The 57,328-nt window shown below is 63.4% G+C and carries 56 protein-coding genes and 1 pseudogene (2 of these 57 only partly in view); 35 read left to right on the plus strand and 22 right to left on the minus strand.

Annotated elements, in window-relative coordinates; translation table 11 throughout:
• The 16 genes and pseudogenes from H9627_RS11100 to H9627_RS11175 all read left to right on the plus strand — a co-directional run.
• Nucleotides 1–94 (plus strand): annotated as a pseudogene (locus H9627_RS11100) (IS5 family transposase); it begins 794 nt to the left of the window's first position.
• A gap of 81 nt (nt 95–175) precedes the next feature.
• The gene (locus tag H9627_RS11105) at nt 176–424 is read left to right on the plus strand and encodes a type II toxin-antitoxin system Phd/YefM family antitoxin (RefSeq protein ID WP_191734104.1); all 249 of its coding nucleotides are present in this window, start codon (nt 176–178) and stop codon (nt 422–424) included.
• Nucleotides 425–427: 3 nt separating this feature from the next.
• Nucleotides 428–682: a Txe/YoeB family addiction module toxin gene (locus tag H9627_RS11110; RefSeq protein ID WP_191734105.1), complete on the plus strand. Its 255-nt coding sequence runs from the start codon at nt 428–430 to the stop codon at nt 680–682.
• Between the two features lie 80 nt (nt 683–762).
• The gene (locus tag H9627_RS11115; RefSeq protein ID WP_191734106.1) at nt 763–1,134 is read left to right on the plus strand and encodes a carboxymuconolactone decarboxylase family protein; all 372 of its coding nucleotides are present in this window, start codon (nt 763–765) and stop codon (nt 1,132–1,134) included.
• A 7-nt stretch (nt 1,135–1,141) separates the two neighbouring features.
• Nucleotides 1,142–1,651, plus strand: a complete 510-nt coding sequence (locus H9627_RS11120) for a 2'-5' RNA ligase family protein (protein WP_191734107.1) — start codon at nt 1,142–1,144, stop codon at nt 1,649–1,651.
• Nucleotides 1,652–1,827: 176 nt separating this feature from the next.
• Nucleotides 1,828–4,800, plus strand: coding sequence for a bifunctional diguanylate cyclase/phosphodiesterase (locus tag H9627_RS11125; RefSeq protein WP_191734108.1), 2,973 nt, complete (start codon nt 1,828–1,830; stop codon nt 4,798–4,800).
• A 2-nt stretch (nt 4,801–4,802) separates the two neighbouring features.
• On the plus strand, nt 4,803–6,251 hold the full coding sequence (locus H9627_RS11130; protein ID WP_191734109.1) for a glycosyltransferase family 2 protein: 1,449 nt from the start codon (nt 4,803–4,805) through the stop codon (nt 6,249–6,251).
• 2 nt (nt 6,252–6,253) lie between these two features.
• Complete coding sequence (locus H9627_RS11135; RefSeq protein WP_191734110.1) at nt 6,254–6,460, plus strand: hypothetical protein; 207 nt, start codon at nt 6,254–6,256, stop codon at nt 6,458–6,460.
• A gap of 6 nt (nt 6,461–6,466) precedes the next feature.
• Nucleotides 6,467–6,937 (plus strand): hypothetical protein, encoded by a 471-nt coding sequence (locus H9627_RS11140; protein ID WP_191734111.1) that lies wholly within the window; start codon nt 6,467–6,469, stop codon nt 6,935–6,937.
• A 219-nt stretch (nt 6,938–7,156) separates the two neighbouring features.
• Nucleotides 7,157–10,327, plus strand: coding sequence for a beta-phosphoglucomutase family hydrolase (locus tag H9627_RS11145; protein WP_225213784.1), 3,171 nt, complete (start codon nt 7,157–7,159; stop codon nt 10,325–10,327).
• A 158-nt stretch (nt 10,328–10,485) separates the two neighbouring features.
• Nucleotides 10,486–10,992, plus strand: coding sequence for a 2'-5' RNA ligase family protein (locus H9627_RS11150; RefSeq protein WP_191734112.1), 507 nt, complete (start codon nt 10,486–10,488; stop codon nt 10,990–10,992).
• 490 nt (nt 10,993–11,482) lie between these two features.
• On the plus strand, nt 11,483–11,845 hold the full coding sequence (locus H9627_RS11155; protein WP_191734113.1) for a DUF485 domain-containing protein: 363 nt from the start codon (nt 11,483–11,485) through the stop codon (nt 11,843–11,845).
• Nucleotides 11,846–13,459 carry a solute symporter family protein gene (locus H9627_RS11160; RefSeq protein ID WP_191734114.1) on the plus strand — a complete coding sequence of 538 codons (1,614 nt, stop codon included), beginning with the start codon at nt 11,846–11,848 and terminating at the stop codon, nt 13,457–13,459.
• A 185-nt stretch (nt 13,460–13,644) separates the two neighbouring features.
• The gene (locus H9627_RS11165) at nt 13,645–15,393 is read left to right on the plus strand and encodes a SulP family inorganic anion transporter (protein WP_191734115.1); all 1,749 of its coding nucleotides are present in this window, start codon (nt 13,645–13,647) and stop codon (nt 15,391–15,393) included.
• Between the two features lie 29 nt (nt 15,394–15,422).
• Entirely contained in the window at nt 15,423–15,887 is a 465-nt protein-coding gene (locus tag H9627_RS11170) for a DoxX family protein (protein WP_191734116.1), read from the plus strand.
• Entirely contained in the window at nt 15,878–16,288 is a 411-nt protein-coding gene (locus H9627_RS11175; RefSeq protein WP_191734117.1) for an SRPBCC family protein, read from the plus strand. Before H9627_RS11170 ends, H9627_RS11175 begins: the two co-directional genes overlap by 10 nt.
• Here H9627_RS11175 and H9627_RS11180 read toward each other — a convergent pair.
• Nucleotides 16,268–17,518 carry a flavin monoamine oxidase family protein gene (locus H9627_RS11180; RefSeq protein WP_191734118.1) on the minus strand — a complete coding sequence of 417 codons (1,251 nt, stop codon included), beginning with the start codon at nt 17,516–17,518 and terminating at the stop codon, nt 16,268–16,270. The two genes, H9627_RS11175 and H9627_RS11180, sit on opposite strands and share 21 nt — an antisense overlap.
• A 74-nt stretch (nt 17,519–17,592) precedes the next feature.
• On the opposite strand from H9627_RS11180, the gene H9627_RS11185 reads away from it, so the two are divergent.
• From H9627_RS11185 to H9627_RS11195, 3 genes are all read left to right on the plus strand, one after another.
• A complete protein-coding gene (locus H9627_RS11185) occupies nt 17,593–18,471 on the plus strand; it encodes an endonuclease/exonuclease/phosphatase family protein (RefSeq protein WP_191734119.1) in 879 nt (292 codons plus the stop codon).
• Nucleotides 18,461–19,072, plus strand: a complete 612-nt coding sequence (locus H9627_RS11190; RefSeq protein WP_225213785.1) for a hypothetical protein — start codon at nt 18,461–18,463, stop codon at nt 19,070–19,072. Before H9627_RS11185 ends, H9627_RS11190 begins: the two co-directional genes overlap by 11 nt.
• Nucleotides 19,073–19,155: 83 nt before the next feature.
• Entirely contained in the window at nt 19,156–20,256 is a 1,101-nt protein-coding gene (locus H9627_RS11195; protein WP_191734121.1) for an alkene reductase, read from the plus strand.
• Here the strand turns inward: H9627_RS11195 and H9627_RS11200 are convergent.
• Nucleotides 20,251–21,288 carry a tocopherol cyclase family protein gene (locus H9627_RS11200; RefSeq protein ID WP_191734122.1) on the minus strand — a complete coding sequence of 346 codons (1,038 nt, stop codon included), beginning with the start codon at nt 21,286–21,288 and terminating at the stop codon, nt 20,251–20,253. The genes H9627_RS11195 and H9627_RS11200 overlap by 6 nt on opposite strands.
• A 78-nt stretch (nt 21,289–21,366) precedes the next feature.
• On the opposite strand from H9627_RS11200, the gene H9627_RS11205 reads away from it, so the two are divergent.
• On the plus strand, nt 21,367–23,010 hold the full coding sequence (locus H9627_RS11205) for an ABC-F family ATP-binding cassette domain-containing protein (RefSeq protein WP_191734123.1): 1,644 nt from the start codon (nt 21,367–21,369) through the stop codon (nt 23,008–23,010).
• An 8-nt stretch (nt 23,011–23,018) separates the two neighbouring features.
• On the opposite strand, the gene H9627_RS11210 is transcribed toward H9627_RS11205, so the two are convergent.
• From H9627_RS11210 to H9627_RS11225, 4 genes are all read right to left on the minus strand, one after another.
• A complete protein-coding gene (locus H9627_RS11210) occupies nt 23,019–24,380 on the minus strand; it encodes a DUF4185 domain-containing protein (RefSeq protein ID WP_191734124.1) in 1,362 nt (453 codons plus the stop codon).
• A gap of 105 nt (nt 24,381–24,485) precedes the next feature.
• Nucleotides 24,486–25,364, minus strand: coding sequence for a macrolide 2'-phosphotransferase (locus H9627_RS11215; RefSeq protein WP_191734125.1), 879 nt, complete (start codon nt 25,362–25,364; stop codon nt 24,486–24,488).
• A gap of 16 nt (nt 25,365–25,380) precedes the next feature.
• A complete protein-coding gene (locus H9627_RS11220; protein ID WP_191734126.1) occupies nt 25,381–27,333 on the minus strand; it encodes a vWA domain-containing protein in 1,953 nt (650 codons plus the stop codon).
• Nucleotides 27,334–27,376: 43 nt separating this feature from the next.
• On the minus strand, nt 27,377–28,795 hold the full coding sequence (locus tag H9627_RS11225; protein ID WP_191734174.1) for a sigma 54-interacting transcriptional regulator: 1,419 nt from the start codon (nt 28,793–28,795) through the stop codon (nt 27,377–27,379).
• Between the two features lie 134 nt (nt 28,796–28,929).
• On the opposite strand from H9627_RS11225, the gene H9627_RS11230 reads away from it, so the two are divergent.
• From H9627_RS11230 to H9627_RS11265, 8 genes are all read left to right on the plus strand, one after another.
• A complete protein-coding gene (locus H9627_RS11230) occupies nt 28,930–29,625 on the plus strand; it encodes a histidine phosphatase family protein (protein WP_191734127.1) in 696 nt (231 codons plus the stop codon).
• Nucleotides 29,625–30,368, plus strand: coding sequence for an SCO1664 family protein (locus H9627_RS11235; protein ID WP_191734128.1), 744 nt, complete (start codon nt 29,625–29,627; stop codon nt 30,366–30,368). The genes H9627_RS11230 and H9627_RS11235 overlap by 1 nt, the downstream gene beginning before the upstream one ends.
• Before the next feature lie 22 nt (nt 30,369–30,390).
• Entirely contained in the window at nt 30,391–30,927 is a 537-nt protein-coding gene (locus H9627_RS11240) for a GNAT family N-acetyltransferase (protein ID WP_191734129.1), read from the plus strand.
• 130 nt (nt 30,928–31,057) lie between these two features.
• Nucleotides 31,058–31,825: an isocitrate lyase/PEP mutase family protein gene (locus tag H9627_RS11245; protein ID WP_191734130.1), complete on the plus strand. Its 768-nt coding sequence runs from the start codon at nt 31,058–31,060 to the stop codon at nt 31,823–31,825.
• 58 nt (nt 31,826–31,883) lie between these two features.
• Nucleotides 31,884–32,483 carry a class I SAM-dependent methyltransferase gene (locus tag H9627_RS11250; RefSeq protein ID WP_191734131.1) on the plus strand — a complete coding sequence of 200 codons (600 nt, stop codon included), beginning with the start codon at nt 31,884–31,886 and terminating at the stop codon, nt 32,481–32,483.
• 26 nt (nt 32,484–32,509) lie between these two features.
• Nucleotides 32,510–33,292, plus strand: coding sequence for a 3-alpha-hydroxysteroid 3-dehydrogenase (locus H9627_RS11255; RefSeq protein ID WP_191734132.1), 783 nt, complete (start codon nt 32,510–32,512; stop codon nt 33,290–33,292).
• 79 nt (nt 33,293–33,371) lie between these two features.
• Nucleotides 33,372–34,310, plus strand: a complete 939-nt coding sequence (locus H9627_RS11260) for an SDR family oxidoreductase (RefSeq protein ID WP_225213786.1) — start codon at nt 33,372–33,374, stop codon at nt 34,308–34,310.
• A 57-nt stretch (nt 34,311–34,367) separates the two neighbouring features.
• Nucleotides 34,368–34,733 carry a zinc ribbon domain-containing protein YjdM gene (locus H9627_RS11265; RefSeq protein WP_191734133.1) on the plus strand — a complete coding sequence of 122 codons (366 nt, stop codon included), beginning with the start codon at nt 34,368–34,370 and terminating at the stop codon, nt 34,731–34,733.
• A gap of 6 nt (nt 34,734–34,739) precedes the next feature.
• Here H9627_RS11265 and H9627_RS11270 read toward each other — a convergent pair whose 3' ends face one another.
• The 5 genes from H9627_RS11270 to H9627_RS11290 all read right to left on the minus strand — a co-directional run bounded on the left by H9627_RS11270 (nt 34,740) and on the right by H9627_RS11290 (nt 39,386).
• Complete coding sequence (locus H9627_RS11270) at nt 34,740–35,828, minus strand: cysteine desulfurase family protein (protein ID WP_191734134.1); 1,089 nt, start codon at nt 35,826–35,828, stop codon at nt 34,740–34,742.
• Nucleotides 35,828–36,670, minus strand: coding sequence for a carboxylating nicotinate-nucleotide diphosphorylase (nadC, locus tag H9627_RS11275; RefSeq protein WP_191734135.1), 843 nt, complete (start codon nt 36,668–36,670; stop codon nt 35,828–35,830). Before nadC ends, H9627_RS11270 begins: the two co-directional genes overlap by 1 nt.
• A complete protein-coding gene (gene nadA / locus H9627_RS11280) occupies nt 36,667–38,004 on the minus strand; it encodes a quinolinate synthase NadA (RefSeq protein WP_191734136.1) in 1,338 nt (445 codons plus the stop codon). Before nadA ends, nadC begins: the two co-directional genes overlap by 4 nt.
• A gap of 67 nt (nt 38,005–38,071) precedes the next feature.
• Complete coding sequence (locus tag H9627_RS11285) at nt 38,072–38,737, minus strand: NUDIX hydrolase (protein WP_191734137.1); 666 nt, start codon at nt 38,735–38,737, stop codon at nt 38,072–38,074.
• A gap of 124 nt (nt 38,738–38,861) precedes the next feature.
• A complete protein-coding gene (locus H9627_RS11290; RefSeq protein ID WP_191734138.1) occupies nt 38,862–39,386 on the minus strand; it encodes a DUF488 domain-containing protein in 525 nt (174 codons plus the stop codon).
• Nucleotides 39,387–39,448: 62 nt separating this feature from the next.
• Here H9627_RS11290 and H9627_RS11295 point away from each other — a divergent pair, with 62 nt between their 5' ends.
• Nucleotides 39,449–40,387, plus strand: coding sequence for a DMT family transporter (locus tag H9627_RS11295; RefSeq protein ID WP_191734139.1), 939 nt, complete (start codon nt 39,449–39,451; stop codon nt 40,385–40,387).
• A 10-nt stretch (nt 40,388–40,397) separates the two neighbouring features.
• Here the strand turns inward: H9627_RS11295 and H9627_RS11300 are convergent, their stop codons facing one another.
• Entirely contained in the window at nt 40,398–41,030 is a 633-nt protein-coding gene (locus H9627_RS11300) for an MBL fold metallo-hydrolase (RefSeq protein WP_191734140.1), read from the minus strand.
• 122 nt (nt 41,031–41,152) lie between these two features.
• Between H9627_RS11300 and H9627_RS11305 the strand changes: the two genes are divergently transcribed.
• On the plus strand, nt 41,153–41,602 hold the full coding sequence (locus H9627_RS11305) for a VOC family protein (RefSeq protein WP_191734141.1): 450 nt from the start codon (nt 41,153–41,155) through the stop codon (nt 41,600–41,602).
• On the opposite strand, the gene H9627_RS11310 is transcribed toward H9627_RS11305, so the two are convergent.
• From H9627_RS11310 to H9627_RS11340, 7 genes are all read right to left on the minus strand, one after another.
• Nucleotides 41,599–42,660 carry a lipoate--protein ligase family protein gene (locus H9627_RS11310; RefSeq protein WP_191734142.1) on the minus strand — a complete coding sequence of 354 codons (1,062 nt, stop codon included), beginning with the start codon at nt 42,658–42,660 and terminating at the stop codon, nt 41,599–41,601. The two genes, H9627_RS11305 and H9627_RS11310, sit on opposite strands and share 4 nt — an antisense overlap.
• 72 nt (nt 42,661–42,732) lie before the next feature.
• Nucleotides 42,733–44,523 (minus strand): thiamine pyrophosphate-requiring protein, encoded by a 1,791-nt coding sequence (locus H9627_RS11315; RefSeq protein ID WP_191734143.1) that lies wholly within the window; start codon nt 44,521–44,523, stop codon nt 42,733–42,735.
• Nucleotides 44,524–44,664: 141 nt separating this feature from the next.
• Nucleotides 44,665–45,843, minus strand: a complete 1,179-nt coding sequence (locus tag H9627_RS11320) for a zinc-dependent alcohol dehydrogenase (RefSeq protein WP_191734144.1) — start codon at nt 45,841–45,843, stop codon at nt 44,665–44,667.
• The gene (locus H9627_RS11325) at nt 45,840–46,355 is read right to left on the minus strand and encodes a CinA family protein (protein ID WP_191734145.1); all 516 of its coding nucleotides are present in this window, start codon (nt 46,353–46,355) and stop codon (nt 45,840–45,842) included. Before H9627_RS11325 ends, H9627_RS11320 begins: the two co-directional genes overlap by 4 nt.
• A gap of 20 nt (nt 46,356–46,375) precedes the next feature.
• Nucleotides 46,376–46,555: a hypothetical protein gene (locus tag H9627_RS11330; protein ID WP_191734146.1), complete on the minus strand. Its 180-nt coding sequence runs from the start codon at nt 46,553–46,555 to the stop codon at nt 46,376–46,378.
• A 281-nt stretch (nt 46,556–46,836) separates the two neighbouring features.
• Nucleotides 46,837–47,967, minus strand: coding sequence for an NAD(P)/FAD-dependent oxidoreductase (locus H9627_RS11335; RefSeq protein ID WP_191734147.1), 1,131 nt, complete (start codon nt 47,965–47,967; stop codon nt 46,837–46,839).
• Between the two features lie 55 nt (nt 47,968–48,022).
• Nucleotides 48,023–48,226 carry a ferredoxin gene (locus H9627_RS11340; protein ID WP_191734148.1) on the minus strand — a complete coding sequence of 68 codons (204 nt, stop codon included), beginning with the start codon at nt 48,224–48,226 and terminating at the stop codon, nt 48,023–48,025.
• Nucleotides 48,227–48,399: 173 nt separating this feature from the next.
• Between H9627_RS11340 and H9627_RS11345 the strand changes: the two genes are divergently transcribed.
• The 3 genes from H9627_RS11345 (at nt 48,400) to H9627_RS11355 (ending at nt 52,181) form a co-directional block, all read left to right on the plus strand.
• Nucleotides 48,400–49,311: a LysR family transcriptional regulator gene (locus tag H9627_RS11345; protein ID WP_191734149.1), complete on the plus strand. Its 912-nt coding sequence runs from the start codon at nt 48,400–48,402 to the stop codon at nt 49,309–49,311.
• Between the two features lie 87 nt (nt 49,312–49,398).
• The gene (locus tag H9627_RS11350) at nt 49,399–50,601 is read left to right on the plus strand and encodes a cytochrome P450 (protein WP_191734150.1); all 1,203 of its coding nucleotides are present in this window, start codon (nt 49,399–49,401) and stop codon (nt 50,599–50,601) included.
• Nucleotides 50,602–50,783: 182 nt separating this feature from the next.
• Nucleotides 50,784–52,181: a hypothetical protein gene (locus H9627_RS11355; protein ID WP_191734151.1), complete on the plus strand. Its 1,398-nt coding sequence runs from the start codon at nt 50,784–50,786 to the stop codon at nt 52,179–52,181.
• A gap of 78 nt (nt 52,182–52,259) precedes the next feature.
• On the opposite strand, the gene H9627_RS11360 is transcribed toward H9627_RS11355, so the two are convergent.
• The gene (locus tag H9627_RS11360) at nt 52,260–53,978 is read right to left on the minus strand and encodes a CocE/NonD family hydrolase (protein WP_191734152.1); all 1,719 of its coding nucleotides are present in this window, start codon (nt 53,976–53,978) and stop codon (nt 52,260–52,262) included.
• Between the two features lie 161 nt (nt 53,979–54,139).
• On the opposite strand from H9627_RS11360, the gene H9627_RS11365 reads away from it, so the two are divergent.
• Nucleotides 54,140–55,066 carry an MBL fold metallo-hydrolase gene (locus H9627_RS11365; RefSeq protein ID WP_191734153.1) on the plus strand — a complete coding sequence of 309 codons (927 nt, stop codon included), beginning with the start codon at nt 54,140–54,142 and terminating at the stop codon, nt 55,064–55,066.
• A gap of 80 nt (nt 55,067–55,146) precedes the next feature.
• Nucleotides 55,147–55,743: a L,D-transpeptidase gene (locus H9627_RS11370; protein ID WP_191734154.1), complete on the plus strand. Its 597-nt coding sequence runs from the start codon at nt 55,147–55,149 to the stop codon at nt 55,741–55,743.
• A 105-nt stretch (nt 55,744–55,848) separates the two neighbouring features.
• Here the strand turns inward: H9627_RS11370 and H9627_RS11375 are convergent, their stop codons facing one another.
• The gene (locus tag H9627_RS11375; protein WP_191734155.1) at nt 55,849–57,123 is read right to left on the minus strand and encodes an MFS transporter; all 1,275 of its coding nucleotides are present in this window, start codon (nt 57,121–57,123) and stop codon (nt 55,849–55,851) included.
• Between the two features lie 110 nt (nt 57,124–57,233).
• A protein-coding gene (locus H9627_RS11380; RefSeq protein ID WP_191734156.1) for an alpha/beta hydrolase crosses the window boundary here: on the minus strand, nt 57,234–57,328 show its 3' end. The gene runs 796 nt beyond the window's last position; only the last 95 of its 891 coding nucleotides appear in the window; its start codon lies beyond the right edge, outside the window; its stop codon occupies nt 57,234–57,236.

Here is a 57,328-nt window from a genome sequence, read left to right on the forward strand (position 1 = left end):
TGGGTGTGCCACGCGTTTTGATAAGTTAGCGGTGCATTTCGAGGCCGCAGTTCAGCTGGCGGTGATCCGGTACTGGCTAAAACGACTTTCGTAACACGACCTAGTCCCTTCATTGACGTGAAGTGACACTGAGTCGTACGATAAGTCGCTATAACTTTGATTAAAAGGTGTACCTATGTCAATCAGTGCCAGTGAAGCCCGCAGGACTCTTCTTACACTGATCGAACGCATCAATAACGACCGCGAGGCAGTGGAAATCGTCTCCCGGAGAGGCAATGCAGTGCTCATGCCCGCAGATGAGTACGCCGCGTGGAAAGAGACGGCCTACCTCTTCCGCTCACCTGCTAATGCCCGGCGTCTGCTGGATTCCTACGAGCGTGCTGTCGGGGGGCACGTGGAAACGCATGACCTCGATCGGGAGTAGTTCATGCGTCTGGTCTGGGACCGTTCGGGGTGGGAGGATTACCTCTATTGGCAGACCGCTGATCGGAAGATCCTCAAGCGGATTAACACGCTTATCGACGCATGTCTGCCTGACCCCTTTGCGGGAATTGGCAAACCCGAACAATTGAAATACGGCGCTCAGGGAGCCTGGTCACGTCGTATCACTGATGAGCATCGACTGGTCTATCTCATCATCGGGGATGACCTCGTCATATCACAGGCTCGGTATCACTATTAAACGCCCCTGACGTGCTGTTTTCCTGATACGATGGCGCATCGAAGTCGAATTGTGTGGAGCGAAAAACAGAGGAGAACACTGTGGATCTGAGCATGGACAAGGGCAACGAGTTTGTTGAGGCAACGCAGTCACCGGAAGGTGCCGCCGCCTGGAAGAAGCAGTTGGATGAGTTCGCGCCGGGTTCCTCGGACTGGGTCGTCGGAGCGGTGTTCGGTGGCACCTACCAGCGGGAGGGGCTTGAACTGCGGGACCGTCAGATGCTCAACATGGCGGCTCTGGCTGCCATGGGTGGGGTGGAACCGCAGCTGACCGGCCACATCAAGACCGCTGTGGATGTCGCCGGTATGAGCAGGGAAGAGGTGGCGGAGTGCTTCGTGCACCTGATGCCGTACATCGGTGTGCCGAAGACACTGGCTGCCATGCGCTGTATGAAGGCCGCCTTCGAGGGGTAGACCTTTCGTGGCTTCGCCGGATAACATCCTGCTGCACCTGTCTGGGCGGGAGGAACAGCAGGTTCGAGATATCTTCGCCCAGTTGGCGCAGCGGGGTTTCCCCGTGCAGCACCAGACGCCGCACATCACGCTCACCTTCTCCCCGAGGATGGAGGAGGGCGTCGTCAAGCGTGCCACCGAGTTGCTGCCCGAGGTGATACCGGCGACCTGCCATCGGGTGGGGACCGTCGTGTTCGGCACCAAGCGCAAACAGACTGTGGCCTGGCTCCTGGAGACCGATGAGGCCCTGGAGGCCACCGCCCGTGAGCTCAGCGCGCTCAATCCTGACGGCCGTGGCCGGCGGTGGATTCCACATCTCACCGTCGGTTTACGGCTGCCGCGCGAGACGGTGCCGGACTATATCCGGGCCCTGGACGAGCTGACATCCCCGCACTTCAAGGAACTCACCGCGGTGCGGGCTGCACTGTGGAAACCACGGATTCGGGAATTCACGGTGCTGGCCGGTGATCCGGTGTAACAGCAGGTATCTGAACCAGGGGTGGGTAAAGTCCAGGGGGAACACAAAACTGGAGCACACAGTGATTCCGGCGTCTTCAAAGGAAAGGTGTTCTCATTAACTCAACAAGTCGATGGTTACTTGCTGACAGCAGTGGCTCCGCAGCTGATCTCAACAGATCACCCAACTGGTGGTGGATGCGGCACGTGTTCTTCGGTATCGCCTATGTGGTTGCTGTGGTGGCGTCACTGTCGGTGGTCTATGCCGGAACACTCGTTGCAGTGGTGTGGCCATCAATCGGCATTGCCGTGTGGTGGACCGTCACCTGTAAACGGTGGCGGGTCTTCGTCGCGGTGAGCGCCTTCGTATTCCTGGTTCCACCACTGTATCTGTCACTGATCCAGGACATCTCCCTCACCAGCTGGATTCTGGTGGGGCTGTCACATCTGGTCGCAGGACCCGCCATCGGGCCCCTGGTGTTGCTGTTTGAGAAATTCCGCTGGATTGAACCCGAAAACCGTGGCGGTGGGCGACTGTTTCCCAGTATCGCCCGTATTCATCTCCCACGCCATGTGTACCGCCTGCTCATCGCAAGCCTCGTTGTCATCCCGGTGTCCAAGGCATTCACACTGCTTGCGATCGTTCTCAGTGGGGACGGCATCTCGGTGACGATCTATCTCAGCCTGATCCTCCGTGACCTGGCTGGTGTCATCGCCATCGCAGGGGCAGGTATCGCCATTGCCTCCGCGGTGGTGAGAAATATCAGCGTCGCAGCATGGCGTGAGTTCGCCGGGGTGCTCACTGCCACGATGGTGCTGCTCCTTCTCATCTTCATCTACGGAGATAATCTCCCGATCGCCTATCTGGCCATGCTGCCCCTATACTGGAGCGCCACCAGACTGCCTGTTATATTGGCGGTCATCCACGGGGTGTTCACTACCGGGATCGCCACCATTTTCGTGCTCTGGGTGGGCACCGGGCCCTTTTCTGTTTTAGAGAATGACCCGCTGGCGCAGGCATCAGCGATCCAGCTGTTCATTGTCATCTGCGTCCTGCTGTCCCTTGTGGTGTCAACAACGGTGCAACAGCATTCAGCTCTGGTGGCGGAGCTGGAAGCCCTGGCTGCGACGATCCCCGATGCACTGCTGGTGATCAACCGCTCCGGTAAGGTTTTCCCTGTTAATGATGTGGCACATAACCTCGTCGTGAAGGACTCCCAGGGAGACTATGAGATGCGTCAACTCAAAGAGATCGACGGGGTATTACTCGAGGAATCCACCAGGCCGGACAATCGAGCCCTACGGGGTGAGACAGTGGAGGCTATGTTGCTGGAATTGGTCGATGACCCGGACGACAGTTCCAGGAGTGAACGGCGTTTCTATTCGGTCAGTGCCTCCCCGCTGTATCTCCAGGGCGAAACCGAAGCAGGTCACGCCCTGATCCTGTACCACGACAGCACCGATGAATACTGGGCCATGCGTCAATTACAGCATGCCCATGATGATGCCCGTTACCTCTTTGAAAATGCGCCACAGGGCGTGGCGACACTCGATGATTCCGGCCGGATCCTCCAGGCCAACCGTGCGCTCGGGGAACTGATCGGTGTACCTGCCCGGGAACTGCAGGGACGCCGTCTGGATGAGTTCATTACGGAAAAGGAGCTCCAGGAGCAGATCACCGCTGCCCTGGCTGAACCGGGGGAGCTGATCCATGCCGACCGCTATGTCAATGCGGTGGATGGGGTCAGGAGAAGAGTGGCACTGACTTTTCGTACCACCACGGGAGAGGACACAGCGCCCGGACCGGTGCTTGTCAATGCAGTGGATATCACTGAGCGTCAACGCCTCCATGAGCTTGTCTCGTACCTGGCAGATCATGATGCGCTCACCGGTCTGGTGAATCGTCGTTGCTTTGAAGTGGAGTTCCGGAAGATCTACAGCCATGGTGACAATGAACGCAGCGATGGTGCCCTGCTGCTCATCGACCTGGATAATTTCAAAACGGTCAATGATGTCCTCGGACATCATGTGGGCGATGAGTTGCTGGTGGATTTTGCAGGATTACTCCGCGAGTGCGTCCGCTCCACTGACATTGTGGGGCGTCTGGGGGGTGACGAGTTTGTGATTGTTCTGCCTGACACCGATCGCACCGGTGCCACCGCCACCGGTGCCAGGATCGTGGAGGCGGTACAGCAGAATATGGCCAGCCGACCTGATGTGTTGCGCCGTGTGACCGCGAGCGTGGGGATTGTGATGTTTTCTGAAGCCCGCAGCCGTGGTGTTGATCCGTTCATCCTCGCGGATCAGCTGCTCTACGAGGCCAAGGGCTCGGGGCGCAACAGATTTGCGGTGCTGACCCCGGGGCGTGAGGGGGAACAATCCTCACTGTCGCAGTTGACACGAAGCCACATCGAGAACATTCTGCAGAGAGGGGCGCTCACGCTGGAGCTGCAGCCCATTCTTGAGGTGTCAACCGGGGAAATCGCGTTCGCGGAGGGTCTTGCCAGGATTAACCCTGCGGAAATATCGGTGACCACTGGCGAGTTCATCGCTGCGGTGGAGCGCGCCGGGTTGGGGCCCGAACTGGACATGTATGTGATCCGGCAGGGGATCCAGTTGCTGGTGGAACTGCGTCGTGTGCGGCCGGATTTCCGCCTGTCGTTGAATGTCTCCGCCCAGTCCTGCGGTGCCGACGAGGTCTGTGCTCTGATCAGTGCAGAGGTGGAGAAACACGGGGTGGCGCCGGGAGCACTCATCCTCGAGCTGACTGAAACCGCACCTCTGAAGGACGTTGAGGCCGCCCGCAGATTCCAACGCACCCTGGCAGATCACGGGGTGGTGTTTGCTCTTGATGATTTCGGTGCGGGATTTGACCCCTACCGGTACCTGAAACAGTTGGACTTCCGCATGCTCAAGATCGCCGGTGAGTTTATCGAGGGCATGGTGGACAACAGCGTGGATCGCAGCATTGTCCATTCCATCATGTGTCTGGCGCAGGATGAGGGGATGGTCACGGTGGCTGAGTTTGTTTCAAGCGAGGATATCCTCCGGGAGGTCACACACCTGGGTATTACCTATGCCCAGGGTTACCACATTGGCAGATCGGTACCGCTTGCGGAGTTCATCGCTACGTATCTCACAACGTCCAAGAACCATGAGGAAGAAGAATAGAGATGCCACAGAAGGGATTTCCCATAGCCAGGGTTATCGGCATCGGCGTGGTGGGGATTGCTGCGATGGCGGGATTACTGCTGTGGTTGGCCATCACCCTGTCCGACCCGACCTCCCCGGGGGCACAGGAGGTGCGGCTCTTCGACACCTGGGTGGTGCTTTACGACGACTACATCCCCCCGGTCCGCGTCCTCATCGCCGCCATTGTGGTCGCCTTCATATTCGTGGCCATCGCAGCCACGGTGGAACGCACCGTGACCAATCGCTACCGCCGTTCCATCGATGCGGAAGGGTTACCGCTTGCTCCGAGAATCGTCATGGAGCAGACCCGGGGCGTTTTCCACGGACCGGTCACGATCACGGTCCTGGTCCCGGCCCATAATGAGGCGGATCGCATATCTGCGACGATTGAGGGGCTCCAGAATCAGAATGAGGGCCCAGAACGCATCATCGTGATCGCGGACAACTGCACGGATGAGACACCGGATCTGGCACGGGCCGCCGGTGTGGAGGTCTTTGAAACCCGGAACAACAATTTCAAGAAGGCCGGTGGGCTCAACCAGGCCCTCAAAGACCTCCTCCTACGCCTCGGCGAGAACGACATTGTCATGATTGTTGACGCCGACACCGTCCTGGACCAGGGGTTCCTCAGCGAGGCACGACGACGCTTCACCGATGACCGGGCGCTCATGGCGGTCGGCGGGTTATTCTACGGCGAATCCGGGGAAGGGTGGTTGGGGCAATACCAACGCAATGAGTACACCCGTTATAGCCGGGACATCCACCGCAGGCGGGGCCGGGTCTTTGTCCTCACCGGTACTGCTTCCGCTTTCCGCCCCCGGGGACTGCGTGCGGTCGCAGAATCCAGGGGCACCCTCCTCCCCGGACGCAAAGGCGATGTTTATGACACCGCAGCACTGACGGAGGACAATGAACTCACATTGGCGTTGAAGTCACTGGGTGGACTGATGGTCTCACCCACGCAGTGCACGGTGGTCACCGAGGTCATGCCCACCTGGAAGCAGCTCTGGCACCAGCGTCTGCGCTGGCAACGTGGTGCCTTGGAAAACCTGGGGGCCTACGGGGTGACACCACAGACCACCCGCTACTGGTTCCAACAGCTGGGCATCGGCTATGGGGCGGTCGCCCTGGGTGCCTACTTCGTGGTCATCATCCTCACGATCCTCGCCAGGGGTGAATGGATCTGGTACCCGTTCTGGATGCTGTTGGGGTTTCTCTTCATGGTCGAACGTGTGGTGACCGTGTGGAAGTCAACATGGTTCGCCAGGTTCGTGGCGGCACTCCTCATCCCGGAACTGATATTCGCCACCTTCCTGAACCTGGTGTTCCTCAAGGGGGTTTTCGATATCCTGCTGGCAAAACAGGCCCAGTGGGGACAAAACGATACTGATCCCAACGCCATCACAGCCGGATCTGAGGAAAAGGAATAATCATGCTCCTCCCGGAATCCATTCTCACTTCAGACTGGTTCGCGGCACTGGCCGCCTTCGTGGCCATCAACACCGCGATCTATGTCACCCTCGCCGTGGTGAAAACCCTGCCACGCATCTACTATCGTGATTACCTGCCACGCACCTACGAACGCTCCGAGACGCGCAGCATCTACCCGGATACGGAGGAGAGAAAACGGAAAGGATGAGGCGCAGTGAACCAGCCCTCTGAAAACCGCATGGATCTATCCAGGCTGGTGGCAGCCCTTACCCGGGGGCTGGAATGGCGCCGGGATGAAAGCACCTCCTATTACGAGAGAGATGTGGAGAAGCTTCCCAGCTTTCCGGTGGTGGCGGTCTGGGATGATGGCCGGTTCATTCACTTTGTCCTGCATGTCCTCGCTGGTTCCCACACCGGTTTCCTGGGGTATTGCTATGAAGATAATCCTGAGCGGTGGTCCTGGACCATTGATGATGTCTACCCCCAGGAGGTCAGTGTTCTCAGTGACCGCTGGTTCTACGGGGAGAATCTGGTGGACAAAATCGAAGGCGCGGAAAGCGGGGAGATCCGTTGGCAACCTCCGGCGCCGGACAAGTTCCTCCCAGTGAGCATGGGGGAGTTGCGTTCGGTTGAATTGGGGATCTCCGCCTGGACCAACCCGGAGTATTTTCCCCCACCATCATAAAACTCGTCCGTTAGTTATAATTGCCCTCCCTAACTGGTGTGAGTCCCATCGACAAGCAGCGCCACGAGGATATTTCCCCACCATGGACCTGATCAGCTGCAGATTTGCGACAAATAGCTTCCCGGCACCGCCATACTTGTTTTCGGTAGTATCGGCGAAATATTCGAGCCCGAACAAGCACGTACGGCGATTGCGAAGACGTGCGCCGAGGAGGTACCCATGGTTGACCCTGATTCTTCCAGTAGACATGAGCCCGGCATTTCGGCCGTCCTTTTCGATATGGACGGGGTGGTCACCAACACCGCGCTGATCCACGCGACCGCCTGGAAATCCCTATTCGATGATGTCATCAGGGACAGTGCACCCGGGCAGACACCGTTTGACAAGGAGACGGATTACCGGGCACACGTGGACGGGCTCACCCGGGAGGACGGTGTCCGGTCCTTTCTCCGGGCACGGGGCATCGACATCGCCGAGGGAAATGCTGATGATGGTCCAGAGAAACTCACCGTCCACGGGCTGGCGGCCCGGAAGCAGGGGTATTTTGACGAGGCACTCGCCCGGCAGGGTGTGGAGGTCTTCCCCGATACACTGCAGCTGCTGAAGCGGTTGAAAGCGGAGGGCATCCCCGCAGCGCTGGTCACCTCGAGTCGTAACAGTGGACCGATCCTTGCCAACGCGGGGATCACCGATCTCTTCGCCACCCGCGTGGACGGCAATGACATCATCGAGCAGGGCCTGGCCGGTAAACCCGCTCCCGATCCCTTCCTGGCCGCGGCCCGTCAACTCGGTGCCGCACCGGAACAGTGTGCGGTTCTCGAGGATTCCTCGGCTGGGGTGAAAGCTGCGCATGATGGTTGTTTCGGGCTGGTCATCGGGGTGGACCGCGCCGATGACATCAACGAGTTGTGGGAGGCCGGCGCGGACCGGGTGCTTAGCGACGTCTCCACCATCGATCTGCACACCGGCTGGCATGTGGGCAAAACCGACCGACCTGATCCGTGGTTGTTGTCCTACGACGATTTTGATCCTGAGGCAGAGAGCATGCGGGAAGCCCTCTGTGCGGTGGGCAACGGCTACTGGGCCACCCGAGCTTCCATCCCGGGGACCCACGCGGGCGATGTCCACTATCCCGGCACCTACCTGGCCGGGATCTTCAACCGGGTGGAGAACTACACTGACGGAAGCCCCGCAGAGACCGAACATCTGATCAACGCCCCCGACTGGACCTTCCTCCGGGTGGAGAGTGGAGAAGGTCAGGTCCTGCACCCATCGGATGATGAACTGCTGGATTACCGGCAGGAGCTGGACCTGCGCCACGGGGTGCTGCGCCGGATGGTGCGCCGTCGTGATGAGCAGGGGAGGATCACCCGCATCACCACCGAGCAGTTCCAGTCCATGGCGCAGCCACAACTGGCGGCGCTGCGGGTGGTCGTGGATGCCGAGAACTGGGAGGGGGACGTGCAGGTGTTCTCCGCCATCAACGGCGATGTCCGCAACACCAATGTGGCAGATGACACCGCACTGGAAACCCGTCATCTCAGGCCACCGACCCGTCATCATCTGGATGAACGCACCGTCCTGTTGGAGGCACGGACCACGCAGTCTGACATCGTGGTGGCCATGGCCACGCGGACCACCGTGGACAATCCGGATGCGGATGCGGTCACGGTTCGTCCGACAGATACCGCGAGGTCGGTAGGCCAGCAGTATTCCAGCGGGGTTGCCCCCGGCAGTCCACTGGTGGTGGACAAGATCGTTGCGGTGGCCACCTCACGGGATGAGGCACTGTCCACACCAGCCCTGGCTGCGGGGAAGCGGATCCGGCGGGCGGGAAACTATGAGGAGCTGCGTGCCCAGCACATACGCCGGTGGGCCCAGCTGTGGCGACTGTTCCATGTGAACATCGAGGATGGCCGGCAGGCCTCATTGTCATTGAACCTGCACACCTTCCACGTCCTGCAGTCCGTGGCGTCCGCCACCACGGATCTTGATGCCGGTGTCCCGGCCCGGGGCCTGCACGGTGAGGGGTACCGGGGCCATATCTTCTGGGATGAGTTGTTTGTCTATCCCATGTTGACGCTCCGGCAACCGGCGTTGACCCGTGCCCTGTTGCTCTACCGATTCCGGCGTCTCGACGAGGCCCGGGCGGCCGCGAAGGAGATTGGCCTGCGGGGAGCACTGTTTCCCTGGCAGAGCGGTAGCGATGGGCGGGAGGAGACCCCGCCACGGCTGGTCAACCCCAGGAACGGGGAATGGATTCCGGATAATTCCCACCAGCAGCATCACATCGGCCTCGCCGTGGCATTCAGCGTGTGGAACTACCACCAGGTCACCCAGGACCAGGCGTTCCTCACTGATGTCGGTGCCGAGCTGGTGATCGAGGTGGCCCGTCTGTTCGCCAGCAACACTGAACACGATCCCACGGAGGACCGTTACAGCATCAGTGGTGTGATGGGGCCGGATGAATTCCATGACGGCTATCCCGGGCGGCCGGGGGAGGGGTTGCGCGACAACACCTACACCAACGTCCTGGCATCCTGGACTCTGGCCCGGGTGCCGGAGATCCTCGACGCTCTGGACCCCCACGAGGCTGAAGCCCTGCGGGACCGGCTTGATCTCAGTGATGATGAACTGAGTCGCATGGCCCGGATCAGCAGCCGGCTGACCATTCACTTCCATGCAGATGGAGTGATCAGCCAGTTCGCCGGCTATGAAGACCTCAAGGAATTCCCGTGGGAGCACTACCGGGAGAAGTATGAGGACATCGGCCGTCTCGACCTCATCCTCCAGGACGAGGGGGACAGCCCGAACAACTACCGGTTGTCGAAGCAGGCTGATCTGCTCATGTTGTTCTACCTGTTCTCCGTGGGGGAACTCCGCGCGATCCTTGAACACATGGGCTACGAACTCAGCGATGATGCGGTGGACCGCACCATCGACTTCTATCTGGAACGCAGCAGCGATGGCTCATCCCTGAGTCAGCTGGTTCACGCCTGGGTCCTGTCCAGCAAGAACCGGGCGAAGTCCTGGTCATTCTTCCACCAGGCACTGGATACCGATCTGTCGGATGGCAAGGGCAGTTCCACCGCGGAGGGCATCCACATGGGTGCGATGGCAGGCACCATCGACATGATCCTGCGGTGTTACGGCGGCGTGGAGATCCAGGAGGGGCTGCTTGTTCTTGATCCACAGCTGCCCGATGAACTACCTGCTGCCTCCTTCCAGCTGCACTACCGGGGTCAACCCATCTCGGTTCAGATTGCCCATGATCAGGTGCGGTTGGAATTGGAACCCAGCGTCGCCAAGCCCATCGAGGTCCGGGTGGGCACCGCCCGGAAAACCCTCAGCCCCGGGGACGTGTGGGAGGTTGACCTGCCCGCCCGCTAGGCGGATCGACGCGGGACCCGGACACCCGTTCGTCCGCTGGGGGTACGTACCATGGCGGTGTTCAGTGCTGACCCCCGATGGTGCGCGACTGGGTGAATGGTGCATGGTCGGGAGTCGCACCGGAGCAGCGCCGGAGCAGGAGTGAGGAGCGGCAGAAGATGACATCCCCGGACAACATCCTGTTTCACCTTCCGCCGCGGGAGGAAGCACAGGTACGTGAGATCTTCGCGCGCCTGGAGGAACGGGGATTTCCCCCACAGCAGCAGACGCCACACATCACCGTGACGTTTTCAAGGGATATGGCGGGCCATGTTGTCGAGCGTGCTGCGCAACTGCTCCCGCCACTGATACCCGCCCGTTTCCAGCGGGTGGGCACCGTGGTCTTCGGCACCAAACGCAAACAGACTGTCGCCTGGTTGTTGGAAGCCCCTGTTGAACTGGAAAACGCCGCCCGTGAGATCAGTGCACTCAACCCTGACGGGCGTGGTCGTCGCTGGACACCCCATCTGACCCTGGGGTTGTGTCTGCCCCGGGAGATCGTCCCCGATTATGTCCGGGCCCTGGATGAGGTGACCTCCGCGCACTTCAGGGAACTCACCGCCGCACGGGCCGCATTCTGGCGCCCGCGGACCCAGGAACTGACTGTTCTGGCCGAAACTCCCTAGACAAACAGCAGCCAGGGTGGTGGGGAGGGCACCTGTTGATGGCATCTTCCAGCAGTAGGTACGGCCCCACCCGGAAAACCCCATCCCCCTGCGATTGAGCCTGCAGGTGGGATGCCTTGAAGCTGTGGATTCTTCCCGTCCCCGGCGTGTGGCTGTGCAATCGTCCAGCTACTGTCGCGGGGGTGTCGGGGAAAAGTACTTCACCCCCTAACTCCGAAGATGAATCAATTCACCTGAATGCATGTGAATGTCCTGGAAATTCCCTGAAATGATACATCGGCCTGCAAAGTCGCACGTTAAATCCGAATTTTGCATAGATTCAGATTTGCAACATTTGCACAAGGGGAGTTCTTCACAACCTTGCTAAGGGGGTGATTTACATCGCTGCCCCCATGTGACCTGCATCAAATTGACGGCCTATCTTTATTTGTATAGTGTCACACAAGCTATTAACAACGTGGCTCACGTCACTGATTTCCTAAGGTGGATTATGAATCCCTCTGCCCCAACCCCTGAAGAATTCCTCGAAGTGAGTGAATCCCGGGAGTTCGGTGAACTGCGTAGTACGTTCCGCAGGTTTGCATTCCCCATGACCATCGCCTTCCTTGTGTGGTTCTTCTTCTACATCATCACCGCCACCTACGCGACGGACTTCGTGTCCACCCGTGTCTACGGCGCCATCAACGTCGGAATGATCCTCGGCCTGGCCCAGTTCGTCACTGCTGGTCTGGTCACCTGGGCATATGTCCGTTTCGCCGACAAGAAGCTCGATCCGGCCACCGCGGCCATCCGCGCCCAGATCGAGGACGATTCCCGTGCAACCAACGCTGACCTCGAAGGACAGGTGAACTAAATGCACATCCTCGCTGCTGAGCAGGTTTCCACCGGAAACCCGATCCTCAACATCTCCATCTTCATCCTGTTCATCGTGGTGACCATGACCGTCGTGGTCCGTGCCACCCGTACCACCTCCCAGAAGGGCTCCGACTTCTACACCGGCGGTGCCTCCTTCTCCGGCACTCAGAACGGCCTGGCCATCTCGGGTGACTACCTCTCCGCCGCGGCCTTCCTCGGTGTGACCGGCGCGATCGCCCTGAGCGGTTACGACGGCTTCCTGTACTCGGTGGCCTTCCTCATCGCCTTGCTCGTCGCCCTCGTTCTCGTGGCCGAGCCACTGCGTAACACCGGTCGTTTCACCATGGCCGATGTGCTCTCCTTCCGTCTGAAGCAGAAGCCGGTCCGTCTGGCTGCCGCCATCTCCACCCTGGCGATCTCCCTGTTCTACCTCATTGCCCAGATGGCCGGTGCCGGTGGACTCGTGGCCCTGCTGCTCGGTATCGATGGAAAGGCCGCACAGGCCATCGTCGTCGCCATCGTCGGTGCCCTGATGATCGTCTACGTCCTGGTCGGTGGCATGAAGGGCACCACCTACGTCCAGATGATCAAGGCTGTCCTGCTCGTCGGTGGCTCCGTCATCATCACCCTGCTGACCTTCTACGCCGTCAAGGGTGGTTTCAACGCCGTCCTCGAGGCCGCTGTCCAGAACCACCCCAAGGGCGATGCCATCCTCAACCCGGGCCTGAAGTACGGTGCCAACGAGCTGACCAAGCTGGACTTCATCTCCCTCGGTGCCGCACTGGTCTTCGGTACCGCCGGTCTGCCACACGTCCTCATGCGTTTCTACACCGTGCCCACCGCCAAGGAAGCACGTGGCTCCATGACCTGGACCATCGCGATCGTCGCTCTGTTCTTCCTCATGACCGTGGTCATGGGTTACGGTGCAGCCGCTCTCGTCGGTGCCGATCAGATCGCCAACGCCCCGGGTGGCGCCAACTCCGCGGTCCTTCTGCTGGCTTCCCGCGTCGGTGGCACCATCTTCATGGCCATCATCTCCGCGGTCGCCTTCGCCACGATCCTGGCTGTGGTCGCCGGTCTCGCCATCACCGCCTCCGCCTCCGTGGCACACGATATCTACAACTCCGTCATCCGTGACGGTAAGGCCACCGAGGAGGAGCAGGTCCGCGTCTCCCGCATCACCGTGATCGTCATCGGTATCCTGGCCATCGTCATGGGTATCGGCGCCATGGGACAGAACATCGCCTTCCTGGTTGCGCTCGCCTTCGGCATCGCCGCAGCCGCCAACCTGCCGACCATCCTGTACTCCCTGTACTGGAAGCGCTTCAACACCACCGGCGCACTGTTCTCCATCTACGGTGGCCTGCTGACCTCGGTCATCCTGATCATCTTCTCCCCGGCGGTCTCCGGCGCGGAAACCTCCATGCTGCCGAACGTTGACTTCGCATGGTTCCCGCTGACCAACCCGGCGATCGTTGCGATCCCGACCGGTTTCCTCCTGGGCATCATCGGCACCTTCCTGGGCAAGCCGGATAACTTCCCGCTCAAGCGCGCTGAGATGGAGGTCCGCTCCCTGACCGGTGTGGGCGTCGAGAAGGCCGTCGAGCACTAGGCTCCCCGGCCGGCACCTGCCACACGGACCGATCTTCACCACGGGCCCGGACGCTCACCACGAACGTCCGGGCCCGTGGCGTTGGCTGGCGCACCCGTGATGGCACACCTGTAACAGGGGGCCTGAACAGCCTGACCACTGTCTTTAAGCCCCGGGATCACCACCCGGCGGGGTAAAATCGCTGTATGAATGCGAAACGGGCGGTGTGGGAGCGTTACCTCCCCGGGGTGGCGGCACTGGTGCACTACCGGCGCTCCTGGTTGCGCGGTGACCTGCTGGCGGGTGTCACCGTCGCCGCCTACCTTGTGCCCCAGGTGATGGCCTATGCGGTCATCGCGGGGTTGCCCGCCGTGGTGGGACTGTGGTCGATTCTCCTGCCCATGGTCATCTACTTCTTCCTGGGCACTTCCCGGAAACTGTCGATCGGGCCGGAGTCCACCACCGCCCTGATGACCGCGGCCGGCGTCGGTGCGCTGGTGGGGGCAGCCGGTGGTCCGGAGCGCTACGCGGAGGTCGCGGCCATCCTCGCGATCGCCGTCGGCATCGTCTGTCTCATCGGGTTTGTGACCAGGCTGGGTTTCCTCACCTCACTGCTGTCGCGCCCGGTGTTGATCGGCTACCTCATCGGCATCGCGCTCCTGATGATCGTCAGCCAGCTCGGCAAGATCACCCAGCTCGAGGTGGAGGGCGAGAGCACCTGGGACAAGGTGGTGTCCTTCGCCGGCCAGATCGGTCAGGCGCATCTGCCCACCGTGATGCTCAGCGCCAGTGTGCTCATCCTGCTCTTCCTCACCTACTGGCGGTTCCCCAAGGCACCCTCCGCGCTGCTGGTGCTCCTGCTCGCCGGGGCGGTGGTGGCCATCTTCAACCTGGAGCGCCTGGGCCTGGATGTCATCGGCGAGGTGCCCCGCGGCCTGCCGGAACCGCGCATCCCTGACCTGGGGGATCTGGATCTGTGGGCGCTGCTGCCCTTCGCGGTGGGTATCGCGATCGTCGGTTTCTCTGACAACATCCTCACCGGTCGCGCGTTTGCCTCCGGTCGGGGAGAGGTCATCGATTCCAACCAGGAACTACTGGCCCTGGGTACAGCCAATGTGGCCACCGGTTTCCTCCAGGGATTCCCGGTGTCCTCCAGCGGTTCGCGCACCGTGCTCGCCGACACTGCCGGTGCGAAAACCCAGGTGTATTCCCTCGTGGCCATGCTCATGGTGGTGCTGGTGCTGCTCTTCGCCGGGCCCATCCTGGAGTCCTTCCCCGATGCCGCGCTCGGCGCGCTGGTCATCTTCGCCGCCACGAGGCTTATCGACGTCGCCGAGCTCCGCCGTATCGGACGTTTCCGCGCGAGCGAGCTGTTCATCACCGCGGTCACCACCGTTACGGTGGTCATGTTCGGCGTGCTCATCGGCATCGGCGTGGCCATCGTCCTGTCGCTGCTGGATCTCATCCGCCGTATCACCACACCACACGCTGATATTCTCGGTTATGCGCCCGGGGTGGCCGGCATGCACAGCATGCACGATTACCCGGATGCTGTTCCGGTCCGGGGTCTGGTGGTCTTCCGTTATGATTCCCCGCTGTTTTTCGCCAACGCCGAGAACTTCCTCGAGCAGGCGGAACAGGCTGTCGGTGACTCCGACCAACCGGTGGAGTGGTTCCTCATCAACGCCGAGGCCAACACCGAGATCGACCTGACGGCCGTGGATATGCTCGAGGAGCTGCGCATCCGGTTGGAGGAACGCGACATCACGCTCGCCCTGTCCCGGGTGAAACAGGACCTCCACCGCCAACTGGAACCCACGGGGTTCATCGACAGGATCGGGGAGGAGAACATCTTCGCCACCCTGCCCACCGCGGTGCGGGAATACGCCAGGCGGTACCGGGAGAAGCACGGGCAGTGGCCGGACGGGGTGCCCGGGTACATCCTCAATCCCTAAAGGCCTCAGTGACGGCCATAATGGTGACCATGACACCGATGACCCCCTCAGCCCCCACCTTCCGCTGGTCCCGCACCCTGGCCCGGATCGCGCTCGGGGTGGCGCTGGCAGGTGCGGGGACCGGCCACCTGACCACCCTGCGTGAGGAGTTCCAGGCCCAGGTGCCCAGCTGGATGCCGCTGGACCCGGACCTCGTGGTGGTGGCCTCCGGAGTCGTGGAGATCGCACTCGGGGCAGCCCTCATCCTGGCGCCCCGGTCGTTGCGACCCATCGTGGGTACCGCGACGGCAGCGTTCTTCATCCTCATCTTCCCCGGCAATATCGCCCAGTATGTGGAAGGCACCGACGGGTTCGGTCTGGACACCGACCGCGCGCGGTTGATCCGTCTGTTTTTCCAGCCGCTGCTGGTGCTCTGGGCCCTGTGGTCCACCGGGGCCTGGGAGTGGCTGCGACACACCGTGAGCCGGTCTAAGGAGGAGCCACGATGGGTGTGATGACAGTGACCGCCACGGGTGCGGCGACACCGGATCTCGCCTGGCAGCGGTACCACTACCTGCAACGCTGGACCTCCTGGGCCCCGCACCTGACCGGGGTCGATGCTGAGACCCCCACCCTCATCGCCGGCACCCGGGGACGCGTGAAGATCCTCCGGGTAGCCACCGCGCGTTTCCGTATCCTGCGCGTCAACCCGCAGGCACGAACCTGGTCCTGGCGGGTCCGCTTCGGTCCACTGAACCTGCTGCTCGATCATGGCCTGGATGAACTGGCCACCGGCACCCGCGCCTGGGTGCGGATCCGGGGGCCGTGGCTGATCCTGGTGCTCTACCGGCCACTGATGTGGTGGGCGCTGCGCCGGCTGGCATCAGACACGAACCTAGGCGCGGATAAGACCTGAGATCGCCCGCGCCGCCCGGTCACCGGAGATCAACGCCCCGTTGATGGAGGCGGTGTCACGGTGATCACCGGCGACGAAGATGTGTTCGCCCACCCGTTGGGATTGCCGGTCCACCAGGGGAGGGCGCTGCTCCGGAAGCGAATGGGGAACATCGTGGCGGATGATCAGCTCCCAGTCGCCGGTGGAGGTGGCGTAGATCCGTTCCAGGTCCGCCCGCACCTCGGCTTCCGTCGCGGAACCCTCGCCCAGCAGGGCGGTCGCCTCGATGAGGTGCTGACCCGCGGGGGCGTAGGAGGGCGCGGCCGCGGACACCACCGCGGCGTGGAGCACGGGTCCCGCCGCACCGCCTCCGGGCCGGGTGGCGTCCAGCCGGATGAATTTACCGGTATCCGGGGCCTCATCGGTACGGAACCACCAGGTCGCCAGACCCTTCATCCGCGGTGCCTCCACACCGGTCAGCTCGCCGGCACCCACCGGGTCGGTGGCCACCACCACGTAGCGGGCGGTGAAGGAACCGGCGTCGGTGTCCACCGTGACACCCTCACCGGTCTCACTGATGCCGGTGACCGCATGACCGGTGAGGGGAGCGCGCTGCAGGCGGTCCACCAGCTGCTGTGGCAGGGCCTGCATGCCACCGCGTGGCAGTCCCGGGGAGCCGTAGGCGAAAGACCGCAGCAACAGGCGGGCGAGGTTGGCGGAGGTGGTGCCGTGGCCGTCGGCAAGCACCCCGGCGAGGAAGGTGTCCAGGACGTTGCGCCGCAGGGGCCCGGTGATCCCGGCGCGGTCCAGGGCCGCGGTCAGGGTGGTGTCACGGGTGGCCCGGGAGGAGATACTCTCGCTCACGAGCGTCGGCCCCAGCCACCGGGCGAGGGCGAACAGCTCAACCGGGGAGAGGTAACCACTGCGCAGCGTCTGCGGGATAAGCCGTGGGTGACGCAGCGGGTGGGCGAGGGTGGAGATGCCCGTGTCATCGCGCAGCTGCACCCCGACGTCGAAATGCTGCATTCCCAGGGCCTTGAGATCCACCCAGTCACGCACCGCGCGGTAGGCGGGGTTGAGCACCTGGAAACCGCGGTCCAGCAGGAAACCGTCGATGTGGTCGGTGCGCACCCGGCCACCGATCTCCTGCTCGCGTTCCAGGACCAGGACACCCAGTCCCTCCTCCTCCAACCTGCGTGCAGCCTGCAGGCCGGCCAGGCCCGCGCCGATGACAATGACATCCGTGTCCATGGTGCTCCTTCGGTACTTCCTCGTCCGGGATTTCCCCGTCCAATGATAGCCGTGTCGCAGGTAGCCTCGGGTGGATGAACCACGCACCCGATGCCGACCGGGAGGTGTCCATCACCGCAGGTGAGTATCCACCCGCAACCCTCCATGTGATGACCTGGAATATCCGTCGCCTCATCCCGGGGCAGCTCACCCGCCGGGCGGACAGGTGGACAACCCGCGCGCCACTGATCCGCGAGGCCCTGTCCGAGCTGCGCCCCACCATCCTGGGGGTGCAGGAGGCCCTGCCGGAGCAGACCGCCTTCCTCCAGCAGGTGCTGGGACCGTCCCACCGGTTCGTGGGGCGGGGGAGGGGACGTCACCACGCCGGTGAGGCCACGCCGATCTTCTATGACACCACGCAGCTGGAGCTGCTCGGCTGGGAACAACAGGCACTCTCCGATACCCCGGAGATCCCGGGATCGGTGTCCTGGGGCAATATCTTCCCCCGGGCGTTCGTCGCGGCGACCTTCCGGCACCGGGCCACGGGTAACCGGTTCGTGGTTATCAACACCCACCTCGATCCTCTCTCCCGTCGCTCGCGGCTGCGTTCCGCCCGGGCCATCCGTGACCACATCCGCTCCACGCAGCTGCCCGCGGTGGTCACCGGTGACGTCAACGCACATCAACGCAGTGCCACATTCCAGGCCTTCACCAGCACCAATGTCCTCACCGACACCTGGGCCACTGCTGCCGGCCACCTCACCGCCGAGTGGGGCACCTTCCCCAACTACCGCGACCCGACGCCGGGAGGTAAACGCATCGACTGGATCCTCAGCACGCGCGACTGGCAGGTTCACAGGGCAGGGATTAACGCGCGGCAGTACGCTGGCGCGTGGGCATCTGATCATCTCTCTGTCCATGCACTGCTGATTCCACCGGGAGAAACAGGAAATGACGACCCCCATGATCGATAATTTCATCCGCCCGCCGAGGGGCCTGACCGAGACGGTCGCGGATCTCATCCGCATCGGTGGGGTGTTGAGTTTCTTCGTCGCTCTGGCCTTCTTCGAACTCACCGAGGCTGCCGTCATCGCGTTCACCCTGCCGGGGATGCTCATCGCGCGGTTTCTCGGCATGACACCGATACCGGATGCGATCCTCACCACCAGTCTCATCATCGCCGCCTGGAGTAATGTCTTTGAGCTCTACACCTCCATCGCCTGGTGGGACATGGTCATCCACTTCATCTGCGCCGGGGGACTGGCCGTGGCCGCCTATGTCTACCTCGCAAGGATCGGTGCGGTGCCCCCACCGGGCACCCACCGGGTCGCCGCTATCGCCCTGACCACCTCGCTCGGATTGTCTCTGGGCGTGTTGTGGGAGGTGGTGGAATGGGTTGGTTTCACGTATGTCACCTCCCAGATCTATGTCACCTACGAGGACACCATCAGCGATCTCGTCGTCGGCGGTCTCGGCGCGCTGGTCTGCGGTGTCGCGGTCGCGCACGTGCCCCTGGTGCGTGAGGAGCAGGTGCCCGCGTCCCCCCAGCTCGAGTGCTTGTCGACGTCCCCCTGACACCCATTCAGGGAACAATCCGGCACCGCCACCCGTTGCACCGACTACACCGAAACACCATCTGAGAGGATCCACACCACCACATGGGCACCCACGACTCCGACCACCCGCTGTACTCACCGGTCACCCTCGGACACCTTGAGCTGAATAACCGCATCATCATGGCTCCGCTGACCCGGATCAGGGCGAACACCGACGGCACCCCGACGGAGATGATGAGGGAGTACTACGCCCAGCGCGCGGACTTCGGGATGATCATCACGGAGGGCACCTGGCCGATTCAGGAGGGCCGCACCTGGGGTCAGCAACCGGGAATCGAGACGGCTGAGCACGTCACCGCCTGGCGTGAGATCACCGATGCCGTCCACGAGCGTGGCGGGAAGATCATCATGCAGCTCATGCACGGTGGGCGCATCTCCCACCCGGAACTCACCGGCACGGGACGCACCGTCGCACCGAGTGCCATCGCCGCCCCGGACCCCATCCGTATCTCCACCGGCAAGGTGGATCCGGTGATCCCGCATGAGCTGGGACTGGATGAGCTGGCCACCGTCATCGACCAGTTCGTCGCCGGTGCCCGCAATGCGATGGCCGCCGGCATGGACGGTGTCCAGGTCCACGGTGCCAACGGTTACCTGCTCCACGAGTTCCTGGCTCCCACCACCAACCTGCGCGGTGACGCCTATGGAGCCAGCCCGGAAAAGCGCGCCCGCTTCGTCGCCGAGGTGGTCACCGCGGTGGCCCGCGAGATCGGTGCCGGCAACACCGGCCTGCGACTGTCCCCGCAGCACAACATCCAGGGTGCAATCGAAACCGATGACGCCGATGTCCTGGCCACCTACACCGCGCTGGCACGCAGCCTGAAGCACCTGGGTCTGGCCCATGTCGAGCTGGTCCACCACGAGCCGGAAGGCGAGCTGATCCAGACGCTGCGCCGCGAATTCGGCGCACCGCTCATCGTCAACACCGGTTTCAGCAGGTTCACACAGCGGGAGGCGGTGGAGGAACTCGTCGACAAGCAGGCCGCCGACGCGGTCTCGGTGGGGCGCCTCGCACTGGCCAACCCCGACCTGGTGCGCCGCTGGCAGCTGGACGGACCCCTCAACGAGCCGAACCCCGAGACCTTCTACGTGGGCGGGGAGAAGGGCTACACCGACTACCCCGTCATGGAGTACAGCCTATAACCCCACCGGGGGCGAGAAAGTGACCTCCGGCCCCAGCCCGCGCCGCGTCAGCTCCTGCTGCGCGCGGTCCAGACTGCCGTGCTCCAGGGCTGCCAGCGACGTCTGCCCCGACCACACATGACGGCCGAAGCGTCGGACCTCGATGCTGAGCTCACCGGCCAGATGTTCCAGATCGCCCGCGGTGTTGCGGTGCTCGCTGGGCAGGGGCACGGGCAGGATGAAGGCCTGGTCCAGGGGAGCGGTGGCATTGATCTCCACCTGCCAGCCGAACCCCCGGCCCGAGAGCTCCCACCGGTCATCGCTGGTGCGGGTGTCCACCGGGCTGATCACGGGATTGCCCAGCCGGAACACCCGCCCACCGGGCAGTTTCACCGCCAGTCCGGTGACCTCCGTGCGCAACGGGCCGCTGTGGATCTTCCCACCGGCGAACGCCACGCAGGCATCCGGTTCGGCGAAGCCCTGCGCCTGACCCCACCACCAGGATTCCGGGAACCCCTCCCGACCCCAGTTCTTCTCCGCGTACACCTGGGCATTGGTGAACTCCCACGTCTCATCACCCACGATGGCTGTTCCGGATGCCTTCCCACCCAGCAGCCACGGATGCCAGTACTGGTTGAGGGCGGGCACCATCTGGAAGATGCTGGAACCACCCGCCGCACGGTGGGGCCAGGGAGTCAGATCGGTGAAGCGGATATCCAGGCGCGCATCGGGGCCCAGATCCACCCGGAGCCGGCGCCGGTTGCCCTCGAAGGCGCCGTCACCACCTTCCACCCCCAGCCCATCCGGATCAGCCCACGCCCCGTCAAGGGCATCGGTGCGGATGAACCCAGTCGGCCAGGCGGCGTACCCCACCGTCGCCCACGGGCCGTCCGGCCCCTGGTTCACCCCGCACAGCGCGATGATGACGCGGCCGGTGACAGGATCGGTGATGCGCCAGAAATACCCTTCCATGGACACTCCCTCGTGGGCGGGCAGGGGATCACCGAAGAGCAGATCAGCTCCGGTGGCGCGGTATCTCTTCAGCAGGCTCATAGACCCCAGTACAACACACCTGGTGTGAGCTGCGCCACCATTTCTCCAGCGCCTGGTTGGGGTGCGACAATGAACCCCATGACAGCAACCCTCGTGGCCAGTGACCTCGCCGGCGGCCACGGCCACCGCACCCTGTTCCATTCCCTCAACCTCACCGTCGCCCCCGGGGACGTCGTGGGCGTGGTGGGGGCCAACGGCGCCGGGAAGACCACCCTGTTGCGCATCCTCGCGGGCGTGGATGAACCCCAGGCGGGTTCCGTGTCCCTGTCACCCGCCGACGCTTTCGTCGGGTGGCTGCCCCAGGAGCATGAGCGTGTGGAGGGTGAAACCATCGCAGGCTACGTGGCACGGCGCACCGGGTGTGCCCAGGCCACCGCAGACATGGATGAGGCGGCCGCAGCGTTCGGTGAGGATGACTCGGCCGCCGATGCCTACTCTCTCGCACTCGACCGGTGGCTGGCCAGTGGTGCCGCCGACCTGGAGGAACGCCTCCCGGTGGTCCTCGCCGACCTCGGTTTCGAGGTGGGTGCGGGCCTGGATGAGCAGCTGATGACCTCCCTGTCCGGCGGCCAGGCCGCCCGCGTCGGCCTCGCCGCCCTCCTGCTCTCCCGGTTCGACATTGTGCTTCTCGACGAACCGACCAATGACCTCGACCTCGACGGTCTGGAACGCCTGGAGAACTTCGTCCAGGGCCTGCGCGGCGGTGTCGTGCTGGTCAGCCACGACCGTGAATTCCTGGCCCGGTGTGTCACCCAGGTCCTGGAACTGGACCGCGCGCAGGACACCAACCGGGTCTTCGGCGGTGGCTATGACGCCTACCTGGAGGAACGCGCCACCCTGCGCCGCCAGGCCCGGGAGAAGTACGAGGAGTTCGCCGAGAAGAAGGCCGACCTGGTCGGGCGTGCCCGCACCCAGCGGGAATGGTCCAGCCAGGGCGTGCGCAACGCCATCAAGAAGGCCCCCGACAACGACAAGCTCCGGCAGCGCGCCTCCACCGAATCCAGCGAGAAACAGGCTCAGAAGGTCCGCCAGATGGAAAGCCGGATCGCCCGCCTCGATGAGGTGGCCGAACCCCGCAAGGAATGGACCCTGGAGTTCAACATCGCCGCCGCGGAACGCTCCGGTTCGGTGGTCTCCACCCTCAATGGTGCCGTGATCCGGCAGGGGGAATTCACCCTCGGCCCGGTATCACTCCAGATCAACGCCCGGGAACGCATCATCATCACCGGGCCCAACGGGGCCGGGAAATCCACCCTGCTGCGGCTGCTGCTCGGGCGGCAGACCCCCGATGAGGGCACTGCCAGTCTGGGCTCCGGGGTGCACATCGGTGAGATCGACCAGGCCCGCACCATCCTCGCCGGTGAGCAGCCACTCGTGGACTCCTTCGAGGCCGCCGTGCCGGAGATGACCGCCAGTGAGGTGCGGACCCTGCTGGCCAAGTTCGGGTTGACCGCTGATCATGTCCATCGGCCCGTCGACAAGCTCTCACCCGGTGAGCGCACCCGCGCCGGGATGGCGCTGCTGCAGGCCCGCGGCGTCAACCTGCTGGTCCTGGATGAACCGACCAACCACCTGGACCTGCCCGCCATTGAGCAGCTGGAGCAGGCGCTGGAGACCTACGACGGCACCCTGCTGCTGGTCACCCACGACCGCCGCATGCTGGACACCGTCGGCACCGACCGTCACTGGCAGGTGGTGGACGGTCAGGTCAGCGAGCTCTAACCGGTGTTCTAATCCAGTGGCACGATGGTGATGTCGGTCAGGGACTCGGCCAGCTCGACCTCGGGTGCCGGGGTGACCTCGACCTGCTGGACCTCGATGACATCCTGGTTGCCGACCGACGTGTCCAGGGTGCGCATCATGCTGCGGGCATTAGGCGCCTCCGGTGTCCCGGTGCCGAAGAATTTGTCCAGTCCCTGGACGTTGAACTGGGTGGACATGTAGCGGCTGTTGTTGCTGGTGTTCCACTGCGAGACCACCAGATCCATGTTGCCCAGGGTGGAACCCGGGGTGATATAACCGCCGTAGAGCTGGGTGAAGTTGCTCGGGGACTGGGCCTCACCCCAGCCGCCGAAACCGGAGACCACGACGTTGGCGGGTGCGATCTCATTCCAGTCCCGCTCGATCTCCTTGGAGATGCGCACCTCGATGGCCATGGTCTCGGCGTTGAACATCGCCAGCACCCAGTGCCCCTCGATGTAGCGCAGCGACATCTCCCCGGCCTTCACCCGGTCACTGAGGATCGGGGTGATGCGTGATCCCCAGGATCCGGTGCCATCGGAGTTGAGGGAGTAGTGCTGCCACTTGTTGCGGTCATCGATGTCATAGGGACGGAAGCGGGTGAGGTAGACATCGTCGTTGCGCTTGAACTCCGAGGACATCATGTACACCCAGTCGTTGGCCTGGTCATAGTCCCAGGTGATCAGGTTGGCCTTCCCATCCAGGTAGCTGGTGGGGATGGTGGCGATGCTGCGCCACGTGCGTCCCTGGTCGGTGGATTCCCAGATCTGGGTGCGCAGGACATTGCCCACGCCCTCATTCCACATCGCCTGCATGTAGAGGTTGCCGTTGATGTTCATAACATCAGAGGGCAGCAGGGTCAGGCCGCGGTCATTGTGGGAGTAGTTGACCAGCTGTTCCACCTGCCAGCTGTCATTGAGGGGGCGTTTGATCACGATGCGCCCGTCAGCGTCCATCTCTGCGATAACACCGATGGGACTCAACCAGTCACCCTGGCCGAAGGTGGCACCGCGGAAGGAATCACCGAAGATGATGGCGAATTCCCCGCCGTCACCCAGCCAGGTCATGGTGCCGAGATCACCCGTCATCACGCCCACATGGTTGGAGATACCCGGTCCGAGCACATCACCGATGAGGTTGACCACCAGTCCATCCGAGATGTCCTTGGTCCACGGGGTGGCGGGGTCGGCGGGTCGGTGGGGTGCGCCGGAGGATCCTGAGGCGCTGCTGGACCCGGTGGAACCGGATGAGCCCGGGGAGAACGCGGACTGGGCGAGCGCCCCGGGGGAGAGGGCAGCACAGGTGAGCGCCCCGGTCACGATCAGTGTGAGGGCGCGGACAGACTTAGACATGGAGGGTTCTTTTCACGGCGAGGGGGAGGTTATGCGGTACAAATCCAGCCACATAACGGAACAAGCCGAAATTTTATCAAGAGCCACCCGGAAGTGCAGGTTTACTTATGCGTCGGGCGGGTTGAGCATTATCCCCGCGGTCTCCAGGAGGTCCGGGTTGTCCACCTCGAGGGCGTAGAGGGCATACCCCACCGGGTTGGCTGCGATCAGCTCCGCACAGTGCTCCCGGATGCGTGGCCAGATCCGACCGCCACCGCGGGCATAGCGGTCCAGGAGCCGCTCGACGCTGTCCGGGGTGGCGATCATCTGCTGCATCATGAGATCAGCGGCCGGATCACCCACCCGGGCGGTGGTCCAGTCGATGATCCCGGTGATGCGCCCATCCTCCACCAGGGTGTGACCGGGGTAGATCTCCCCGTGGGTGAGCACGGTGTGTTCAGGCCAATAGGTGTCCTCCTCCACCCATGCCCGCCAGCGCCGCAGCAGTGCGGTGCTCACGGTGAATTCCTGCTCCACCCGGTCGAGGTCCTCCGACCATGCTTCGCGCACCTCCTCCGGGGTGCGGATGGGGATGCCGGTGTCGGCGACCTCCGCGACGGGGATGGCATGCAGCTGGATGAGGATGTCCGCGAGGTGATCGACATAGACCGGTGAGGAGGCATCAACGTTCCACACCGGTTCACCGTCCCTGGTCAGTTCCAAGCCCGGGACACCGGGCAGCAGGGGATAGGCGATCAGCTCCCGGGTGTGGACCTGCCAATCGGGGACCGCCACCGACAGGTGCCGGGACACAACCTGCAGCACCCTGGCCTCCGCGGCGGCGCGATCCATCACGGAAGGGTAGCGGGGGATGCGCAACACCCAGTCCCGGCCGGTGGTGTTCGTGGCCATGACCACCCGGAAATCCAGACCCATCTCGATGATGTTCAGCGACGCAGGCTCCAGATCCAGCTGGTGCGCGCGGGCCAGGTCGAGGAGATCCATGACGGGCACCGGTGCCCTACCAGCCGGTATCGCGGAAGTTGAGGTATTCCCCGATGACCGCGGCCCCCAGATCATCCAGATCCGGGGCGGTGACCCTGCCACCCACGCGGTCGGCGAGCTGGTTGAGGAAGTGCTCCAGGCCCTGATCATGGCCGAGCCGGAAGAAGGTAGTGCGGGTGCCGCGCCGGGTGATCCGGTCCAGCTGGGTGACGGTCTTCTTCAGGGTCTCCGGGTGGGTCGGCCAGTTGAACCAGGCCTCACCCCAGTCCTCCAGGTGGGCGGTGGGTTCACCGTCGGTGACGATGAGCAGGGTGGGTTGCATCGAGGGGTGGCGGGCGAAGAAATGCTCGGCCAGCAGCAGGGCGTGGTGGAGGTTGGTGCCCTGTTCATGGACCGGTGGCAGGGCGGTGAGCTCGTCGATGTCCATGCTCATGGCCATGCGACCGAAACTGATCAGGGCCAGTTCATCACCGCGGAACCGGGTGGACAGCAGGTGGTGCAGTGCCAGGGCGGTCTGTTTCATGGGCACCCACCGGCCCTTCGCGGCCATGGAGAAGGAGGTATCCACCAGCAGCGCCACGGCGTTCTGGGTGCGGGCCTCGGTCTCCACCACCTCTACATCACCGATCTCAATTTTCATGGGTCCGTCGGTGCCTGCGGTGCGCTGCAGGGCGTTGGTGATGGTGCGGGTGACATCCCAGGACTGCGTGTCACCGAATTCATAGGGGCGCGAGGCACCGGTCTGTTCGCCGCTCGCCCCGGCCAGGCGGGAGTCGCGCGCACCGGTGCGGGAGGCGAGGTGCTGGGCGGCGTCGTCAAGCAGGGTTTTGCCCAGGCGTCGCATCGCCTGCGGGGACAGGCGCAGCGAACCGTCGGCGTGACGACGCAACAGACCACTGTCGCGCATCGCCTTGTCCAGGCGGGCGAGCATGTCGGCGGACACGGCAGCCTCCTCACCGAGCTGACGTTTGACCGCATCGAGGTCGATGTCGGTGTGGTCATTGCGCAGCTGCTCGGCCAGGGCATCCAGCTCGGCGAGATCCTGCATGGCCCCGGTGCCATCACCGAGTCCCATCCCCTCCTCACCGGAGAATTCCTCGGAACCGGACCAGTCCAGGTCGGGGCGCAGACCCTGCAGGCTGCCGGCGAGTTCACCCAGCAGGTTCTGCAGCTCAGGCGACCCGAAGGCCTGGGCGGAGAGTTCCATCAGTTCCTGCCGCTGCTCCTCGGACATGGAGTTGAGCATGCGCTGGGCGGCGGCGGAGCGGGCGGCCAGGGCGTCGATGAGCTCGTTGATATCGCGGGGATTCTCCGGGAAGTGCTCACCGTGTTTGGCCATGAAGTCCGCGAAGTCGGCCGGGGTGTCGGTACCCTCACGGTGCTTGGCCAGCAGGCCGTTGAGGTCACGCAGCATCTCGGCGATAGCGGCGCGGTCCTCATCGGTGGCACCCTCCATAGCCTGTTTCATGCCGGCGAACTGCTGATCCAGCATTTCCCGGCCGAGCAGATCCTTGATCTGTTCGAACTTCTGTCGCGCCTCGGTGGACTGCCAGTCATAGGTGTTGAGTTCGGTGATCGCAGCCGGGGTGGACTGGGGAAGATTGTCCAGCAGCAACTCCCGGAAGGAGCGGTCGGTGTCATCCATCATCACGTCACGGGCGAGCTGACCGCGCTCGGCCAGCACCGCCTCGTCGAGCAGTTTCTTCGCCTCGCGCAGCGTGCCGCCGAGGTTGTTGCGTTGCAGCAGCTCACGGCGTCGTTCAGCGGCACGGCGGGCGAGTTCATCAAAACCCTCCCGCCCGCGCGCACCCCGGCGCAGGTATTCGCGCAGGGCCTGCTCGGGGGAGTACCCGGCCATGACATCCCGACCGATGGCATCCAGGGCCTCGGTGAGATCCACCGGGGGCGCCAGTGGATCCGGCCCACCGGTGTAGCGGCCGTAGCGGGTGCGCCGGTAGTTGCGTGCCATGACGGTCTCCTTCGTAGTCTTTGCAGTGTGGGCCGGGGATGGTTTAGCCGTAGATGGTTTCGCCCTCGCCGGAATCCTTGGCGATCTTCCGGGAGAGGTACAGGCCCTCGAGTGCCAGCTCGATGGCGGCGGCGCGGGTGCCGGGGGTGGTGGCACCGAAGATGTCGGCGACCTTGTCATAGAGATCAGACTCGCCCAGTTCGGGCAGGCCGGCGAGAAACTCCTCGGCGGTGACCTGCTCACCCGTGGAGACGGTGACCGAACCATCCAGGGCGGCGATCAGCGGGGTGAAATCCACCCCGCGCAGATGGGAGCGGATGGCCTCGGCGGTGGCGGTGCGCAGCAGGTACTCCAGGGTTTCCCACTCGCGGCCCTCCTCACCGGATTCGAATTCGATCTTGCCGCTGAGCACATCCACGGCGGCCTCCAGATCCACCAGGCGGGCCACGGCCGTATCCTCACCGCGGATGGTGGCGCGGCGCAGTGCGGCGGCCGCGACGGTTTCCGCACCTGCGATGGAGAAACGCGCCGAGACACCGGAACGCTGGTTCACCGCGGGGGATTCACGCAGGGCGCGGGTGTAACGGGCCAGGATCTCCAGCAGGACCGGGGGGATCTCGGCGACGAGGTCCGCCTCCTGGGTGATCACCGCGATCTCATCCTCCAGGGCGAGCGGGTAGTGGGTGCGGATCTCCGCCCCGAAGCGGTCCTTGAGCGGGGTGATGATGCGCCCACGGTTGGTGTAGTCCTCCGGGTTGGCCGAGGCCACCACCAGGACATCCAGTGGCAGGCGCAGCATGTAGCCACGGATCTGCACATCGCGTTCCTCCATGACATTGAGCATGGCCACCTGGATGCGCTCCGCCAGATCGGGCAGCTCATTGATGGCCACCAGGCCACGGTTGGAACGTGGGATCAAACCGTAGTGGATGGTCTCCGGATCACCCAGGCGACGTCCCTCGGCCACCCGCATCGGATCCACATCACCGATCAGGTCCGCCACCGAGGTGTCCGGGGTGGCGAGTTTCTCCGCATAACGGTCCTCGCGGTGCACCCACACGATGGGCAGGTCATCACCTTCCAGTTCCACCCGCAGGCGGGTGGCGTCGGTGATGGGGGCCAGGGGATCCTCGCGCAGATCGGTGTCAGCGACGGCGGGGGTCCACTCGTCGAGAAGCATGGCCAGGGAGCGCAACAGGCGGGTCTTGCCCTGGCCGCGTTCGCCGAGCAGGACGATGTCATGGCCCGCGATCAGGGCGCGCTCCACCTGCGGGATCACGGTGTGCTGCAGACCGTGCAGCCCCGGCCAGGGATCCTCACCCGCGGCCAGTTTCGCCAGCAGGTTCTCGCGGATCTCCGCACGCACCGGGCGGTGGGTGTACCCGGTGTCCTTGAGCTCGCCGAGCGTGGCGGCAACCGGAGGGATGCTGGGGGCGCTGTTGGGGGAGTTATCGGGGGTCACATCATGCTGAGGATTCACACCAATAGGCTAGCCACGTTTCCGGTTGTGCAACAGGGGGGTGGTTGCGGAGGGGCGATCCGGCACCGGTTCAAACAACAGGTCCAGCCGTCGGGAAGTTCGGTAGGCTTCCCAGAATGGAGACCACGCCACCCACCTCAACGCTTCTTCTGCTGGTGCGCCACGGTGCCACGCCCACCACCGGCCAGGTACTGCCCGGTCGCGCGCCGGGCCTCCACCTCAGCGATGTGGGACGCAGGCAGGCGAGCGAGGTAGCAGAGCGTATCGACGCACTACCCCTGGCCGCCATCTACACCTCCCCGATGGAACGCGCCCGGGAAACCGCCGCGCCGACCGCAGAGAAGTTCGGGCTGGAACCACAGGTCATGGACGCGTTGGTCGAGTGTGAGTTCGGTGAATGGACGGGGCAGAAACTCACCGACCTGTACAAACTGCCCGAATGGAGGACGGTGCAGCAACAGCCCTCCACCTTCCGTTTCCCCGGCGGGGAGAGCTTTACCGAGATGCAGCAGCGGATGGCTGCGGCGGTGGAGGAGATCGCTGCCCGGCACACCGGTGAGGTGGTGGCACTGTTCAGTCACGCAGACCCCCTCAAGGCGGTGGTGGCCCACCTCGGTGGTATCCCGTTGGATTCCTTCCAGCGCATCAGCATCGATACGGCCTCGATCTCGGTGGCGGAATTCCTCACACCTAAGGCACCGGGCGACCAGGCGGCAGGGGAGGACCCCGCCGACACCACGCCACGGAACCAGTTCCGCATGGTGGTGACCAACTCCCGGACCGGTTCTTTGAGTTACCTGCGGGAGGGCTGATGACCGGGGAGTTCGGCGAGGTCGGGGAGCAGGATCCACGCCCACCATTTGATCGGGAACTGGAGATCCTGCGCACAGGGAAGCTCGCGGTGGTGACCCAGCTGATTGAATCGAGCAATCTGGGGTTCGTGGTGGATTCCAGCCACGGGGAGCACTACGGCTGGGCGGTGTACAAGCCCCTGCTGGGGGAGAGGCCACTGTTTGATTTCCCCCCGGGTCTGCACGCCCGCGAGGAGGCAGCCTTCCTCCTCAGCGAGTACCTGGGCTGGCACCTGGTGCCCCCGACGGTGACCCGGGAGGATGCGCCTTTCGGGGTGGGATCACTGCAGTGGTTCATCGATCATGAGGGCGATCATTATTTTCCCCTGTTGGACACCCGTGAGGATCTGCACGATCAGTTTCGTCGCATGGCGGTGTTTGATCTGCTGGCCAACAACACCGACCGTAAATCCGGTCACGTCCTGCTGGGCGCGGGGGACCGCGTGTGGGGCATTGATCACGGACTGTGTTTCCACGCCGAGTCCAAACTCCGCACCGTGATCTGGGATTTCGCGGGTGAACCCATCGATCAGGAACTGGTGCGCGCGGTCTCCCCACTCATCGACGAGGTGCCCGATGACCTCGCCCGCCTCCTGCTGCCCGATGAGGTCGACGCCCTCCAGACCAGGGCCTCACGCATTGTGCGCCTGCCGTTCTTCCCACATCCCCGTTCGCATTACCAGTTCCCCTGGCCGCTGGTGTGAGCGCCAGACCGAGGAGACAACCATGCCCCTGACCTTCACCCGGGCCAGGCCCGAGAATATCGCCGCGGTCCAGCAGGTCTACCGCACCATCATCGACCACCTGGGTGCCACCATCGACTATCCCCGGTGGCATCAGGTGGGGCACCCCGGCCCGGAGCTCATCGCTTCCTGGATCATCGCGGGGGAGCTGTACGTCGTGCGCTACGGTGTTGATAACAACAGGATCGTCGGTGCAGTAGTGCTCAACCACGACGCCGCGGACGGTTATGGTCGCGCCGACTGGGCCATCGACGCTCCACCTGAGGAGGTGCTGGTGGTCCATGCGCTCGGCGTGCTGCCGGAGCGCGCCGGGCAGGGGATCGCCCGCTTCATCCTCGATGCCACGATGGATCTGGCCAGGCAACAAGGCCTGCGCGCCATCCGGCTGGATGTCTACGTCGAGAACACCCCCGCCATGCGGCTCTACACCGGCTACGGGTTCACCGATCTCGGCTGCCATCGGATCGACTACGGAAACTACGATCTCACCGACTTCCATCTCTTTGAACTGGTGCTCTGAGCAGCACCGATCGTTGCAGCTCAGAGCCCCGGCCCGACTCCCGCGCCCGGATTGAACGTAGGATGGCCGCCAACATCGCCTATCGCGATTGATCACCGCACATTCAACCGACCTTTCAAGGGAGTAAAGAATGACTGATGTAAAAGCACTTGCCACCACCTTCGCCCAGGCTCACGAATCCGGTCGTACCCTGGTGCTGCCCACCGTGTGGGACACCTGGAGCGCCGGGGTTGCCGTCGAGGCGGGTTTTGAGGGCCTGACCATCGGCAGCCACCCGGTTGCAGACGCCATCGGCAGTTCCGATGGTGAGAACATGGATTTCGCCGATTACCTGGACAAGATCAAGCGCATCAGCTCATCCGTCGAGGTGCCCGTCAGTGCTGATGTGGAATCCGGTTATGGGCTCCAGCCCGCGGAGCTCATCGAACGTCTACTGGAGGCCGGTGCTGTCGGCGCCAACATCGAGGATGTCGTCCACTCCGAGGGCAAGCGCGTGCGCGATCGCCAGGAGCACGCCGACTACATCGCCGCAGCACGCGCCGCCGCCGATGACGCGGGCGTGGACTTTGTCATCAACGGTCGCACCGATGCCGTGAAGCTGGGCACCGATGTCTTCGAGGATCCCCTCGCCGAGGCGCAGGAGCGCATCAGGCTCATGGAATCCGCCGGCGCCCGTTCCGTCTATCCCGTCGGTCTGGTCACCGCAGATCAGGTATCTCAGTTGGTCAAGGCAGTTTCCGTCCCGGTCAATGTCACCGCCCACCCGGCCGATGGACACGGCGCAGGCGACCTCGCGGCCCTGACCCAGCTCGGCGCCCGTCGCGTCACCTTCGGCCCACTGTGGCAGATGTGGCTGGCGGAGCTGTCGGTGGGCCAGCTCGGGAAGTGGATCGCCTAAACCCGCGCTTATCGACGCCCCACCCAGTCCCCGTTCCCCATGTCAGCAGGAGGACACCATGTCGGATGAGGTCACCGGCGCCTACGGTGCCCGGGCCGAGAGCTACCACCGGTTGCTCGGCACGGCGGAGGGGGCATCCCCGGCGGAGAAGGACCTGATCACCCGGTGGGCCCGGACCGTGGAGGGGTCGATCATCGACGCCGGCAGCGGATCCGGCCGGTGGACCCACATCCTGCACCAGATGGGCCTGGAGGTCATGGGCATCGACATCACCCCGGAGCTGGTGGGGATCGCCCGCCGGGAGTATCCGGACGTGACGTTCATTGAAGGGTCCATGGACACCCTGCCGGTACCGGATGGTGCTCTCGGGGGCATCCTCGCCTGGTATTCCCTCATCCACACCCCGCCGGAACAGATGCCCGATGTTCTCGCGGAATTCCACCGTGCTCTGCGCCCCGGTGGTTCCATCCTGCTGGGCTATATCGACGGCACCGAAGTAACCACCGTCGAGCACCCGATCGCCCCCACCTGGTCCTGGTCGGCTGCCGAGATGACCAATCTGCTCGATGATGAGGGGTTCCGCATCATCCACTCCCAGCACCGGCAGGACGCAGGTACCTGGCCACAGGCCACCGTTATCGCCATCAAGAAACAGTAGACACAGTTATCAAGGAGAGGGTTTTCATGTCACGCACCATTGTTGTCACCGGAGCAGCATCTGGAATCGGTCAGGCTACCGCACAGATCCTCGAGGACGCCGGCAACCGCGTCATCCGGGTTGATCTCAGGGAGGGCGATGTCACCGCCGACCTCGGAACGAAGGAGGGGGTGGCCGCCGCGGTGGAGAAGATCACCGAGCTCAGCGACGGGGTCATCGACGGCCTGGTGGCCAACGCCGGCGTCTCCCATCCCACCGAACTGGCGCTCAAGATCAACTACTTCGGCACCGTCGCCCTCATTGAGGGGCTGCGTCCCCTGCTGGCGAAGTCCGAGGCACCCCGCATCACGGTGACCTCGTCTGCCGCCACCCTCCAGGGCAATGACCCGGAACTGGTGGACATGCTGCTCGACGGCAATTACGACGCCGCCGTGGAACGCGGTGTGGCTCTCGCCGGACAGGGCCCAGAGATCGGCTACGCCAACTACTCCAGCTCCAAGCGGGCAATCTCCCGCTGGATCCGCCGGATGGCACTCACCCCGGAGTACGCGGGCGCAGGAATCGGCATCAACGGTGTGGGGCCGGGGCAGGTCTACACCGGCATGACCACCGAGCTCTTCTCCACGGAGGAGGGCCGCAAGATGGCCGCCGACGCCATGCCCACCCCCTACAACGGCATCGCCGAGGCGGAGCACATCGCCGCTGTCCACGCGTTCCTGGTCTCCGCAGATAATGCGCGGATGACCGGCCAGATCATCTTCGTCGACGGCGGGTACGATGCCCAGTCCCGCGGCGATGACATCTGGTAATCATCCGGACACCGATATATAAAAGAAGTGTAATCTGGAGCACTCACGATGCAGATCCACCAATTGTGAAGGAGAGATCATGACCGAGACAAACGGTTCCACCACCGACAACGCCAATCATGAAACCACCGACCAGCTGACCTTCCAGAACCCGGTCACCCGCTACCCGGAGATCGAACCACCCATCCAGGATCAGCCCGAACCTGGCCTGGATGCGGACCTTGTCCCCAAGACCGACCGCGGTGAGTTCTCCTACCGTGGCACGGGACGTCTTCAGGGCCGTCGCGCCCTGATCACCGGTGGTGACTCCGGTATCGGTGCCGCGGTGGCCGTCGCCTTCGCCCGCGAGGGCGCGGACATTGCCCTGAACTACCTCCCCGATGAGGAGGAGGACGCCCAGTGGGTCAGGGATGTTGTGGAGAAGGACGGTAAGAAGATCGCCCTGCTCCCGGGTGATCTCGCAGATGCCGGGTTCTGCCGCCAGCTGGTCACCGACGCAGTCGATGCCCTCGGCGGATTGGATATTCTGGTCAACAACGCTGGCCGTCAGATCGCCCAGGACAGCCTGGAGGATCTCACCGACGAGCAGCTGGACGACACCTTCAACGTCAACATCCTGGCCATGTTCCGGATCACCCGTGAGGCCCTCAAGCACCTCGAGCCGGGCTCCAGCATCGTCAACACCACCTCGATCCAGGCCTACCAGCCCTCGGCGAACCTGCTGGACTACGCCTCCACCAAGGCCGCGATCAACAACTTCACCAAGGGCCTCGGCCAGCAGCTCGCCCCCAAGGGCATCCGCGTCAATGCGGTGGCACCGGGACCGTTCTGGACCCCGCTGCAGGTATCCGACGGTCAGAATAAGGAAGATCTGCCGGAGTTCGGCAAGAACACCCCGCTGGGTCGCGCCGGCCAGCCGACCGAGCTGGCACCCGCCTATGTTTTCCTGGCCTCCTCCGAGTCCAGCTATGTCATCGGTGAGACCCTCAACGTCAACGGTGGTACCCCCGCACCCTAGGGATACCACAGCAATAATGGCCTATCAGCTGGGGAAACGGGGTAGGATACTGGATTTATGTCAGATCAACTACCTCCATGTCCCCAGTGTGACAGCGAATTCACCTATGAGAACGGCCCCCTGCTCGTGTGCCCCATGTGCGCACATGAGTGGGTCCCCGGTGAGGTGGACGCCACTGATTCTGCCGATGCCACCCCGGTGATCAGGGATTCCGTGGGCAATGTCCTGCAGGACGGTGACAGCGTCTCCATCGTCAAGAGCCTCAAGGTCAAGGGCGGGGGAGGAAAGGACATCAAGATCGGCACCAAGGTCACCGACATCCGCCTCATCGAGGGCGGTGGCGTCGATGGCCATGACATCGATGCCACCGTCCCGGGTTTCGGCAAGATGCAGCTGAAATCCAGCGTGGTGAAGAAACTCTAGGTTTCCTTATCCACCGATAGCTCTCACCGCGGACACCGCCTCCACCACAGCGTGGGTGGCGGTGTCCACCTCGTCCGGGGTGTTGACGGGGGAGAATGTGAACCGCACGGAGGTCCGTGCCAGATCCTCCGGCAACCCGATGGCGAGCAGGACATGCGGAACCTCCCCGGATCCACAGGCGGAACCGGGGGAGCAGATGATGCCACGGTGTTCCAATTCCAGCAGCACCGTCTCGCCGGCGGTGTGGTCGAAGACAAAGGACGCATGACCGGGCAACCTCCGGGTGGGGTGCCCGGTCAGGTGTGCGCCGTCGATGGTGAGCACCTCGGTGATGAAATCGGTGAGGTCGGGTGGGGCGCCGACAAGCGAGGCGTTCAGGGCTGCGGCGAAGGCAACCGCACCGGCGACGTTCTCCGTCCCGCTGCGTCGCCCACGTTCCTGCCCGCCGCCGTGGATGACCGGCTCGACCGGCAGGCGGCACCACAATGCACCGATGCCCTTCGGTGCACCGATCTTATGTCCGGACAGGCTGATCGCATCCACCCCCAGATCCGCTAGGGGCAGCCCGGCGGCCTGCACCGCATCGGTGTGGACGGGTGCGGTGGTCGCCGCGGCCAGTTCCCGGATGGGCTGGACCGTGCCGATCTCATTGTTGGCGTAGTGGATGCTCACCAGCGTGGTGTCCGGACGGGTGAGCTGTGCCAGTTCCGCCGGGGAGACCAGGCCGTACTCATCAGGGGCGAGATAGCTGACCTCGAAGTCGTGGAAACGCACCAGGTAGTCAATGGATTCCAGGACCGCGGAATGCTCCAGCGGGGTGGTAATGATGTGTCGACCCCGCGGGTTGGCCAGGGCAATGCCCTTGATGGCGAGGTTGTCGGCCTCGGTGCCACCGGAGGTGAAGATCACCTGCGAGGCCCGCCCGCCGACCACCCGGGACACCACCTTGCGCGCCGCCTCCAGGCCCGCCGCGGCCGCCTCGCCGACGCCGTGGGGGCTGGACGGGTTGCCGAAGTGGCTGGTCAGGTACGGCCACATGGCCTCGAGTGCTTCTCGACGCACCCCTGTGGTCGCCGCATTGTCCAGGTAGATCATTATTCGAAGTCGAGCCCCAGGTCCAGGGCCCGCACCGAGTGGGTCAGTGCACCGACGGAGATGACATCCACACCCGTGAGGGCAATGTCGGCGACGGTGTCCAGGTTGACCCCACCGGAGGCCTCTACGATCGCGCGACCCGCCACCATCTTGATGCCCTCACGCAGGTCATCATTGGTGAAGTTGTCCAGCATGATGGTGTCCACGCCGGCGGCCAGCACCGGTTCGATCTGATCGAGGCGGTCCACCTCGACCTCCACGTGGGTGGTGTGGGGCAGACGCGACTTCATCTGCAGCAGGGCCTCGGTGATGGTCATCCCGCTGGAGACCACTGAGGCGAGGTGGTTGTCCTTGACCATGACAGCATCGGAGAGGGAGGTGCGGTGGTTGTGGCCACCGCCGTCACGGACCGCCTGACGTTCAATGATGCGCAGACCGGGTGTGGTCTTGCGGGTATCCACGATGCGGGCCTGGGTGCCCGCCACGGCCTCGACATACCGGGCGGTCTGGGTGGCGATGCCGGACATACGCTGGGTGAAGTTCAGGGCGATGCGCTCAGCCCGCAGGATTGCACGTGCGGAACCGGTGATGGTGCCCAGCGATTTCGGTTCGAACGCCTCACCATCGGTGATCTGCAGTTCGATGCGGATCTCCGGGTCCACCAGCCGGAAGGCCGCCTCCAGCAGGCAGGTACCACTGAACACACCGGGTTCGCGGGCCACCAGGTGGGCGCGGACAATGGCCGATTCCGGGACGAGGTTCTCGGAGGTGAGATCACCCCAGGGGGCGTCCTCGTCCAGCGCGGCGGCGACGATTCTGTCGGTGGTGCGCTGATCGATCATTTGGTGGCTCCCTTGGTGGCGGCGGACTGGGTGGGGACGACGGCCAGCATGCGTTCCAGCGCCACCCGGGCGGGGTCGGCGACATCCTCGCCGACGCTGATCTGGTTGACCACGCGGCCGTCGACAAGCTCCTCCAGCACCCAGGCGAGGTAACCGGGGTGGATGCGGTACATGGTGGAGCACGGACAGATCACGGGGTCGAGGCAGAAGATGGTGTGCTGCGGGTACTGGGCAGCCAGGCGCTGGACCAGGTTGATCTCGGTGCCGATGGCGAAGGTCGACCCGGCCGGTGCCGCCTGGATCGCCTTGACGATGAAGTCGGTGGACCCGGAGGAATCAGCGGCATCGACCACCGGCATGGGGGACTCGGGGTGCACCACGACGTGGACATCCGGGTACTCCCGGCGGGCCTTCTCGATCTGCTCCACGGTGAAGCGCTTGTGTACGGAGCAGAAACCGTGCCAGAGCAGCACCTTGGCATCCTCGAGTTCCTCGCGGGTGTTGCCACCGAGCGTCCTGTTCGGATTCCACAGCGGCATCTGCTCCAGCGGGATGCCCATGGCCTTGGCGGTGTTGCGGCCCAGGTGCTGATCGGGGAAGAACAGCACACGCTGGCCACGCTCGAAGGCCCACTCCAGCACGGCGGCGGCGTTGGAGGAGGTACACACGATGCCACCGTGCCTGCCGACGAACCCCTTGAGTGCTGCGGAGGAGTTCATGTAGGTCACGGGGATCACCGGTGCGCGACCCTGGTCATCGGGCTCGGTACCGTAGATCTCCTCGAGCTGCTCCCAGCAGTCCTCGACGGAATCCAGATCGGCCATATCCGCCATGGAGCAGCCTGCGGCCAGGTTCGGCAGGATCACAGCCTGGTCGTCGGCGGAGAGCAGGTCGGCGGTCTCCGCCATGAAGTGGACACCGCAGAACACGATGGCCTCCGCCTCCGGGCGGCCCTTGGCGGCGCGGGCGAGCTGGAAGGAGTCACCGACGAAATCGGCGTGCTGCACCACCTCATCACGCTGGTAGAAGTGGCCGAGGATGACCACCTTCTCACCGAGGGTCTTTTTGGCGGTGCGGATGCGCTCGTGGAGTTCCTCCTCGGTGGCGGTGCGGTAGGACTCGGGCAGGACCTGCTGCCGGGGTATGGCCAGGGGCAGGGGATCAGCCTGGGAGGCGCCGGGGCCGTAACCGGGTGCCATCGCCGGGGTGTCGAGGAGCCAGGGGCCGTCGGCAAGCTCCGGTGCGCAGGAGGAACCGGTGGACTCACCGGTGGCGATGAGCTGGAGGGCGTGATCGACCGACGCATCGGTGACAGTGATCTGGGATGTGGTCATGGTGGGTGTTCTCGCTGTTTTCTTCTGTGGGTGAAAGGCAGGGGGACGCTGATCAGGGGGTGGGGTATCAGCGGGTGGGGTTGGGGGTGCGGGTGAACCTGTAGAGCTTGGGTGGTCTGTGCGGTGTTCCCGTCAGCACCTCGCCGGTGTCCACGAGATCGGGTGAGGTGGCCACGGATCTTCGGAAGTTGGCGGCATCGAGTTTGTGTCCGAGCACCGCCTCGTGGACGGTGCGCAGCTGGGCGATGGTGAAGGTCTCCCCGAGGAAGGAATGGGCGATGTCCGCGTATTCGACCTTGGTGCGCAGGCGCTGCAGGGCGTAGTCGACGATCCGGTTGTGGTCGAAGGCCAGGTCGGGGAGGTTGTCGGCCTGGAACCACTGGACGTTCTCGCCGGGTTCGGCGCGTTCGATCTCATCGGCGCGCACCAGGGCCCAGTACACGACGGAGACCACCCTGCCGGTGGGGGAGCGGTCCCGGGCGCCGAAGGTGTAGAGCTGTTCCAGGTAGCTGGGGTGCAGGCCGGTGGTCTCCCCGAGGGTGCGGGCCGCCACCTCCTCGAGTTCCTCATTCTCGGATAACCAACCACCGGGCAGCGCCCACCGGCCCAGGTGCGGATCGCGGGTGCGGGCGACAAAGGGGGTCCACAGGGCGGGCAGGTCCTGGTCATCGGGACGCAGCGCGAAGATGACCGTGGAGACGGCCACCTGGATGGTGTTGTCGGGTCGGGTCACTGGATCACGACACCCCCTTATGGTCAAAGTGACTTTATGATGTCGATGATCTTACAGTCACAATGACCAGAAGACGATTACCCCGCCGAATCCGGGGGTGAACTATGCAGGATTCGCAGGCTGCTCAACCGGCGGGATAGGTGACCTGGTGGTCCGGGCCGACCACCGCGCCGGCGGTCAGGGTGGCTGCCTGGGTCTGACCCGGACCCATGATGTGGGTGACCTCCACGCCCCGGGCCAGCAGGTGATCGGTGATGATGCGCCGGTGGCACCGCCACCAGACGGCTTCGGAACACAACAGAACGGTGGGGCGGGGGGCGTCGACAAGCTTGTCGACGGCGGAGACGAACTCCTCCGACAGGGCGTGGTCGGCGTAGTTGTGGAAACTACGGTTGTTCCAGAACGCATTGACCTCGAACGGCACCGTGGTGCTGACCTTCCGGCGTCCTGTCAGCGGTTCCACCCAGTCATAACCGATGCCGACACCCGCGAGCGACTCCCGCAGCGCATCCTGGTCAAAGTGGGGAAAGCGCCGCGAGCCGGGGAGTTTACGCACATCCACCAGCTGCTCCACACCGTTGTCAGTCAACATGTTAAGAAACACCGGAAGGGGGTGGGTGGAGTGCCCGACAGTGAAGATGATCGCCATACCGCCCCACCCTAGTTATGCGGGTGGGGAAAAACAGGGCCGTGCGCACTACGATGACGGGAATGTTGGCCGTCCTGTCCGGAGTGTTCTCCGGCGCTCTCCTCCCGCTCCAGACCTCGGTGAACAACCGTCTGCGCCAGAGTGTGGGAACGCCCCTGATGGCGTCGTTCTTCTCCTTCCTCATCGGCACGGGTGCGCTGATCCTGGCCACCTGGGTCACCGGTGGGCGCCCCTGGCCACAGCTGGGACTGGCCACCGGGCAGCCGTGGTGGATGTTCACCGGTGGCGTCCTGGGTGTGATGGTGCTGACGGGTAATATCCTGCTGTTTCCCCGGGTGGGCAGCGTGCAGACGGTGATCCTGCCGATCACGGGCCAGGTGATCACCGGCCTGCTCATCGACACCTTCGGCCTGCTGCGTGCACCACAGATCCCGCTGGGGTGGACGCGGGTGGGCGGCGCGTTTCTGGTCCTGGCCGGGGCCACCGCGGCGGTCGGGATGATCCGCGCGCGGGGCCGAAACCGGTCAGAATGCGTATCGACGGGTCAGTCACCGGGGGTCTGGTTGTGGCGGGGTCTGGGGCTGCTCATGGGGGCGTGTGCCGCCATGCAGGTCTCGGTCAACGGCCAGCTGGGGGTGGTGCTGGGAGCACCGGTGGAGGCGGCGCTGGTGTCCTTCACTGTCGGCACCCTGACCCTGCTGTTGTTGCTGGTGGCTACCCGCACCCCCTGGCGCGGGGTCGCGGTGGTGGGGCGCTCCAATCCCTGGTGGATGTGGATCGGTGGCCTGCTGGGGGCGACGATCGTCTACGCCACGGCCGCGCTGGGCCCCATCCTGGGCACCGGCATGACGGTGGTGTCCATGCTGCTGGGCATGCTGGCGGGCAGTCTGCTCATCGACACCTTCGGGCTCCTGGGTGCCACCCGACGGAAGGTCGCATGGACCCAGGTGCTCGGCCTGCTGGTCATCATCATTGGGGTCGCGCTGATCCGGGTGGTGTAGGACGGGGCAGTCACACACCCAGGTCCAGGGAATCCCCCGGGGCCAGGGGGAGATAGGTCGAGCCGTATTTATCGGCCAGCAGGGTGAGGATCTTGGTGTTGATCGCAAGTCCGTGTTCATTGACGATCCCGTCATGGATCCCCACGAAATGCTTCGGTGGGAACTTCTTCAGCCATGCCTCCACATCGAGCATTTTCACCCAGGGGCCGTTGACGGGAACCAGTGCGACATCGACATCCCTGATCGGTTGGAAGTTGTCACCCGGGTGTAGGATCCGGCCACCGATCAGGTACCCGATGTTCTCCGGGACATCCTGGGTGTGGGTGATCATGGCGTGTTTCGAGCCCACCACCTCGATTGGGATGCCACCGATGGTGAAGCTCTGCCCGTGGTCCACCGCGTGCGCCTCCACCGGGAGTTCATCAGCGAGGAAGGCCGGTGCGTAGATGACCATCCCGGGGTTGGTGCGGTGGGCCCGGAGGAGGGCCTGCTGGTCCAGGTGGTCCGGGTGACCGTGGGTGATCAGGACGGCATCGGCGCTGGCCAGAGACTCGGGAACGCCGAAGGAGCCGGGATCGATGATGAGGGTGTATCCGTGGTGGTTGATCTCCACACAGGCGTGGAGATGGCGTGTGATCTTCATGGTGTCCATTGTGGTCGAAATCCCCGCGCCGGGAGCAGCAGTTATGTGACGCGGAACACGTCACCGGGGTTCGGGGCGTAGCATGAGTGGTGCATCTGCCAAGAGCCAGAGGAGTTTCGATCATGACACATACCCTCTCCACCTACCTCACCTTCCCCGGCAATGCCGCGGAGGTGTTCGAACACTGGGCCCAGGTCTTCGAAGGTGACCTGAATCTGACCAAATACGGGGATGTTCCCACCGGGGAGTTCCCCTTCGAACCTGATCCCGATCTCGTCGCCCACGCCCAGCTCATCATTACCGGTGGCACCCTCACCGGCGGGGACAGCATGCCCGGTGAAGCGGAGCTCCCCCTCCGCGACACCGCCTATTCACTGCTGTATTCACTGAACACGCCGGAGGAGGCCCGGGAGGTGATCCAGCGTCTGGTCGACGGTGGTGGGCACGTGGGGATGCCGTTCGAGGAAGCCCCCTGGGGCGGATACTACGGCCAGGTTTTCGACCGTTTCGGGGTGATGTGGGCCTTCGATGTCGAAGCGCCGGACACCCCCGTGGCGGACACCGAGATCTAGAGCACCCGGTGCGTCCACTCGGGCGTGCCGTACTGCTTATCGACGAGTTCCTGTGCGGCCTCGAGATCAGCATCCGACAGCTGCGCCATCGTACCGCCGTAGCGGTTGGCGAAGGTCGTCTTCATGGTCTCGATGATGGCCTCACGGGGCGCGCCGGTCTGTCGGCGCAGGGGATCCACCCGCCTCTTCGCCGAGCGCAGGCCCTTGTCGGCGATCTTCACCTTGCCGATGCGCAGCACCTGCGTCATCATGTCCGCGTCGATGTCATAGGACATGGTCACATGGTGCAGGACGGCACCCGCCCGGCGTTTCTGTGCGGCACCACCGATCTTGCCTCCGGTGGAGGTGATGTCGTTGATGGGCACATACCAGGCATCCACACCATGCTGGGCCAGTGCGGCCAGCACCCAGCGATCGAGGTATTCATAGGAGTCCTCATAGCTGAGACCCGCCACGAGTGAATCCGGGGCGTACAGGGAGTAGGTGATGCAGTTGCCACCCTCCATGAACATGGCCCCGCCACCCGACATGCGACGCACCACCGTCACACCGTGTTCCTCCACGCCCTCGGCGTCGATCTCATTGACATAGGACTGGAAGGACCCCATGACGATGGCACGGTCATCCCATTCCCAGAACCGCAGGGTGGGGGGCCGCTGACCCGTGGCTACCTGTTCCAGCAGCAGATCATCCAGTGCCACATTCACCGGGGTGGGCAGCACCCCGGGCTGGAGGATCTCCCACTCGTGGTCGGTGAAGTCGGTGCCACCGGTCACCGCGCGACGCACCGCCTGGGCGATATCGGCGGTGGTGAAACCGTGGAATTCCAACCCCTCGCCGAAGGGGGCCAGCACTGCGTCGAAACGCCGGGTCAGTTCGCTGGCCGGATCCTTCACCGAGGCACCGTTGAGGGCGGACCCCAGGGCCAGGAATGCCTCATCCGGGTCGATGAAGAAATCGCCGGAGACCTGCAGTCCGGTGATGGTGTCGTCCTCGGTTATGACGTCTACGACCACGAGTTTCCCGCCTGGGACCTTGACTTCAAAGTGGTGTTTCATGCCCACCACCCTACGCGCGGAACCCGGCGGGGGAGATGGGTCGGCGGGGGTTGGTCATCGACAAGCACGCCGTTAGGAGTACTCCTCCTCGATGGCGGCGTAGGCGTCCAACAGCGACAGGGCGTGCTCACCGGACGCGCCCTCGGCGCGGATACCCTCGCGCATGGAGTCCACCAGCTCACGGCCGTGGGGATAGGGCGGGATGAGCGGGATGTCGGCGTCGGTGTGGGCCTCGACGACGACGGGCCGGTCAGCCTCGAAGGCCTCGGCGAGCACCTGGTCAATGGTGTCCGGATCATGCAGGTGGATGCCACGCAACCCCAACTGCTCGGCATAGGCCACGAAATCAAAGGCCGGCACCCGCTGGGAGGCCTCGAACCGGGGTTCCCCCTCGGTCTCGCGCTGCTCCCAGCTGACCTCGGAGAGATCCCTGTTGGCCAGCACCACGATGACAAAGCGGGGATCTTCCCACTGTTTCCACCGGTCGGCGACCGTGATCAGCTCATTGATGCCCAGCATGGTCATCGCACCGTCACCGGCCATGACCACCACGGGACGATCCGGGGTGACCTCCTTCGCGGCAAGCCCGTAGGGGACACCACAGCCCATGGACGCCAGCGTGCTGCACAGATGCGCGTTCGCACCATGGGGCACGGTGATGTGACGGACATAGTGGTAGACCGAACTGCCCACATCAATGGCCAGCTGGGTGTTCTCCCACAACCTGTTGTTGACTGCCCGCGCCACCAGATCCGGGTTGAGGGGGCGAGCCGGCACCTGTGAGCGGCGGCGGTTGATCTCCTGTGAGTTGTGGATGGACTGCTCCACCTGCTGTTCCCAGTCGGACCTTTCCCCATCCATGAGATCATCCGGCAGCTTCTCCAACAGTGCCTGCAGCGTGGGGGCCGCCTGGCCCACGAGGCCCACCTCGATGGGATAGCGGTTACCCATCTGGGCGGGATCTACATCGATCTGCACCGCCCGCGCCTGACCCGGTGGTGGATAGAACTCCGTCCACGGGCTGTTCGACCCGATGATGAGCAGGGTGTCACAGTTCTGCAGCACCCAGTTCGCGGAATGGGTACCCAGGTGCCCCATGTTGCCCGCGGCCAGGCGGTGGTTCTCGTCCACATACGGCTTACCCAGCAGCGCGGTGGTCACACCCGCTCCGAGATGCTCAGCCAGGGCCAGCACCTCGGTCTGGGCATCCTGCACACCGCGACCGGCGAGGATGGCGACCTTCTTCCCCTCAGACAGGACACGGATCGCGTGGTCCAGGTCCTCATCACGCGGCAGGATACGGCCGGTGCTCCAGTGCACGGCGGAGACGATCTCCCCGTGTTCCTGACCCAGATCAGGCTCGGGTGCCTGCTGGATGTCATGGGGGAGGATGACCACCGCGGGACCACTGCTGGCCAGGGCGGAGCGGAATGCGCGGTCGATGACCATCGGCAGCTGCTCCGGGGTGGTCACCGTCTCCAGGAAGGGGGTGGCCACATCCGAGAAGAGGGTGTGCAGATCCACCTCCTGCTGATAATCGGACCCCAGCACCGAACGGCTCTGCTGTGCCACCAGGGCAACGACGGGGACGCTGTCCAGCTTGGCGTCGTACAGCCCGTTGAGGATGTGGATCGCGCCGGGCCCCTGGGTGGAGGTGACCACACCGACGCCACGGCTGTACCGCGCGTCGCCCACCGCCATGAACGCCGCGCCCTCCTCGTGGCGGGCTGCGATGAATTCGGGGCCGTCCTTCGAGCGTCGGATGGCGCCCAGCAGGGCGTTGTTGCCGTCACCGGAATAACCGTAGACACGTTTCACCCCCCACTCCCGGAGTCGGCGGACAATGAGATCTGAGGTGGACATTGTTCTACCTTCCTGTCGTGCTTCCTATCGTGACGGTGGTACAGATGCCAGTCGGCGCCGGAACCAACCGGGTGAAGGGGGGTTCAACGGCGCCGGACTGTGAGGTGGTGCTGGTCGGGCGCTGGGCGCCCTGCGGGTGTGCTAGAGGGTGGGATCGAGAACGACCTTGATGCAGCCGTCCTCCTTCTTCTGGAATTTCTCGTAGTGCGCCGGTGCCTCATCGAGTGAGACGCGGTGGGTGGTGAGATCATCCACGCCGAGGGGATCGGCAGGGTCCTCCACCAGCGGAAGCAAATCATCGATCCAGGATTTCACATTGCACTGTCCCATGCGCATCTGGATCTGCTTGTCGAAGAGGGTGAGCATCGGCATCGGGCTGGCCTGCCCGCCGTACACACCACTGAGGGAGACGGTTCCACCACGACGGACCAGATCGATCGAACCGTGGAGTGCACCGAGACGGTCGAGTCCGCCGTGCTCCATCATCTTCCTGGCCGCGGCATCCGGCAGCAGGCTCATGGCATTGTGGGCCAGTTTGCCCACCGGGGAACCATGGGCCTCCATGCCGACAGCATCCACCACGGCATCGGGGCCGCGCCCCTCGGTGAGATCACGGATCTCCTCATGGGTGTCATCACCGAGATCGAAGACCTCGATGCCGTGTCGGGCCGCCATGGCGCGACGCTCCGGAACGGGTTCGATACCGAAGACCCGGGCACCCAGGTGGCGACCGATCCGGGCACACATCTGACCGATGGGGCCCAGGCCGTAGACAGTCAGGGTGTCTCCCTCGCCGACATCGGCGTACTTCACGGCCTGCCAGGCCGTGGGCAGGACATCGCTGAGGAAGAGGTACCGGTGGTCGGGGAGTTCATCGCCGACCTTGATCGGACCGAAATCCGCGTGGGGGACACGCAGGTATTCCGCCTGACCACCGGGCACCGAACCGTAGAGCCGGGAATAACCCAGGAGGCTGGCACCGGATCCGTATTCACGCACCTGGGTGACCTCACACTGGGAGAACAGGCCACGCTTACACATCCAACAGTGGCCACAGGAGATGTTGAAGGGGATGACCACACGGTCACCCTCCTTGAGGTTGGAGGCCGGGCCAGCCTCCACAACACGACCCATAGGCTCGTGGCCGATGATGTCACCCTCATCCATGAAGGGTGCCAAGACCTCGTAGAGGTGCAGATCGGAACCGCAGATGCCAGTGGAGGTCACTTGGATGATCGCATCGTTCTCGGCTTTGAGAACCGGATCCGGGACTGTTTCCACGCTTACTTTTCGTTTACCCTGCCAGGTTAAGGCCTTCATGTGTTCTTCTCCTGATGGTTGATCGACTCCACCATGGAGGAATGTAAAAGTGCCAGGGCATGATGTTCGGTCTGCGCCAGAACATCTTCTGGTTCACCGGGAAAATGGTGGAGTTCGGTATTTAACTGTCCTCTGACCAATGCTGCTATCCAGGTGGTGCCAGGGGGATTATCCTCCTGACGTCCGGGGCCACCCGCCCCTGTGACGGCCACTGCCGCATCCGCGTTCATAAGCTCGGACACACCCGAGACCATCTGGCTTGCTGCGTCCTCGGTGATCACCGGATCCCCCTCGGGCACACCGAGGACGGCGTATTTGATCCGGGTCATATACGAGGTCACCCCGCCCGCGTACCAGGAAGCGGAATCCGATGCCGCCGCGAGGTGGCACGAGAGTCTTCCGCCTGTCAGTGATTCCGCGACGGCGAGGGTGAAGCCGTGGTCCTGGGCGATCCGGGAAATGTCCTCGGCCAGTGCGGTGACCGTATCGTCGTCACTACCAGTCGTAGACATGTCGGATCAGACCTGACTATCTAGTAGTTTGCTGGTGGGTCGCTGGCGGGGAAGGACTCCTCACCCCACTCGTCGACCTCCTCGTCCTTGGAGTCCGGGCCACCGGTGGGAACGGTGTCCTTGTCCTCATTGGTGCGATCGAGACGGTCTTTGTCCTGTGGGTCATCCGCGAAAGGATTGCCGTTTGGAGTGTCACTCATGATTTGCTCTCCTTGATCTGTCTGTCCAATACTGCTGTCTTCGCCGACTCCGTGGGAGCCGACAACACCTAAGGTGATGTCTGTCACCTAGTGTTGAAAATCAAGCGTACGGATAAATCACCGTGTAGGAGCACGGGAAAGAAAAAGCGCAGTTCATAGTGGTATATATGGTGGAATATTAATCATTATGAAATGTGATATGCGTCGCTGGTGGCCGGTGTGCAATGACGCTGCCTCCGGTTCCGGTCCCGGGGTGAAGGATCGCGGTGAGGCGCACGGCATCACGCTGTTGACACCGGGGTTGTGGCGGATTTCGCGAGCCTGTGCAGGCGTGGAACCGGCATGCGGTAGTTGATTGCTGCGGCGCTGCCCAACTCGGGCCAGTGCAGCAGCGCTGAACGTTCGGCGAGGGAGCCTTCCACGACTACGGGGTCACCCTCATGGGGGACCGGCCCGCTGATCTTGACGTTCAGTCCGAATTGATCGGTCCAGAAATAGGGTTGGTAGGAGATCTCGGGGGCGTCGTTCCCGTGGAGAAGTGCTGTGGCGGCGATTCTGGCCTCCTCGATGGCGGAGGTCCATACCGGGCAGCGTTGACCGTTGAACCACACGACATCACCGGCTGCGACGATATTGTCCCGGATCCGTCCTTGGCTGTCACTGACCAGTCGACCATCGGTGAGAAGCCCGGAGCCCTCCAACCAGTCGGTGTTGGCGCTATCCCCAATGGCGGAAACGACCACCTCGGAGTCCAGGACACTGCCATCATCCAGTTCAACGGTGAGGCCGGAACTCGTGGGTGAGACGGACTTGACCAGGGCGTCTATGATTTCCACGCCGTGATCAGTGGCCGCGGCCGTGAGTATGTGGGCGATGACAGGGCCCATCTGTACCGCCATCGGTAGTCCGAACTGCACCAGGCGAACCCTACATCCGAGTGCCCGCGCCCCGGAGGCAACCTCCATGCCGAGCGGGCCGCCGCCGATGATGGTCACGCTTGGTTTCGTGGATAACCGGGACCGCAGGGCGGCGGCATCATCGAGGGTCCGGAGGGTGTACTCATTGGGGTCATCGGTGAAACGACGCGCCCGAGTTCCGGTGGCGATGATCAATCCGTCATAGGGGACCTGGATTCCATCGGCCAGGGTCACCACCCCGGCATCGGCGTCAACTCCGGTGACACATCCGTGGATCGTGGTTGTGTGGTGGGTGTCATGGGTGGTGGTCGGGAGAATCGTGTCCATGAGGTCGGCGGTGGGATCCAAAGCGGCCTTGGACAGTGCAGGTCGACTGTAGGTGGGGTGGGGGTCTTCGCCAATGACGGTCAGGGTGCCCTCGAACCCCTGGCGGCGGAGCGTGTCGCCCGCGGTGAGGCCTGCGATGCCGTGGCCTGCGATGACGATGTTGTGCATGGTGTCTCCTGTGGTCGGGCGTCTGGTCGGGCTCGTGCTCGTGCGGGTGGTCAGGTCACGGGTTCACTGGTGTGAGTTTGAGCGCTGCCACGGGACAGACACGGACCGCATCCTGGGCGGCGGGGAGATCTGCATCCCGGATCTCCGGGGTGTCGAGGATGAGTTCGCCCTCATCGTCGAGGTGCATGAGATGGGGTGCGGCCTCTTCGCAGAGTCCGTGTCCTTCGCAGCGGGGGCGGTCGAGTTCGATGTGGTGCATAGCTGCTCCTTGAGTGTGAAAGTGAAAAGGGTGGCCCATCCACCGCAGGTCCCTGTCGTGGAGGTGACAGGGGCGGAAGAAAGATGTGACCGGAGTCATGAAACTGTGTGTGTAGCGCCTCATTGAACAGAGAATGTGTCCAATGAATATCCAATATGGATAGTATTTATGTCATGAATGTTGAATTGGGAAAACTCTCCTCCGTGGACCTCAATCTGCTGGTATCGCTGCACGCCATCCTGGAGGAACGCTCGGTTACCGCGGCTGCCGACAGGGTCGGGCTCTCCCAACCTGCGATGAGTCATGCCCTGCGCAGGATCCGGAAGTTACTCGGGGATGAGATCCTGATCCGGCGTGGGGCGGTGAATGTCCTGACGCCCAAGGCGCAGGACATGCTCGCTCCCCTCCGGGAGGTGCTGTACAGGGCCTCGGTGCTGATCGGGGGTCGAACATTCGATCCGCACAGCAGCCACAGAACGCTCGCCCTGGCGATGTCGAGTTCGGTGGCCTACATCATCGGGCAGTCGGTGTCACTGCTCATGGAGCGGGAGGCGCCCACTATGTCCCTCAAGATCATCACCACCAACGACGTCACTGATGCCGTGTTCACGGAACAGGGCGCTGATGTGCTGTTTCTCGCCGAGGGGTACGAGACATCCCATCCCCGGGAGCGGGTGTTCGATGATGAATGGGTGGTGATGGGTGGGCACCGGGATCTGCTGGAGAGTGACGTCATCACCTGTCTGCAGGATTGGCCACATGTGGGATTGCAGTCGGAGCGGACCACCCGGCCCTATGAAATCCTCCGTCACCGGGGCGTGGAGGTGAGCATGCAGGTCCACGTCACCGATTATCTGGTGCTGCCACAATTTGTGGCGGGGGTCCGCAGACTCGCCCTCCACCGGCGTCGCGTGGCAGAGCGGATGGCCAGGACCCTACCGGTATACGTCAGGGATTTCCCCTTCCCGGTGCTCGGGCTGGGTGTGGATATCGTCCATAACCCCTGGCAGTACGACGATATTTTCCGACACTGGGTTTCCGACCTCATCCAACGGGCCATGGCTATGAATTTGGCGAATACCTAGAATTAGAAATATTCATTTGTCGGATGCCACCGGGTGGGCTTAACTGTGACTCACGTCAAGTTTCCGCCCCATCTGAAAGAAGCCGACATGAATCCTGCTGCCCCGCACACCACAACCCCGGCAACGACCGCACCGGTATCCGAGCAAGACCTCTTTTCCGATCACACCCTTGCGCACACGGAGGAGGTCTACGGGGAGCTGCGATCACTGGGCACCGTGGTCTACCTTCCGGCCAATGATGCCTATGCCATCACCAGGTATGAGGCCATCCGTACGGCCAATTCCGACCCCGCAACGTTCTCCTCCAGGCAGGTTGCCTTCAACCCCCAGATGAATGAGATCCTCTCCGGTACGAGTCTGGCCTCTGACCCACCGCAGCATGGGAAACTGCGCGCCATCCTCACGGACAACCTCTCCCCACGTGCGATGAGATCGCTCAAGGGCACGATCTATGCCGATGCCGACACCCTGGTCCGCGAATTGGTAGAGAAGCGCACCTTCGATGGCATGGCGGATCTCGCGGTGGCCTTCCCGGTCTCTGTCGTCCTGGACCTCATCGGTGTCCAGGGGGACAAGCGTGATCGCATCCTGCCCTGGGGCGAGGCGGCGTTCAATCTTCTCGGGCCACTCAACCAGCGTGCCCGGGAATCCTTCCCCCTGGCAGGTGAACTGTTCAAGTGGACGCATGAGGAGATGACGGGCGATGGCCTGGCGGAGGGTAGCATTGGTCACGCCGTGTGGCAGGCTGCGGAACGCGGTGATATCGCGCCGGAGAGTTTCGGTTACCTGGTCCACCAGATCCTTGCCGCGGGCATGGACACCACCATCGCCACCATAGGCAACCTTATTCAGCTCCTGGCTGACCACCCCGACCAGTATGCGAAGCTGCGCCGGGATCCCTCGAAGATTCCTGCGGCGGTGGCTGAGACCCTGCGTTTCCGCACCCCCGCACCGGGTTTCGGGCGTGTGACCACCCGCGATGTCGAGGTGGATGGCGTGACCATCCCCGCCGGTAGCCAGGTGGCGCTGCTGTATGGTTCCGGCAACCGTGATGAACTCAAATATGAGAACCCGGATGTGTTTGACATTGACCGCAATCCCGTGGACCACCTCGGTTTCGGTTATGGCATCCACGGTTGCGCGGGGCAGGGACTGGCGAAGCTCGAGATCAATGGTCTGGTTGAGTCTTGGATCCGGCACGTGGACTCCTTTACCGTCACCGATGTGATCCCCCGTCTCAACAACTTCTCCCGCCCCTACGCGTCCATGCAGGTAACGATCACCGCCTAGAGCGCTTATCGACGGTACCCCCCCACGCCCACCTGTCTCCAGACAGGTGGGCGTTTGCCGTCGGGGGTGGATCTACTTTCAATGGCAAGTATCTGTGATGATGCTCACGTATATTTGCCAATTGGCTGGAAACCGGCCGGAAATTCTATGAATGTAGTGAGTATCTAACAGAGGATAGTCCCGTGAGAAGACGATTGATCGCAGCTGCCACCGGTTTTGTGCTGGTAAGTGCCACCATCTCGGTAGCCTCCACCGCAGGAGCGGTTCAGTTCGAGAAACAGTACCGCAGTGACCTGACCGTTTGTGTAGCCACCTCCACCCCCGCAGAAGTCCAGGTCACCCGGGATTACTACTGGGCGCAGGTGGAACAGTATGAGCTTCTTGAGGCCCGGCTCCGAGCTGCCCACCCCGAGTTCCAGGAGCAGTACACCCAGTTCGATGCTCTGATTGGCGCGGGGCAGGTGATGCCGGGTAATAATGCTGGTGTTTTCTCCCCGGGCGTCAGTGTCATATTCAACAGTGGGAAATATAACCTCTACGAGGCCCAGTTCTTCGCAGTGAGGGCAACCCAGACCTATCGGGATCTGGTGCAACTGGCGGAAACCGGGTTTCCCGTTGAGATGGAATATGCCGTGGACTGGACCAAGCAACAGTTTGATGATTATGAGGGGTCCGGCACCCCGGTGGTGCCCATCGGCGGTGAATTTACCTTCTCGGAAACCAGCTTTCTGACCATTCCTGCATACCAGCAGCTGACTGCGGGCCTGCCTAAGGGATTATTCGTTGTGGGAGCAGGAAGTGCCCCGAATGTCCAGACCATGCTGGAACCCCACAAGGAGGCACTGGCGGAACTGAAGCGGCAGTATGACGCCGTGGTCTCGACCACCGCTTTGTTCAGGGCCGCCCAGAACTGTGAGGATTTCATCCTCACCGGTGCCGTGGTTCCGACCACAACCGTGACGCCGACCGTGACGGTCACCGCGACCCCGGATACGGTCACGGTCACCCCCGCACCGGTCACCACCACGGCACCGGTTGGCACCGTTGTGGTGACCCCCGCGCCCACGACCATCACCACACCGGGCGGCACCACCACGGTCACCTCAGCTACCGCCACCACCACGGTGACCGCGCCCCAGGTAACGGTGACCACCACCCCGGAACCGGTGACCACCACGGTGAGCGCACCGGGGGAAACTACCACGCTGACCACCACCCCGGCACCGGTGACCACTACGCTGACTGCACCTGTCGTGACCACCACTGTCACCCCGGCACCGGTCACAACCACCGCCCCGGGATCCACGCTCACGGTCACCCCTGGACCAGTGACCATTACCGCCGAACCGGGCACGGAAACAGTCACCCCGGATCCTGTCACCACCACTGTCACAGCACCGACCGTGACGGAAACAGTCACCCCGACCACCACCCAGACCCCACCTGATGATGGTGGCACCCCGGGAGATGGGGGGAACAACCTAGGACTGGTGGCTGCTATCGTGGCCGTTCTCGCCGCCCTCGGAGGCATCGCGGCCTTCCTCGCCAACAACATGGGGCTGTTCGCCGGATTCTTCTAGCACACCCCCACGCGAAGACCCCCGACCGGGGAATGTAGCAGTTCCGGTCGGGGGGTCTTGTCGTCGATAAGCGTGCGGTTAGCCCCTGGTGAAGGGCAGCACCAGCCGTGAGGGGTGCTCGGCATCGCGGTAGATCTTGTGTGCGACGGGGCGACCGACCGGGAGATGGAAGGCGTCTGGGGGCAGTAGGGAGTTGTGGTCGTCGACCAGTGGTTCAGCATTGGACAACTCGACCGTGAGCTTGTGGCCCGGCTGGAAACTGGCGGCGAACGGGTAGAGGCGGATGACGTATTCCTCGACAACCCCCGGTTCAACCGGCACCGCGCGGGTGTGTGGGTGATACGGGTTGCCGTGGGTCGTGCGCTCCTCATCCAGTTCACGGTGGCTGGCCTTGAGGTAGCCGGTGGTGATCAACTGGCGGCTGCCATTGGGGGCGTAATCCCAGAGGCGGAGGATGAAGTTGGTATCCGGCTGGTCGATCTCGGCGAAGATGTGGGCAGCGCCGGTGCCGATCATCTCGGTGGCCTCCTCGAACACCGGGGTGGACCAGGACAGGATCTGGACCTCGTCGGTGACGGTCAGCGGTGCCTGGTAGAACCCGTCCGGGGCGGCGTACTCCACGCCCATGGTTTCCGGCTCGGTGGAGAGCTTGTGACGGGGGCGCAGGTAGAGCTCCCGGTGGTCGATCTCCTTCGGGGGCCACTGGTCGGCGGTGATGGTTTCGCGGGAACCCTCCACGAAGACATCGACCTGCGGCTCGTCCATGATGCCGTTGTCGATACCCTTGAGCCAGTAGTCGTACCAGGCGAACATCTTGTCGTGTTCCTCGATGAACGGACGGGACTGCATCGGCGGGTACGCGCCGATGGTGAGTTTCTTCGGTCCCTTGACCCGGTCGAAGACCTCGATGGTGGAATCCAGGGTCCAGCCGCGTCCCTGATCCAGCTGTAGCCAGACGGGGATGTCGATGTTGTGGGCGAGTTCGTTGGGGTTGCGTTCCTCATACCACTCACCGTCGAACTGGTTCATGACGATGTCGAACCACGCCTCATGGTTCTTAGGGTAGTTGAGGGCGTGGACGAGGTTCGGCCAGGCCTGGATATCCGGATCGGCCAGACGTTCCTCGACCTTGACCTTGAGCTCCTCGGGGGAGAACTCCTCGATCATGCGGGATTTCACACCGTCAGTGAAGGCCCAGCCGGAGTCGCCGCCACGACCCTCGCGGGCGGCCCGGGGCATGAACCACATGATGCCACCGTGGTAGGTGGTCTCGTAGAAGTCATAGTGCCCGCCGGAGACGAAGATGGCCTTGAGGTGCGGTGGGCGTTCCGCGGCGGCGAGAACCTGCATGGAACCGAAGTAGGAGATGCCGACCATGCCCACATTTCCATCGCACCAGGGTTGCTCGGCAACCCACTCGATGAAGTCATAGGCATCCTGGCCGAGGGAGACGCCACCGGCGTTGTAGTTGCCGATGTGTTCACCCTCCGAGTCACCGGAACCGCGCAGGTCTCCGATGACGTGAACGTAGTCCTCGGAGACGATGCGTGCGATATCGCCGGCCTCGATGCACCCATCCCACAGTGGGGAGGGTCGACGCTGTGGCGGGGTGGTCAGGGCGAGTGCCTGGAGTTCCTTGCCGTAGGGGGACAGTGCGACCAGTGCGGGACGGGGCTTGTCGACGTCCGCCTCGTAAGCATCGGCGGCGAGTGTGACACCGTCACGCATGGGGACCGAAAGGTTCTTGCGGATGCGGATGGTCTGCCCGCCGGCGTCGAAGTGCCTGATTTCGCTCATGTGGTGCTCCTTTGTTTTCATTCCCACAAGGGGTGACAAGTGTATATTATTATAATAAAGTGACTTCGGCAAGGGTTCGGAGTTTCTATATCCTGAACCACACCGTGGTCTCTTACCTGGCTGAGGCCGCCTGCACCCTAACGCACGAGGAGAATGACACCATGACGGACCCCACACACGTATCCGCCCACACCCCCATCCACTCCATCTACGCCAGGTGGGGGAGATTCGGCCTCTACACCTTCCTTATCGACGGCCCTGAACTGGCATTGGTGGACACCGGTGTCACCGACACCGCCCAGGGGGTGGCCGACGGGTTGGCCGAACTCGGCCGTGACATCCGCGATGTGAAGTGGATCCTGCTCACCCATGGCCATATCGATCACCTGGGCGGCACGGTCGCCCTGTGGGAGATGACCGGACGCCAGGCGCAGGTGGTCATCCACGAGGCTGACGTGGATTATCTGGAAAGCCGCCGAGCCCATGTGGAGAATTATCTCAACCTGCGCGCCGACTACATCGATGACCCGAAGGCGGAGGCGAAGCAGACCGCCATGATGGCCAGCGCCATCTCCGGTGAGATGTCTCCACATAGCATCGTCACCGGTGGGGAGGTGCTGGATCTGGGAGGCGTGAAGGTCAGGGTCGTTCACACCCCGGGTCACACCGGGGGATCCGTCGCCTATGTGGTGGAGGGGCAGAATGATGTCTTCGTGGGGGACGCCGTCCAGATCCACGGGGCAGCCAACGGTTTTCCCGGCTATGAGGACCCGGATGCCTACCGGGATTCCCTGGTGACCATCCAGCAGCTCGCCGCCAACCGCATGTTCCTGGGTCATCCCTTCCGCTCCGACGAGGGGGTCGCCTACGAGGTGGAACTGGACCGGGATACCGCCGCGCACGCCGTGCAGGAGGCCATCGGGATCGAGGCGAGAATCCGCGAGGCCGCCCTGGCTCTCGGGACCGGGGAGTCTGACTCTCCCTATTCGCCCTTCGCCGCTATTGCAGACCACCTCGGCTACACCGGTGATCCCACGCTGGAACCCTCCCCGTTCTTCACCACCCTCCACGGCTATTTCAAGGCATAAAGGGATCCATCCCCCTTTTCGGTGGCCTGAAATCTGGTTTTGTTGAGATAAACACCTGATGGTTACCTACACTGACCTTCATGCTTTCAACCCGTCTCGGCACCTTGACCATGGGGACCATCACCCTCGGAGCGGTGACAGGGGTCGTCTTCGCCGCCACCGTGGTGGCGGATGATCAACCCGTTGCGCAGCCCGACGCGACGGCGGTTACCTCCACCACCACGGCCACTGCGGAGGTAATAACCGTTGCCGACGAGCCGGTGGAACCTGAGATCACCGAACCGGAGATCAAAGCCCCCGAAATCATCGAACCCGAACCCTTCGACTACGGGGAATGCCCACCCCAGGCCCGCGCGTGTGTTGATCTGGATGGTGGGCGATCGTGGCTGCAGGATAACGGCCAGGTTACCTACGGAGCCGTACCGATCGGGCAGGGTGGGCCCGGTTATGAGACCCCACGCGCGGGGTTCCACGTTTCCCGCAAGGTCATTGATGATGTCTCTTATATCTTCGATCTGGCCCCCATGCCGTTTGCGGTGTATTTCACCAGTGTGGGGCACGCTTTCCACGAAGGGGACCCTGCGGGTGATTCCCACGGGTGTGTCCGCCTGGCCCCGGGTGATGCCGAGGTCTACTTCCACACCCTGCAGGTCGGGGATCTGATCCACATCTACTGACCCGCCGGTGGCACAGCTCGGGCTTCCACCATGTCGGTGGCATACGGAAACGGGGAGGGCAATCCCAGTGGATTGCCCTCCCCGTTCTTCTATCCCCGGGAGCGGTTACCCGACAACAACGGTCTGCCTCGTACCGGTCTTGCTCGGTGCCGACTCACGCAGGAACAGAGCGAAGAAGGTGGCTACCAATGCGCCACCGGAGGATATGAACAGCGCGGAGGCCAGCCCGTACTGGTCGGCCACGGCACCGGTGATCACCGGGTTGAGGAAGCCACCGACAAATTCCCCGATACCCACGGGCAGACCGACAGCCAGTCCGGCGACGGCGGGACGGACGGACTCGGCGGGGATGACCGACATCGCCAGGCCTCCCACACCCATGCCGGCGGCGAAAACGAACACCGCGGCACCCAGCAGGCCGGGGTTGGCCACGAAGACGAAGGACAATGGGGCCAGGGTGGAGAGCAGGCCGAAGATGATGGCGGTGGGTTTACGGCCGATCCGGTCGGATATCAGCGGCACGACGAAACCCCAGATGGCGGTGCCCACACCGAAGGCGGCCAGGATGAGACTCATGGAACTGGCCGTCCAGCCGCGGATATTGGTGAGGTACAGGGGACCGAAGACCTGCAGGGAGATCAGGTAGACCATGAACCCCGAGAACATCACGATGGACAACAGCACGTTGCGGTTGCGAATCACCTCACCCAGCCCGCCCTTGTGATCGGGGTGGGCGTATTCCATGGCCTCGGAGGAAGCGGCCTGTGGTTCACGCATCACCTTCCAGATGACGAACGCCATGATCAGGCCTGGGAGGATGGTGAAGAAGAAGGCGGTGCGCCAGTCGAAGATGTTAGCCAGGGCGACGATGACGATTGGGGCGAGCACACCACCGAAGAGGCCGTTGGCGGTGTTCATGGTGAAACCGAGGTTGAAACCACGGCGGTGTGGGGATGATTCCATGGCCAGTACCGACTGGGTAACCGGGATGGTGGGGCCTTCGAACATGCCCATCATCAGACGCAGGATGATCAGGTGTACGAAGGTGACCACGAACCCCTGGAAGAAGGATGCAGTCGAGAACACGACCAGGAGGACAACCAGGTAGAGCCTCTTGCTCTTGACACTGTCGGAGATCCGCCCACCGACGATGGAGGCGATGGACCAGGTCAGGGCCGCGGCACCGGCGAGCTGGCCCACCTGCGCATTGTTGAGTCCTAAGTCCTCCTGGATGAATGGCATGAGGAAGTTGATGATCAGGCGGTCGAAGAAGACCAGGCCGACGGCGAAGAAGAACACCGTGACCAGTTTGTTCTCATAGGACCGGAAACCCTGCTTTGGGGATGTCTGCGCCGTTGGGGTTGAGGCGGTGGAAGTCACTGAGGGGCTCCGTAGGAGTGAGGGGAGAGGGTCCGCATTGTGCGTGTAGGAGACCACCAGTCCGGCATGTGGGTGCCGGACTGTTGGTGAAAAAGGGATTTAAGCTGGGATTATTTCAGGAAATTGGCGGTGTCGTGGAAAACTTCGTAGAACTCCGGGATCCAGGAGAAGTTGACCACGAAGCCGTGGTTGGCGGCGTCGTAAC

It is taken from the genome of Corynebacterium gallinarum (genome assembly GCF_014837045.1).
In the GTDB taxonomy this organism is placed as follows: Bacteria; Actinomycetota; Actinomycetes; order Mycobacteriales; family Mycobacteriaceae; genus Corynebacterium; species Corynebacterium gallinarum.

Bases quoted from the DNA above. Each gene is read 5' to 3' on its own strand.
- H9627_RS11235 (WP_191734128.1), top strand. From the start codon at position 29,625: ATGACCGGGGAGTTCGGCGAGGTCGGGGAGCAGGATCCACGCCCACCA.
- H9627_RS11370 (WP_191734154.1), top strand. From the start codon at position 55,147: ATGCTTTCAACCCGTCTCGGCACCTTGACCATGGGGACCATCACCCTC.
- H9627_RS11270 (WP_191734134.1), bottom strand. From the start codon at position 35,828: ATGATCTACCTGGACAATGCGGCGACCACAGGGGTGCGTCGAGAAGCA.
- H9627_RS11310 (WP_191734142.1), bottom strand. From the start codon at position 42,660: ATGAAACACCACTTTGAAGTCAAGGTCCCAGGCGGGAAACTCGTGGTC.
- H9627_RS11265 (WP_191734133.1), top strand. From the start codon at position 34,368: ATGTCAGATCAACTACCTCCATGTCCCCAGTGTGACAGCGAATTCACC.
- H9627_RS11305 (WP_191734141.1), top strand. From the start codon at position 41,153: ATGACACATACCCTCTCCACCTACCTCACCTTCCCCGGCAATGCCGCG.
- H9627_RS11165 (WP_191734115.1), top strand. From the start codon at position 13,645: ATGAATGCGAAACGGGCGGTGTGGGAGCGTTACCTCCCCGGGGTGGCG.
- nadC (WP_191734135.1), bottom strand. From the start codon at position 36,670: ATGATCGATCAGCGCACCACCGACAGAATCGTCGCCGCCGCGCTGGAC.
- H9627_RS11315 (WP_191734143.1), bottom strand. From the start codon at position 44,523: ATGTCCACCTCAGATCTCATTGTCCGCCGACTCCGGGAGTGGGGGGTG.
- H9627_RS11155 (WP_191734113.1), top strand. From the start codon at position 11,483: ATGAATCCCTCTGCCCCAACCCCTGAAGAATTCCTCGAAGTGAGTGAA.
- H9627_RS11145 (WP_225213784.1), top strand. From the start codon at position 7,157: ATGGTTGACCCTGATTCTTCCAGTAGACATGAGCCCGGCATTTCGGCC.
- H9627_RS11335 (WP_191734147.1), bottom strand. From the start codon at position 47,967: ATGCACAACATCGTCATCGCAGGCCACGGCATCGCAGGCCTCACCGCG.
- H9627_RS11205 (WP_191734123.1), top strand. From the start codon at position 21,367: ATGACAGCAACCCTCGTGGCCAGTGACCTCGCCGGCGGCCACGGCCAC.
- H9627_RS11190 (WP_225213785.1), top strand. From the start codon at position 18,461: ATGATCGATAATTTCATCCGCCCGCCGAGGGGCCTGACCGAGACGGTC.
- H9627_RS11295 (WP_191734139.1), top strand. From the start codon at position 39,449: ATGTTGGCCGTCCTGTCCGGAGTGTTCTCCGGCGCTCTCCTCCCGCTC.
- H9627_RS11250 (WP_191734131.1), top strand. From the start codon at position 31,884: ATGTCGGATGAGGTCACCGGCGCCTACGGTGCCCGGGCCGAGAGCTAC.
- H9627_RS11185 (WP_191734119.1), top strand. From the start codon at position 17,593: ATGAACCACGCACCCGATGCCGACCGGGAGGTGTCCATCACCGCAGGT.
- H9627_RS11220 (WP_191734126.1), bottom strand. From the start codon at position 27,333: ATGGCACGCAACTACCGGCGCACCCGCTACGGCCGCTACACCGGTGGG.
- H9627_RS11360 (WP_191734152.1), bottom strand. From the start codon at position 53,978: ATGAGCGAAATCAGGCACTTCGACGCCGGCGGGCAGACCATCCGCATC.
- H9627_RS11255 (WP_191734132.1), top strand. From the start codon at position 32,510: ATGTCACGCACCATTGTTGTCACCGGAGCAGCATCTGGAATCGGTCAG.
- H9627_RS11215 (WP_191734125.1), bottom strand. From the start codon at position 25,364: ATGGATCTCCTCGACCTGGCCCGCGCGCACCAGCTGGATCTGGAGCCT.
- nadA (WP_191734136.1), bottom strand. From the start codon at position 38,004: ATGACCACATCCCAGATCACTGTCACCGATGCGTCGGTCGATCACGCC.
- H9627_RS11340 (WP_191734148.1), bottom strand. From the start codon at position 48,226: ATGCACCACATCGAACTCGACCGCCCCCGCTGCGAAGGACACGGACTC.
- H9627_RS11325 (WP_191734145.1), bottom strand. From the start codon at position 46,355: ATGTCTACGACTGGTAGTGACGACGATACGGTCACCGCACTGGCCGAG.
- H9627_RS11230 (WP_191734127.1), top strand. From the start codon at position 28,930: ATGGAGACCACGCCACCCACCTCAACGCTTCTTCTGCTGGTGCGCCAC.
- H9627_RS11350 (WP_191734150.1), top strand. From the start codon at position 49,399: ATGAATCCTGCTGCCCCGCACACCACAACCCCGGCAACGACCGCACCG.
- H9627_RS11245 (WP_191734130.1), top strand. From the start codon at position 31,058: ATGACTGATGTAAAAGCACTTGCCACCACCTTCGCCCAGGCTCACGAA.
- H9627_RS11135 (WP_191734110.1), top strand. From the start codon at position 6,254: ATGCTCCTCCCGGAATCCATTCTCACTTCAGACTGGTTCGCGGCACTG.
- H9627_RS11240 (WP_191734129.1), top strand. From the start codon at position 30,391: ATGCCCCTGACCTTCACCCGGGCCAGGCCCGAGAATATCGCCGCGGTC.
- H9627_RS11210 (WP_191734124.1), bottom strand. From the start codon at position 24,380: ATGTCTAAGTCTGTCCGCGCCCTCACACTGATCGTGACCGGGGCGCTC.
- H9627_RS11195 (WP_191734121.1), top strand. From the start codon at position 19,156: ATGGGCACCCACGACTCCGACCACCCGCTGTACTCACCGGTCACCCTC.
- H9627_RS11200 (WP_191734122.1), bottom strand. From the start codon at position 21,288: ATGAGCCTGCTGAAGAGATACCGCGCCACCGGAGCTGATCTGCTCTTC.
- H9627_RS11105 (WP_191734104.1), top strand. From the start codon at position 176: ATGTCAATCAGTGCCAGTGAAGCCCGCAGGACTCTTCTTACACTGATC.
- H9627_RS11160 (WP_191734114.1), top strand. From the start codon at position 11,846: ATGCACATCCTCGCTGCTGAGCAGGTTTCCACCGGAAACCCGATCCTC.
- H9627_RS11150 (WP_191734112.1), top strand. From the start codon at position 10,486: ATGACATCCCCGGACAACATCCTGTTTCACCTTCCGCCGCGGGAGGAA.
- H9627_RS11345 (WP_191734149.1), top strand. From the start codon at position 48,400: ATGAATGTTGAATTGGGAAAACTCTCCTCCGTGGACCTCAATCTGCTG.
- H9627_RS11320 (WP_191734144.1), bottom strand. From the start codon at position 45,843: ATGAAGGCCTTAACCTGGCAGGGTAAACGAAAAGTAAGCGTGGAAACA.
- H9627_RS11260 (WP_225213786.1), top strand. From the start codon at position 33,372: ATGACCGAGACAAACGGTTCCACCACCGACAACGCCAATCATGAAACC.
- H9627_RS11125 (WP_191734108.1), top strand. From the start codon at position 1,828: ATGCGGCACGTGTTCTTCGGTATCGCCTATGTGGTTGCTGTGGTGGCG.
- H9627_RS11175 (WP_191734117.1), top strand. From the start codon at position 15,878: ATGGGTGTGATGACAGTGACCGCCACGGGTGCGGCGACACCGGATCTC.
- H9627_RS11170 (WP_191734116.1), top strand. From the start codon at position 15,423: ATGACACCGATGACCCCCTCAGCCCCCACCTTCCGCTGGTCCCGCACC.
- H9627_RS11365 (WP_191734153.1), top strand. From the start codon at position 54,140: ATGACGGACCCCACACACGTATCCGCCCACACCCCCATCCACTCCATC.
- H9627_RS11300 (WP_191734140.1), bottom strand. From the start codon at position 41,030: ATGAAGATCACACGCCATCTCCACGCCTGTGTGGAGATCAACCACCAC.
- H9627_RS11330 (WP_191734146.1), bottom strand. From the start codon at position 46,555: ATGAGTGACACTCCAAACGGCAATCCTTTCGCGGATGACCCACAGGAC.
- H9627_RS11180 (WP_191734118.1), bottom strand. From the start codon at position 17,518: ATGGACACGGATGTCATTGTCATCGGCGCGGGCCTGGCCGGCCTGCAG.
- H9627_RS11110 (WP_191734105.1), top strand. From the start codon at position 428: ATGCGTCTGGTCTGGGACCGTTCGGGGTGGGAGGATTACCTCTATTGG.
- H9627_RS11290 (WP_191734138.1), bottom strand. From the start codon at position 39,386: ATGGCGATCATCTTCACTGTCGGGCACTCCACCCACCCCCTTCCGGTG.
- H9627_RS11130 (WP_191734109.1), top strand. From the start codon at position 4,803: ATGCCACAGAAGGGATTTCCCATAGCCAGGGTTATCGGCATCGGCGTG.